The sequence below is a fragment of the Nitrospirota bacterium genome, assembly GCA_040757335.1.
Taxonomy (GTDB): Bacteria; Nitrospirota; Nitrospiria; order 2-01-FULL-66-17; family 2-01-FULL-66-17; genus JBFLXB01.
Genome location: JBFLXB010000010.1, coordinates 57447 through 106261 on the forward strand (window position 1 = coordinate 57447; position 48815 = coordinate 106261).

The window sequence follows — 48815 nt, forward strand, 5'->3', positions numbered from 1 at the left end:
CCGCCCACATCCACCTGGCCGGGAACGTGGCGCTGAATCAGCCGGCGGAACGGTTGGTCAAGACCGTGGCTGAGATCGACGAATGGCGCGGCGAGCCGGTCTTGCGGCAGGACGGGGATCATCTCTATCTGGATGACTTCCGACTCAAGATGGATCTGGAAGGCTACATCGGATTTACCGAGCTCATGGCCGAGATGCGGAAACGAGGCGTGGGCAGCATTCGATTAGATCCCATGATCAGCGTCGAGGAAGTCATCGAGTTCGCGCGCCTGTGGGCCACTGGGTCGCCGGCGACCATGGACGAGCTGTCGGTCGTGCTGCGCGAGCGCGGGGTGTCGCATGTGGAACTCGCGCCGCCGGCCTCGTCGCGCGGGAAGCCCGCTCGCGAACGCGAGAGCCACAAGGCGGTGGCGAAGCGCACGTACTTTCGCACGATCTCGGCCGTGGGCGAAGTCATGGAAAGCGTCAAGCTCAAGCAGGCGGTGGGGGTCCGAAAATCCAAGCGGGTGGTGCAGGGCTTGGTGGACCTCATGCTCCAGGACGAAAACACCTTGTTGGGGCTGGCCACGTTGCGCAGCCACGACGAATACACCTACAGCCACTGCGTCAACGTCTGCATCCTGGCCCTGACCATGGGCCAACGCCTGGGCTACGACCGCGCGCACCTGTCCGAACTGGGTGTGGCCGCGCTGTTTCACGACGTGGGCAAGGCCGACATTCCCTTGGAGATCCTCAACAAGGGGAGCGCGTTCACGCCCGAGGAATGGCGCGTGATCCGGCGACACCCGATACTCGGCGTCAAGAGTCTCTTGCGCCTCAAAGGGCTCGACGACGTGTCCACCAAGATCGTGATCGCGGGGTTCGAGCACCATCTCAACTACGACCTGTCCGGTTACCCCAAGCTGGCGCAGCCGCGGAAACTGACGTTGTTCGGGCGCATCATCTCGCTGGTGGACTGCTACGACGCGATGACCGCCTCGCGGGTGTACAGCCGGGTCCCGCTCGCGCCCGACAAGGCGCTCCGCCTGATGGTGGCCAAAGCCGGGACCGTCTACGATCCGCTGCTGCTCAAGGTGTTCGCCAACTGCATGGGCGTGTACCCGGTGGGGACCATTGTCCGGTTCGACACCGGCGAGGTGGGGGTCGTGGTGGGGAGCCATCCGTCGCCGGACCGCCGCGCGCACCCGATGGTCAAGGTGATTCGCGGCGCCGCAGGAACGGACCTGGACGGAGAAATGATCGATCTCGCGGACCATGACGCTCGTCCGATCCGACGGATCGTGGACACGAGCGACGCCCAGTCGCTCGGTATCGACCTCGCTCGGTATTTTTGCTGACGCATCCACGCCTCACCTTGATTTCTCCCAGGCCGGGGTGGTATGGGTATGCCCGTTTTGCGACGTGTGTTCCGCGCCCGTGACGATTCGAAAATAAATGAATGAGGGAGAGGGGGTGACGTGACTGATGAAGAAGCTCGTGATGGTACCGTTGATCGCCGCGCTCATGATCTTGCCTTTAACGGGATGTGAATCGAAGAAACTCAAGGAAGAGAACGCCAGCCTCAAACAACAAGTAGACTCGTTGACCATGGAAAAGAACGGGTTGGCGGCCAAGGCCGATGAATTGAGCAAGGCGAATGCGGACCTTCAGGCCAAAGTCGGGGACCTGGAAAAGAAGGTGGCGGAGTTGTCCAAACCGAAGCCCGCGCCGGCGAAAAAGACTACAACCAAGAGGAAATAGTCGATCTTTCAGGTAAATCGGTTCCGGGGCGGACCCATTGGGTCCGCCCCGGTTTTTCCCTAATCCAGCCCAACCTAACTGCCCGAAATACGGCGCCTGAACGCCGTATTTCGGGCGGAACCGCCCATCGGTTTCGTGCCCTGACTTTCATAACCCTCGCTGTGTCGGCGGTTTTCGAGCTTGCCTGAACGTGGCACGCCCTGTGCTCTGCACCGCGGGCAAGGGGGAGGTGATCAGGGATGAAACAGTGGACAACGAGCCTCTGCGCAATGGCGGCTGTGCTCGCTCTTTCCGTCGCGGCCTACGCGGGGATGACGATGGTCAGCGGCGAGGTGACGAAGTACGAAGTAGGAAAAACGATCGCGGTCAAAGATACGCAGGGAATGGTGCACGCGCTCGAGATCACCAAAGACACCAAGGTGGAGGGTGACGTTAAGGTAGGCGCGAACGTCTCGGTGGAAGCCGAAGGCAAGACCGCGCAGATCGTGAAAGCCGCCAAGGTGGGCGGCGAGTTCGGCGGTTAGCGGCATTAGCGAGCCTCCAACGGTACGACAGGGGCGGCGGCCGATTCTCACGGGAGGGGGGATCGGGGGGCCGCGGTGAACACCCGGTTGTCAACCGCCCCTGTCGTACCTGACTTCCCTCCCGGAAGCGATTTCCCGCCGGTTGACAGCATCAGATTCCCCCCTATAGTTGTAGACGGCAGTGCGCCTCGATCCCGGAGTTGGGTTGGATCCTGAACAGACCATTCGGCCGGATTTCTCTCATCCATACTTGCCGAGCCCGGAGCCGCAGTACCCGCTGCTTCGCGTGTTAAGTGGACCATTGGAGGGTCGCGAGTTTGCATTGACCGCGGATCAGTACTCGGTCGGACGGGACCCGCAGTCCGACATCGTCATCGACCAGCGCGAGGTGTCCAGGCGGCACGCCGAGATCGTGCGAATGGCGAGCGAATACGTCTTGACCGACCTCAAGAGTGCAAACGGCATCTACGTGAACAATCTCAAGCTCGATCGGGCCGTGTTGAGCCACGGTGATGTCTTCCAGATCGGCGCCTGCGTGTTCCAGTTTATTTGGAACCGCGTCCGCGCGACGACGCGCTGACGTCGTGGGAAGTCGGTCCGTCGTGCGGTCGTCGAATCGCCGTCGCGGGACGCGCGGCCGCCGCGTCATTGCCTCTCCGAGCAAACTGCTCGCGCTGCTCGGTCACCTCCCCGGTATGGTCTACCGTCGCCGGGCCGATCAGGCCGGTACCATGGAGTTTGTCAGCGGCGGCTGTGCCGAACTGACCGGGTATCGGCCTTCCGACCTCATGTTGCCCGACGCCGAGGTGCGGCAGAGGTTGATCCATCCCGACGATCGGTCATCCGTGGAACGGGAGATCGAGGAAGCGCTGCGGGCCAAGCGGGTCTTCCACGTTGCGTATCGGTTACGCACCGCGTCCGGGCAAGTTCGGTGGGCGTCCGAGCACGGGCGCGGTCTTTTCAGCCGGCGTGGTGCGCTCACGGCGGTGGAGGGGTACATCAGCGACATCACCGAACAGAAGTTGGCCGAACAACTGTTGGCCGAGCAGGCGATTCGCGACGCATTGACCGGCTTGTACAACCGTCGATTTTTCGACGAGCGGATCGACATCGAACTGGCGCGCGCGAGCCGCAACCGGCACGGCGTCGCGTTTCTGATGTGCGATCTCGACTACTTTAAATCCGTGAATGACGCGCACGGCCACCAGGTCGGCGACGAAGTCCTGAGGACCGTGGCGGGCGCCGTCTTGTCGTCAACGCGTGGAAGCGACCTGATCGTTCGATGGGGCGGGGACGAAATGGTGGTGGTGCTCGCGGAGACCAACGAGGCCGGCGGCCGCATCGTGGCCCAACGTATCCAGCGGGCGGTTCGACGGTTGAGCGACGTGCGGGGCATCCGGTTCGACATCAGCATCGGGATCGCGGTCTTCCCCACCCACGGAGAATCCGTGGACCAATTGATCCGGCTTGCGGACCGCGCGCTCTACATTGCCAAAAAGACCGGTGACAGACTTCACATCGGCGACGAGCACTACCGGCTTGACGCACAGGCCGTCACCGCGGTTTTTCAGCCGATCGTCGATGTCTGGTCGAATCAGGTCCTGGGCTACGAGGCACTGAGCCGGGACCCCGAAGGGCGGCTCAGCGTCGCCGAGCTGTTCAAAAAATATCACGTGGTGGGACAACTGGACGACCTCAAGGCCATCTGTTTCAGGGAACAGCTACGAGCGGGCCGCGACGCGAGCCTGAGGAGAATCTTCCTCAATGTCGATCTGCGGGTGTTGGAGCGGTTGGAGCCGATCGCGAAGCCGGAAGGGATGGACGTGATCCTCGAGATCTCGGAGCGCACGGTGTTGCCCGATGTGGCGGGCTACCTGTCGGCGGCGATGAAGTGGCGGGCTCAGGGATATAAGTTTGCGATCGATGACTTCGGCGAGGGATTCGTATCGCTTCCGCTGGTGGCGCGTCTGAACCCTGAGTACATCAAGATCGACCGCTCGCTGGTGCTGCAGGCCGTGTCATCGGATACGTTCAAGGGATTCCTCAAACATCTGCTGCAGGCGCTGCGCATGTATGCGACCGAAGGGGTCATCGCCGAAGGCGTGGAAACCGAACAGGAGTTGGCCGCGATGAAGGGGATCGGGATCTTCGTGGTCCAGGGGTTCCTGACCGGCCGTCCGCAGGCCCTTCTGCCCGAACCGGCGGCGAACGCCGCCTGACTGACCGATTCTCACCAGACGCCGGAAGCCCGGCGCACGTCCTGCGACAGCGGACCGCTAAATCCGGCGCTGGAACTGGTGGTCGTCGGAAACGAGCACCGGGAACGGCGAACCCGACACCCACCGCAACTCGCTGTCCATCGTGTCGTAGACGAAATCTTTCCCGTCGAACTCTAGGATTTTGGGAATGGGCAGCGTTCGGGGCGTGGGACAGGGCTTTCCCACGTGGTTGGTGAACTCTTCGGGAAAGTGTTTCAGGATGCTGCGAACGATGATCGACTCGGCGTTGATCAAGAAGCAGCGGCCCTTACCGGGCATCCGTTCGGTGATTTCCCACGCCTCGACCATGTCGTCTTCGACCCCGGTGCCTTGCTCCATCTTCAGGATCAGGCGCGTGATCTCTTTGGTGCTCCAGTTGCAGGAAAAACACTGGCCGCAGCTTTCATTGGAGAAGAACCGCGAGAAGTTGTACGCCACGTGGACCATGCACGCCGTGTCGTCGTACACGATGACACAACCTGAACCGAGCCCCGAGTCCACCTTTTTCAGTGAGTCGAAATCCAGGGGCGTGTCGAACTTGTCGGGTGTCAGCAACCCGCAGGAGGGGCCGCCCGGGAACACCGCCTTGAACTTCCGCCCCGGTTTCGGCCCACCCGCGGTCTGGAGAAGTTGCGCCATGGTGGTGCCCATCGGGAGTTCGTAAAAGCCCGGTTTGGCGACGTCGCCGGACACGGTCCAGATGAAGTTGCCGGGGCTTCGCGGCGGCCCGATGGCCTTAAACCAGTCCGCTCCGTTTCGCATGATGTGGGCGACATGGGACAAGGTCTCGACGTTGTTGACCACCACGGGAGAGGCGATGCCCCCGCCGGAGAACGGCAGCCCCCATTCAAAGGGTTTGACCTGTCGGGGCATCGCGGCGTTCCCCATGATCGATTCCAACATGGCCGTCTCTTCGCCGTACAGGTACGTGGCTGGGCCGATCGAGAGCTCGACCTGGACTCCCCGACCGGAGTTGAGCACGTTCGGCCCCAGATAACCTTTCATTTCGCACTCGGCAATGGCCTCGCTCAGTCGCTTGATCTGGGGGTGAAAAATCTCCTTGAGGCAGATAAACGCCTTGTCCGCGCCGATGGTCAGCGACGCGATCGCCACGCCTTCAATCAACTGGTAGGGGTTGAGAAAGATCAGAGGGCGGTCTTTGTAAGTCCCCGGTTCGCCCTCGGCTCCGTTGCAGGCAAGGTACTTCTTGCCGTCCGGCGACTCCTTCTGCCGGGTGCCGGCCCACTTGATCCCGGTGGGAAATCCGGCTCCCCCGCGCCCGCGCAGACCGGACTTCTTGATTTCGTCGATCACCGCTTCCGGGGACATGGAAAGGGCGCGTTCAAGCCCCTTCCATCCGCCGGTTTTTGCATACTCTTCAGCGGAGGTGATGGGTTTCTCGGGTAACAGATATCCGGGCACCGGGGCCTCCTCGTGATCGGCGCGGCCGACAAAGTCGGCACGCCGTCGATTGCACCAGACCATACCTTAGCCGCGTCAGACTCAAGCCCAGCAGGGTTCGGCAGACAGCGGAAGGCGCATAGGATAATGGAGATGTTGGGTGGAAGTCAATCAGGGATTACACCTCGATCCGAGGGGCGCAGCTCCTCCCTCGTTCAAGAGCCACGGCGTCGTCTTGCAGCGTCAGCCCGTAGGTCTGAGCATCAGGGGTCAGAGGGTGTCGCTCCAAGATCAGGGTGGTGCGCCCGTCGTCCCACATCTCCACTTCGCCCCCGGGGGTGGGGAGGTGAAAGCCCGATCCGTATTTGCGTACCGCCATGGCCACGAACTCCTCCCACGAGGTGCGGGTGGAATAGGCCGCAGAATAGGTGACTTCGATGCGTGAGAGGCGGTCCTGGGCAAAGGCCACGATGACCCCCTCGAGGTCGTTGGGCATGTGGGTGATCGCAAAAACCCGTTCACCCGCTTCTCCCTGAATCTCCGCAGTCGGGGTCGTCGCGATGAATGTTTCGATCGGCATGCCGAGTTGGAGCGAGAGAAAACCGCGATAGATGGGAGCGGCGCGAGCGGTGGACTCGGGCGTGGCGAGCCAGGCACCGATGCTCCACGCGACCAGCAGGCCCACGGCCCGCACCCGACGTGACCTCGTCATGAAAATAATATAGGGCACACGACGTGAGGATGGCAAACGAAAACCCGGAAGCGGATCGTGTGATCCTGACGCGGCTCCGGCGTCCGCGCTTCCGGGTTCGGTGGCGCTGGGGCCTACGTCCCAGCTTCGCCGAAGAAAGGGGCGTGGCTTAGGACGCCGCCACCTCACTCGCCGTAGGGTTGGTACTGCCCACTGGACCACCTCCTTTCTTCGGCGCGATACCGCGGCCCTCGGGCCCAGACCCGGGGCTCCCACGCCCCGGACCGCCGTTGTCCGGTTGGTGGGACGCCTCCCCCTGTGGGAGACTCGGGGAGGAGTGACTCCCCTCGCGCACAAAACTATATCACAGCGTCCGAGGTGAGCGCGATCGAATTTTTCCCGCTGCATCCTCCGCGTCCGTCCCTCGGCGAGGCTGCTTTTGCCTCGGCGCTTGTGCGATAATAGCCCACGTTTCGATTTGAATCGGAGGGATGGGAGTGACGAAGCCGAGGACCATGGTCGAAAAAATCTGGGACGCGCACGTGGTGCACGAAGAGCCCGGCCAGCCGTCCGTGATCTACATCGACCGCCACTTGATTCACGAAGTGACCTCGCCGCAGGCGTTCGACGGGCTGCGTATGGCCAAGCGGCGCGTGCGACGGCCGGATTTGACGTTTGCGACCATGGACCACAACGTCCCGACCACGGATCGGTCCCTGCCGGTTGCCGACCAGATCTCCGCGCTTCAGATGCAGACGCTGGCCAAGAATTGCCGGGAGTTCGGCGTCACGCTGTTCGATCTGAACAGTCCCGACCAAGGCATCGTCCACGTGATCGGCCCGGAACTGGGGCTGACGCTGCCCGGCCTCACGATCGTCTGCGGGGACAGCCACACGTCCACGCACGGCGCGTTCGGCGCATTGGCCTTCGGCATCGGCACCAGCGAGGTCGAACACGTGTTGGCCACCCAGTGCCTGCTGCAAGACAAACCCAAGACCTTCCTGATCGAGGTCAACGGCCGGCGACCGTATGGCGTCGAAGCCAAGGACGTGATCCTGTCCATCATCGGGAGGATCGGCACCGACGGCGGCACCGGGACCGTGGTGGAATACGCGGGCGACACAATCCGCGCCCTCTCGATGGAGGAGCGGATGACGGTCTGCAACATGTCGATCGAAGCCGGGGCGCGGGCGGGCCTGATCGCGCCGGACGAGAAGACCTTCGCCTACCTCAAAGGCCGACGTTACGTCCCCAAGGACTTCGACGCGGGCATAGTGCGGTGGAAGCAACTGCCGTCGGATCCGGGTGCAGCCTTTGACCGGTCGTTGCGGCTGGACGCCACGGTCCTCACGCCCCAGGTCACCTGGGGCACGAACCCCGGACAGGTGGTGGGCGTCGACGGCCGCGTGCCCGATCCCGGCCAGTTCGCGGACCCCAACGCGCGCAAGGCGGCCGAGCGGGCGTTGGAGTACATGGGGCTTCGCGGCGGCATGCCCATCACCGAGATTGGCGTGGACCGCGTGTTTATCGGTTCGTGCACCAACTCGCGGATCGAAGACCTGCGCCGGGTGGCGCGGTTTGTCGATGGTCGGCGCGTCTCGTCCAAGGTCTACGCCATGGTGGTGCCTGGGTCGCAGGCGATCAAGCACCGCGCCGAGGAGGAGGGGCTGGATCGCATCTTCCAGGCAGCCGGATTCGATTGGCGCGAATCGGGTTGCTCCATGTGCCTGGGAATGAACCCCGACACGCTCAACCCCGGCGAGCGCTGCGCCTCGACGTCGAACCGCAACTTCGAGGGCCGACAGGGCAAGGGCGGGCGGACGCACCTGGTGAGCCCTCTGATGGCGGCCGCAGCGGCGCTGGAGGGTCGCTTCGTGGACATCCGCCAATACGACGTCAAGGAGAACTGACCGTGGAACCGTTTCGCACGCTCGATGGGCTGGTCACGGTGCTCGACCTGCCCAACGTGGACACCGACCAGATCATTCCCAAACAGTTCCTCAAGCGCATCGAGCGAACCGGGTTCGGACAGTTTCTCTTCTATGATTGGCGATTTCTCGACAGCGGGCGACCCAACCCCGATTTTGAGATGAACGCCGACCGCTACCGGGGGGCGTCGATTCTCCTAACACGCGCGAACTTCGGGTGCGGCTCTTCCCGGGAACACGCGCCCTGGGCGCTGTTGGATTACGGGTTGCGTTGCCTGATTGCGCCGTCGTTTGCCGACATCTTCTATAACAACTGTTTCAAGAACGGGATCCTCCCGATCCGCCTCAGCGAAGACCAGGTCGAGGCGCTCTTCCAACGCGTCCGCGCCACGCCGGGGTATCGCCTGCGGGTGGATCTCGATAAGAAGGCGGTGGCGTCGTCGGACGGCCTCCACTACCCGTTCGAGGTCGACACGTTCCGCCGGCACTGTCTGCTCAACGGCCTCGATGATATTGGACTGACGCTGCAACACGAGGATAAAATCAAACGTTTCGAACAGCGCCACGCAATGGCGTGAGCGGGTAGTGCGGGCTTCCGGGGATTCTCATGTCCTTGGTGGCTATGACCTAAAATCAGGAGATCTTGAATGGCGGGAAACGCGAAAGCACGGTTTGAAAAACGTCAGAAAGAGATGAAGCGGCAAAAGAAGCACCAGGAGAAGGCCGCGAGGCAGTTGGCCCGTAAAGAGGAAAAAGCGAAAAGCCTGTCGGGAATAGCGCCTGGTGAGGACCCGGATCTGGCGGGCCTTGTTCCCGGGCCGAATCAGCCGGTTCCGGAAGAAGCGGCCGATATCGGGAGTCCTTCGAGACGCTGAGCGGACCGATCCGCGTCTCGCATCTTCCTCCCACCACCGGCTAGGAACACCCCGGGCCGCGAACTTCCTTGGCTGCGGTGCCTGGTGGAATCAGGCCGGCCCTGAAAGCCGCGGGGTCGGTCCGGTACTGGTCGATCAGGTCCCGCACCTGTTGCAAGCAGTCGTCTCGCGTGCAGAGACGATATCCATAGATCCCCAGCGGGGCGATCAGCTTCAGATAGTAGTAGTTGCCCGCGTCGTACTGTGTCGAGCAGTTGCTGGGCTTGTTTGCGACCTTGAGGAATTCGTCGAAGGTTTCCGCGAATTGCTCCAGAACGGGCTCGCTGTGCAGGTCCGGCGGAATCTCGCGGAAACGTTTGATCAAATCAAACACGGTCATGCGCTCATCTCCGGCACCGATGTCGTGACGCCGATTATATAGCCCCGAACCCCCGCCAGCAAGCTCGCGTGAGGCCTGGTGTCGGGTTCTTGGTTGGGGCATAATGAAAGCCTCTTTCCGCGGAGCGCCCCATGTCGTTCCGTTCCAGGGAGCGACGCCATACGCTGATGGGTCTGTTCGTCATCTGGACCGGGATGGCGGGGGTCTTCCTGTGTCTGGCCGGGGTTCTCATTCTCGGCTGGCAGGTCTACGTGTTCGTCAAGTTCGGGACGTGGCTCTCCAAGCCGTTGCTCGGGTTGGTGTTGGACTTTGTCGACCTGAATACCTCCTGGTTGGTGCATCCGAAATCGTATGCCGCGGCTCACGTCGTCTTGACCGGGGTCCTCGGGTTCATCCCGGTCTCGGTGTTTCTCATCGTCGCGGGCCTGTCGCTGATCACTGCGGCTCACGCGGTGGGCGGACGCCCGCCCGCGAAGCGGCATTGGGAGGAAGCCGGTCGTGAACCGATCTCTTCGGACGAGTGGTTCGGGAGGAACTGAATCGTGTCGGTCCCAAGGTGGACCCGAAGGCGCAGATCCCGTCGGACCGGGGCGCCGCAACCGGTGACGTCGAAGGCCGCCCGGTGGTCGGTGATCGCGGCACTGCTGGCGGCGACGCTTGCGGGGACCGACCGCGTGCAGGCCGAACCGGTCAAGCTCGGCAAAGGGCTGTTTCTTATCGCCGAACCATCGCTCCGCGACCCCAACTTTCGTGAAACGGTCATCTTGATCACGCACCATAATGCCACGGGCACGATGGGCGTCGTCATCAACCGCCCCACGACCACTCCATTGTCACACCTGTTGGAGGATCATGAAGATCTCGCGGAGCTGGCGGACACGCTTCACCTCGGCGGGCCGGTGGATCGGGGCGTCCTGTTGTTGCTCGTGCGTTCGTTGGCCAGGCCGGACCACGCCGATCATGTGTTCGACCACGTGTACTTCAGTCAGTCCTTGGACGTCCTGATCGACGCGTTAAAGAGCCACGATCCCAACACCGCGGTTCGGCTGTTCTCGGGTTACGCGGGATGGGCGCCCGGACAGCTTGCCGACGAAATCACGCGCGGAAGTTGGCGGGTGGTCCCGGCGGATCCGACGGTTGTCTTCGATCGCGACGCCGATGTGATTTGGAGGGAAATGATCCGGAGGACGTCAGAGCAATATATCTGATTCCGGGGCGTCAGGACGAGGCGTTGCCCTCGGACTTGGACGACGGCGGGGACGACCCGCCGCCTCCGTCTGATTTCTTCTCGGGGGTGCTGGTGGCAGCCGGCGCGCTCGACGGTTTGCTCTCCTCAGCCTTCTTGTCGGCCGGCGCGTCGTCGGTCTTGCTCTTGCCTTTCGCCGAGTAATCCGTGATGTACCAGCCGGAGCCCTTGAACTGGAGCGCGGGCGGGGCGATCAGTCTCTTCACGACGCCTTTGCACTTGGGACATTCCGCCAGCGGGGCGTCGCTGACCTTCTGGATCAACTCGACGCGGTGGTGACACGTCTGACATTCGTATTCGTAAATCGGCACGCAGACCTCCTTAATGCAGCTTCGACAACGCGGCTTTCATCCGATCGAGCCCTGTCCGGATCTTATCCAACGACGTGGCATACGACAAGCGGATGTGGCCGTCGGCCCCGAACCCCGCGCCAGCCACCACCGCCACTCTTGCTTCATCGAGCAGATAGGTGGCGAGATCATCGGAGTTTTTGATCGTCGTTGATCCGGTCTGTTTGCCGTAATACCACGCGACGTGCGGAAACGCGTAAAACGCGCCTTGGGGCCGAAAACACGTGACGCCCGGCATCGCGGACAGACGCTGGATCATCTCGGCGCGACGGGCGGCGAACTCGTCCACCATGCGGTCGATCGACGCCCGTGAACCGCGCAGCGCCGCCACCGCGGCTTTTTGAGAAATCGACGCGGGGTTGGACGTGCTCTGGCTCTGCATGGTCGCCACCGCGGTCATCAGCGCGGCGGGGCCCGCGGCGTACCCGATCCGCCACCCCGTCATCGCGTAGGTCTTCGACACGCCGTCCACCACGACCGTGTTGGCCTGCATCTCCGGCGAGAGCGAGGCGATACTGATGTGCCGAAATCCGTCATACACGATCTGGCCGTAGATCTCGTCCGAGATCACGACCAACCGGTGGCGCAACGCCACCTCCGCGATGCGCTCGAGGTGCGTTTTGGCGTACCCCGCGCCGGTGGGATTGGACGGGGAGTTGAGGATCAGCGCCTTGGTTCGCGGCGTGATCGCGGCTTCCAGGCGTTGGGGATCGAGGATAAACCCGTTGTCCGCGCTGGTGGGCACGAACACCGGGCTCGCATCGTTGAGTAACACTTGGTCCGGATACGACACCCAGTAGGGCGCGGGGATGATCACCTCGTCTCCGGCCTCGAACAGGGCCTGCGCCAGATTATAGAGCGTGTGTTTGGCTCCGCACGACACCACGATTTGGTTCGACTGATACTGCAGCCCCCGGTCAGCCTCCAGTCGCGCGACGATCGCTTGCTTGAGTTCGTCGGTTCCTGCCGGCGGCGTGTATTTCGTAAACCCCGCGCGGATCGCCGCGATGGCGGCCTCTTTGACGGGCTCGGGCGTGTCGAAATCCGGCTCACCCACGCCGAAATCGATCACGTCGATGCCTTGCGCCGCCATGGCCTTGGCGCGGGCGGCCATGGCCATGGTGGGGGAGGGTTGGATGCGGCCGACCCGCTTCGCCAGCTTCATCGGCGCCCGCCGAATTTTTCGCGCAGCCGGCTGGCGACCAGGGGAGGAACCAGACTGTCCACGTTCCCTCCGTAACTCGCCACGTTTTTGATGATCGTCGAGGTCAAGAACGAATATTCCACGCTCGGCATGAGGAACAAGGTCTCCACGGTCTGATCGAGGCTGCGGTTCATCATCGCCATCTGCAGCTCGTATTCAAAATCGGACACCGCGCGCAGCCCTCGGATAATGGCGTGGGCGTCCTTCTGTCGGAGGTAGTCGACCAGCAGACCATCGAACGCCTCCACCGTGACCCGGTCCATCCCGTCGGTCGCGACAATCGCCATCTCCAATCGGTCCTTGATGTCGAACAACGGCGCCTTCTGAGGGTTCGCCGACACCGCGAGAATGACCGTGTCGAACACGCTCAGGCTGCGGCGAACAATGTCCAGGTGGCCGTTCGTAATGGGGTCGAACGTGCCCGGGCACACACCGATGCGCGTCATGCCGGCGCCTCCCGCTCGAAGAGGGACAAGGCCGTGTCGCCATACCGGTAGGTTTTGACGAACGCGACCGGCGTCTCGGGCGGCGGGAGCTGGACTCCATAAGCGTGTTCGACCACCAGATATCCGCCCTTGGCCAGACCAAGCCCCGCGACGAACGGCCTGAGGAGACGGAGCGCTTCCTGGCGGCGGTAAGGAGGATCCGCGAAGATCAGCTCTGCGGTCTCTTCGGGGTGCGCCTTCAAATGACGAATCAAGCCTGCCACGCCGCGACCACTCCACACCGTGGCCTCGTGTGAGGCCACGCCGCACGCGGCCAGGTTGGCCTCCAGGCTCGCGCGAGCCGCGGGGTCGTCTTCGACGAACAGGGCGTGCGCCGCGCCGCGGCTCAACGCCTCGAGACCCACGCTGCCCGTACCCGCGAACAGGTCCATGACCTTCGCCCTTTCGACCCGTGATCCCAGGATGTTGAACAAGGCGCTTCTCACCATGTCCGACGTGGGGCGTACGTCGTAGCCCTTCGGCACCCGCAAGCGCCGGCCCTTGAAGCGGCCCGCGATCACGCGCATCGCAGTGCCGGCCCCGTTCGTCGGGCCGGGTACCTTAGCACGCGCTCAAAACACGGGTCAACCCTGGGAGCCTGTCCATAAACGGTCATCTGCGGCGTTGCCGCTGCGCATCCGCTCCTCACGTACGCCCTGAGTACGCTCCGGTGCGGTGCTCGCGGCGCCTTGCATCTGACACGTTTCTGAACAGGCTCCCACCGCGGAGCGGTGGGGCCGGAATCGAATGTTGTCATTGGCGAACTAATTCTAACTTACTGAGGCCTTTCCACGTGCCGAACCAGCGCACGCCGCGCGCGTCGAACGCCATGGAAAACACGTTGTTGTCGAGCAGGCCGTCGCGCGTGGTGTAGGTCCGCCAACGGTCGTCGCGGTACCAACTCGCGCCGCCGTCGGTCCCGGCCCACAACACGCCGTCCCGGTCGACTCCCAACGCGTGGATATAGTTGCCGCCCAACCCGTCCGCCTTGGTAAACGTCGTCCACCGCTTGCCGTCGAAGCGACTCAACCCCGCGCCCCACGTGCCGAACCACTTCGCGCCGGTGCCGTCGATCGCGATCGCCAGCACGTAGTTGGGGTTCGCCTGACCGGTCCCCTTGTACTCAGCGGTGTGGTGAGGGCTGGGCGGCTCGCCGGCGGTCTTGGACGGCAGCGTGCTCGGGTCGGCGCCGAGACCGTCGCGATGCGTGTACGTGGTCCACCGGGTGCCGTCGAACCGATTCACCCCCCCCTCGGTGCCCAGCCAGAGGGCGCCGTCGCCGTCCACCGCGATGGCGTAGACCCACTTGTCCACCAGGCCGTCCTCAACGGTATAGGTTTCGAACTCGCAGGGCCGGACGCCGGGCGACGTGTGATCGCCGCGCCCCGGGCTCAACGGAAAGCAGTCGCGCCCCACGATGCGGCTTAAGCCTTTCCAGGTCGCGACCCATGCGCCGCCGCGGGTGTCGAACGCCACATCATACACCCACAGGTCGCCGAGACCGCGGCCGGGCGTATACCGGGTCCACTGCTCGCCGTACGTGACGACGCGGCCGGCGCCATACGGCGTGAACGTGAACCAACTCGCCCCGTCGAACACCGAGAGCCCCCCGCCGTAAGTGCCGATCCAGACGCGGTCGCGCGAGTCCACACGAACCGCGTACACGCCGTTGCTGAGCAACCCGCCGCTGGTGCGGGCCGCGGTATAGATCTCGTGGGTATCGTGTGTTTCGGCGTCGTAGCGGATGACGCCGTTCGACAACCCGAGCCAGAGATACCGTCCGTTGATGGCGATGGATTTCACGTTCGCCCCGGTTTCGAAGTTCGTCCATTTGCCGGTCGGAGGGGTGCGGGGAACCGGCGAACAGGAGGACAGCGTGGCGAGCGCGAGCAGGCCCGACGCGAGCCACGCGATGACAAGGCGATGGTCGTGAATGTCGTGAGGCGTCAACGGAAACGTGTCTCGCGTGACGGTTCGGTGGTGGACTCGTTGACAATGCGCGATTCGGATTGCTATAGTCTACGCGGTTTTTTGAGGCATCGCAACGCGCCGCGCGCCGCGTGGCGGCGCGGAGAATCCCACGGGCGGATAGCTCAATTGGGAGAGCGCTGCCCTTACAAGGCAGAGGTCAGGCGTTCGATCCGCCTTCCGCCTATGCCGTCGACAACCGAGCGGTCAGCCCACGGGTGATCGCTCACGGAGAGCCGGAGAGCGGTCGTCTCGGTGCTCGTTGTGAGCCATGGTCCGTGGGCTGTGAGCTGGTTCTTATGTGCGGGGCCGTAGTTCAGTTGGTTAGAACGCCGGCCTGTCACGCCGGAGGTCACGGGTTCGAGCCCCGCCGGCCCCGCCATACCTCGCTTGCGGAGCGCAATGCAGGCGCGACTCCCCGCGCCGAGGCTGCGAGAGGTCATTGAAATTCGCAGTGCTCCCTATCGACCTAACTCAACACGCGGCGGCTTCTTCCCTCCCTAGTCCGAGGCTGCGAACAGAGTTGATACCCTCGCTTCAGGCGCTATCATGTGTCGTGTCAGCGGGTCATAGATTCCGGGAGGATTGCAAGTGACTTCTTCATCGATCGATCTCGCCGACCTTGTGATGTCCGCCAGTCCCGTGAGCCAAGCGGTGCTCGTGGTGCTGCTGCTTTTCTCGATCTTCTCGTGGGCGGTGATCCTCTATAAATGGCGACTGTTTCGCACGGTCCGGATTCAGGATCGTCGATTTTTGGCCGTGTACGAAGCCTTGGACGACCCCACCGAGGTTCGGCGCCGCAGCGCGACGATCGTGCGGAGCCCCATGGCCGAGTTGTTCGCCGAGGCGCACCGGACCGCGTTGAGCCATGAGGGGAGTGAAGCGAACGCGGGAGGTCGGGGCAACGGAGGCGTCCGTCGCTTGGAGCGTGCCCTGAGGCAGATCTCCGAACGGCAGTTGCTGCAGGAGGAAGAGTACCTGTCTTCGCTCGCCACCGTCGGCAACGTGTCGCCCTTTGTGGGGCTATTCGGCACGGTGCTCGGCATCATCCAGGCCTTTCAGACCATCGGGCGGACGGGTACCGCGAGCATCGCGGCCGTGGCTCCGGGGGTGGCCGAGGCGTTGGTGGCGACCGCGGCCGGTCTGCTCGCCGCCATCCCGGCCGTGATCGCCTACAATTATTTTCTGACGCAGATACGACGCCATGCCACCAACCTCGACGTGTTTCGACAGGACCTCATCGGATTGGTCGAGTCGCGGGTTCCGGGTACGTCGGTTCTTTCAGAGACCTCTCGTCGGGTGTGACCCATGCTGAGCGATCGACGACGCACCGACCCGGGACGTCCACTGGCCGAGATCAACGTCGTACCGCTGGTGGACGTGGTCCTGGTCTTGTTGATTATCTTTATGATCACGGCGCCGCTGATGTTGCGTGGGATCGACATCGACCTGCCCAAATCCTCGGTCAACACGATCAAGCCGGAGGACCGAATCGTGGTCACGGTGGCGCGCGATCGCGCCGTGTACTTGGACAAGGAACGGGTGGCGCGGGTCATGCTTGATGGGAGACTGAGCAAACTGGCCCGAGAGAAACCCGACGTCACGTTGTACCTGCGGGCCGACCGCGACGTCCCGTACGGTGCGGTGGTCGAGGTGATGGACGCGGTCAAGCGCGCGGGGATCGATCGGCTGGGGATGGTCACGCAGCCGGTGACCGGCTCCGAGCCATAGGGGAGCCTGTCCATGAGCGGCCATCTGCGGCGTTGTGATTCAAAAGGTGTCCCGGCCGCCTCACCGTCTCGGCGGCGCTCGTGGCTAGGCGCCACTTCTTCGTGGCGCCACTCGCCCCACGTACGACCCAGTACGCTGCGGTGCGGGGTCCTCGCTGCTTCGCCATCTGAGCGGAATGGTGCATTACATTCCGCGCCTGCCGGCGCGGTGCAGATTCCGCCTTGCATCTGGCGCGCTCCTGAACAGGCTCGGATCGCAGGGCGATCCGACAGGGACTCTCGTTACTGATGCGATCTCAGACGAAACATACTGTTCCGTCACATCGAACGCGGTTTCGTCCAATGGTCGTCCTGTCGGCGACGCTGCACGTGGTGTTTGCGGTGGCGCTTGTGTGGGGGCCGTCGTGGATCAAGCCGCGCCAGATCGCGCCGGCGTATGAAGTCCAACTCGTCAGTCTCCCGGTTGACGAGGTGCCGAAACCAAAGCCTGAGCGGGCTCCGGCGCGTCCCGAGCCGCGCAAGCCGCCCCCTCCGCCGGTCAAACCCAAGCCCGCACCGGTCAAGAAGGCCGCTCCGCCGCCCGTTGAGAAAGCCAAACCAAGCGTCAAACCCGCTCCCGCGGACATCCCCGAGGAGCCTGAGGAAGCGCCGGAGCCCGATCCGCCGACCCCCGAACCTCCGGCGCCGGTTGCCAAGGCGACGGAACCCGCTGAGCCCGGAATCCAACTCGTCACCCCGTTGATGGAAGCCGTCGCGCTCAAGTACCCCTACTACATGAATGCGCTGAAGCGGAAGATCAACGAGAACTGGTCGCCGCCGGGCGCAGGGTTTGCCGAAGCGCGCGAAGTGCTCGTGGTGTTCATCATCCTCCGGGACGGCAGTGTCCGCGGCGCCGAGGTGGAGCAGAGCTCGGGCGACGTGTTTTACGACCAGGCGGCGCTGCGTTCGGTGCTGCGGGCCACGCCCTTTCCGCCGCTTCCCGATGGATACCCCGGTCAGGACATGAAAATCCACTTCAGTTTCCTCCTTGATCCCGATCGAATGTCGTGACGGATTGATTTCCGGCCGGATCGTCATAGCAGCAGGCCTCGCCATGGTTGTCGTCACGGCGGTTTTTCTGGCAATGCCTGACCGCGGGAGAGGGACCGAGGTCTATTTGGGCCTCTCCCGCTCCGCGGGCGCAAAAATTCCGGTAGCCGTGCTCGGCGTGGAGGCCTCCGCCGGCTCGGGCGAAGACGCCGCGACGCTTCGTTCGGTGATCGAGTCGGATCTTCGTCGATCGCTGCTGTTCGACGTCATATCGTTACCCCCGCAGAGCGTGTCCGGTGCCCCGGATGCGGCGCGCATCAAGGAAGTGGCTGCCGCCGGAGCGGACGTCGTGGTGTGGGGGCGGCTGACCCGGGAACGCGACGGCGGACTGTTGTGGGAAGGCAAGGGGTACGACGGGGGCAGCGGGTCGGCGGTGACGGAAAAGGCCTACCGCGGCAGGGACCGGACATTCCTGCGGTCCATGGCGCACAAGTTTTCCGACGCGCTGGTCTCCTCCTTCACGGGTGAGACGGGCATTGCTCAGACGCGGATCGCGTTCGTGTCGGATCGAACCGGGAAGAAGGAACTGTACGTGATGGATTACGACGGGGCGAACGTGATCCAGATCACGCGTGACCGCAGCATCGCGATGGCGCCGCAGTGGAGTCCGGACGGCACGTCGATCACGTTCGTCTCCTTCCGTGACGGGCCGCCGGGGCTTCATTCGTACATCCCCGTCAGCGGTCGCCGGTGGCCGTTGCTCAAGCTTCCAGGCACCACGATGTCGCCAGCATGGTCTCCGAAGGGTGACCGCCTCGCCCTATCGTCGAGTCAGACCGGCGACCCGGAGCTCTATGTCGCGAACGCCGATGGCAAGAATCTCCAACGGATCACGTTCGCACGTGGTGCGGACCTCTCGGCCTCGTGGTCTCCCAATGGACAACAGATTGCGTTTACCTCGGATCGGGGTGGGTCGCCACAGATCTACCTGATGAACGCGGACGGCAGCGACCAGCGCCGCCTCACGTTCGAGGGCGCGCACAACACCACTCCGGCGTTCTCACCGAAAGGCGATTGGATCGCGTATACGTGCCGGGTCGACAGCGGCGATCAGGTTTGCCTCATCAGCCCCGACGGGACGCGACAGGCCCAAGTGACCACTGCGCCGGGAGGCAACGACACCCCGTTCTGGGCTCCGGGCGGTCGGCACCTGGTGTTTTCGTCCAGCCGCGCAGGCGACTCCCGCCTGTACGTGATCGGCGTCGACGGCACGGGCGAGGAAGTGTTGACGTCGGGGTCCGGGAACGATCAGATGCCGGCGTGGTCGCCGTCCCCGTAGAAAGCGCGTCGGGGGGAAGGAGCTCGCGAGTGAGTCGGACGCGTCGGGACCTGGACGCCAAGCTCGGGAAAAAATGGCTGTCGAGCAACGCCGTGCGGGAGGGGCTGTTGACCAGTCTGATTCTGACCCTCCAAGAAGCCGGTCAGACCGATGATGTCGAAGGTCGTGTCGATCGCGCGGCTCAAGACGCCTTCAAGCAATACCAAGCGGACGAGGAGTACGCGCCGCCCGCGACCATCCGAACCGTCCTCGCGGATATCGAGACGCGGCTCGGCCTTGATAGAGTACCCGTGGACCTGGTGAGGCGACACCGCGAGGTGTGCGCCGCGCTGTTGGCAAAAATCGACCAGCAGAGCGGCTACCGGTAACGTTGATCGCCCGGACGTCGCGACGCTACGAAGTCTCATCCGCCCTTCGCACGGGAGAAGGTTCAGAACGCGAACGCCCACTGGGCGCCATATTCCTGGTGGGAATCCAGCCCGTCCTCGGTGACGAATCGACCTTCGAACTTTAGGACCGAGTGGTCTCCCAACCGAGTCCTGACCCCGACGGTTTCGATCCGTTGATCGATTGCCCCCAGGGTCAGCATGTACGGATCAGCGGCCGCTTCGTCGATGGACATCTGTTCGTATCTGGCGTAGGGAGTGACGACCCCGGCGAACTCACGGCCGATCTGTACATAGGAGAAATAGTGCGTCGCGGTATCGGCCGCCAATTCGTCCTTGTCCCGGACCACGAAATACTCTGCGAGAATCTCCAATGGTCCCTCGGTACGGGTGATGTCGGCGCCGACAATGGTCTGGGCGACCTCCAGCGCTGGCGCGGGGGCGGGCGGGACGACCAGGGAACCCTGGTTGATCACCTGGCTACTGAACGCGCTGGCTCCCACCGCCCAGCCGGCGAGGGCGCTTGGGGCCCACGCGATACGAACGCCGACCGCCTTGTTCTTGTTCGGGTCGGCTTCGGCATTCGGGTCGAGCACGTTGGTGCCCTCTTCGTCCGTGATCGAAGAACCGTTGCCCACCAAGATGTGATAGGAGAGTTCTCCGGACGGGAAGAACCTCCGTCCGGTCAGCGCCAGCCCGACCGTATGGAGGGGAAGGAGTCCGCCATCGTCCTCGAACTCCAGGAAGACGGGGCGCTCGATCGTGGTGTATAAGAACGTCCCGTGGTGGTAGGCCGTGTTCCAGTAGCCGAGTGCGGTGTGAAACCGCCCGGCCTGCACCTTCAGGACGTCGGAAAACGTATAGCCGATCTGCAACCGCTCCACGTCCACGATGCCCGACTCGAACGCGAACTCCGCGAGCATGTTCACGCGTGGGCCGAGAGACTCCGCCAGGAAAAAGTCAATCGGGCCGACGACGAATGCGCCGTTATTCTCCTCAGGGGTGGCGTCGTTATGGAGGTCGTGTCGATACGAGATGTCTGCGAAGCCGTGAAAGTCCAGTGCAAGTGCCGACGGACTCGCCGTGAGATACCAGGCCAGTGCGATCACTAGCGGGTGCGAGATGAGCGCTCGCCGGCGTGTCATCTGAGGGTCTGGTGAATCACGTGACCACTAGCTATACCACAGGAGTGTGCGTTGTCAACGACGGCTGAGTTCGAGGAGGGTTTCGACGTGAGCGGTCTGGGGAAAGAAGTCGAAGCTCTGGAGTCGCGTCACGCGGTATCCGGCATCGGCCAAGCGTCGCGCGTCGCGAGCCAGTGTCGCCGGCTCACAGGACACGTACAGCAGGCGCGGGGCGTCAAGCGCCAGCACCCGTGCGAGCGCGCGACGGCTGAGCCCGGCGCGCGGAGGGTCCAAGACCGCCACCTCGGGTCGCAGATCATCGGCGGTCGGCGTCCACGCCTCCACGCGACGGCCCACCACCCGAACGCGCCGCCCGGTCGCACGCGCGTTCCAACGGGCGTCGTCTGCGGCGGTGGGTGACGATTCCACGGCGGTGACGCGGCTGGTGGCCGCGAGCGGAAGGCTGATGTTCCCGAACCCCGCGTAGAGGTCCACCACGCGTCCACCGCCTTGCAACGCGGCCCACGCCACGACCGTGCCGACCAGGGAGGCGTTCGCGCCGGCGTTGACCTGCAAAAACGTCCGGTCGCTCACCCGGCAGACCAGGCCGCTGATCCGCTCCTCGAGCCAATCTCCGCCATCGATTCGGCGTCCCCGCGGCGTGTACGCGACCAGTCCGCGAAGCCGAATCTGTGCCCGCAACGTTCGCGCCAGGGCCGGCAACGTCCCAATTTGCAGCGAGTCGAGGTGCAACACGATCACACACTCGTCGGAGGCCGACGTTGTTTGAAGTTCCACCTCCCGCACATTCGCCAGCCGGACGTCGGAGCCGGCTACGAGCTCGCGCAGCACGGTGAGAGCGGCTTGAAGTCTCGGGTGCAACACCAGGCACGTGGGCGCGGAGACGACGTCATGGCTTCTGGCCGCAAAGTAGCCGATGGCCGGAGGGCGTCCGCTCCGAGCGATCTTCAACTGAGCGCGAAGGCGGTAACCAAACGGTTCAGGCGAGGGGACGACCGGCGGGACATCGATGTCGAGGCCGCCGAGCCGTTGTAGCGTCTCCCGGACGATGTCGCGCTTGAGGGCCAACTGGGCGTCGTAGGCCGCGTGTTGGAGTTGGCAGCCGCCGCACGCGGGAAAGGAGGGGCATGGAGCCTCCACGCGTTGCGCCGAGGACGTGACCACCTGCTCGAGGGCAGCGTCGGCATAGCCCTTACGCACCGCGGTGACGCGCGCGGCGATGTGTTCGCCGTTGAGAGCGCCGGCCACGAAGACGGGAGCCCCGTCCCATCGGCCCATCCCTCGTCCCCCGTGAACGACCTTCTCGATCATGAGCGGGACAAGGTCGCCGACCGCTGTCATGTGTCTTCGCCGTGCTCCGGCCGCAGCGCAATACCCAGCATCTTGATCTTGCGGTGGAGGTGGCTGCGTTCGAGCCCCAGCGCCTCGGCGGTTTTGCTCACGTTGAACTCGTGGGTTCGCAGTGATCGGGTAATGAACTCGCGCTCAAACGCGGCGCGCGCGTCACGCAGCGAGCCGCCGACCGCGGGCATGGACGCGGCCGAATGGTCCGAGCCGACGGAGCCGCCCCATGACGACGCGAGGTCGTCCGGGCCGATCACCGATCCCGGCACCATGATCAGCAGGCGCTCGATGGTGTTGCGCAGCTCGCGCACGTTGCCCGGCCACCGGTAGCGGGTGAGGGCGGCCAGCGCCTCGGGGTGGAGGCTCTTCGGCGCGAGGCCCTGATCGGCCGCGATCTCGCGGAGGAAGTGCGCGGCCAACGCCGGGATGTCCTCGCGGCGTTCCCGGAGCGGGGGCACCGTGAGCGGGATGACGTTCAAGCGGTAGAAGAGGTCCTCGCGAAACGTGCCGCGCGTGATAGCGGCGGCGAGGTCCTTGTTGGAGGCGCTGATGACGCGCACGTCCACCTCCAATGTCTTGCCCCCACCGACCCGGGTGAAGCGCTGTTCCTGGAGGGCGCGGAGGACCTTGGCTTGAGTGGGGAGGCTCATGTCGCCCACCTCGTCCAGAAACAACGTGCCGCGGTCCGCTTCTTCGAACTTGCCGCGCTTCATCGCGGTCGCGCCGGTAAACGCCCCGCGTTCGTGGCCGAACAGCTCGCTCTCGATCAGCGTGTCCGGAATCGCGGCGCAGTTGACGTCCACGAAGGGTCCACCCGCCCGCGGGCTGTTGGCGTGAATCAGGCGCGCGACGACCTCTTTGCCGGTGCCGTTTTCACCGGAAATCAACACGCGGCTGTGAGAGGCGGCGGCCGACGCGATCTGGGCCTTGAGCCGAGTCATGGCCGGGCTGTCGCCGATCAAGGCCAATTGCCGCGTAATGGTGGCCTTGAGGCGCCGGTTTTCTTCGCTGAGCCGCTTGGTCTCCAGCGCGTGTTTGACCAGCAGCAAGACCTTGTCGAGCGACAGGGGCTTTTCGATGTAGTCGTAGGCCCCAAGTTTGATCGCTTTGATCGCGGTCTCGATCGTGCCGTGGCCCGACATCATAATGACCGGAACCTGGGGAGCGGCCTCGCGGATCTGGCGAAGAGTCTCCAGCCCGTCCTGTTCCGGCATCCAGATGTCGAGCAGGACCGCGGACGGCGGCTCCTTGACGAGCTCTTTGACCGCGGAACCGCCGTCGGCCGTGGCGGTGACCCGGTATCCCTCATCACCCAGGATCGCGGACAGCGCCTGCAAAATGGCCTGTTCGTCGTCGACAATGAGGATGGTATCCGCCATCGTCAGCTCCTAGGTTGCGGCTGGGACGCGCGCTGGCCGCGCATCCGGCGCCACCGGCAGTTCCACCACGAACGATGTCCCGTGCGGTTGCCGATCCGCTACGCGGATATACCCGTTGTGGTCCGACACGATACGCTGCACGATCGCCAGCCCGAGCCCGGTGCCGGTTTTCTTCTTCGAGAAATAGGGCAAGAACAGTTTGTCGCGGTCGTCCGGGTGAATGCCGGGGCCGTCGTCCGCCACCTCGATCCGGATGCGGGGCGGGTGGGGGGAGAGCGAGGTGACGACCCACACCTCCCCGCGTTTGTTGACGGCTTCGACGGCGTTTTCCACCAGGTTGGTGAACACGCGCTTCATCTGGTTGCGATCGACAAACGCGGGCGGCAGCGCGGCGTCGAACCGCGCGTGGACGCGGACGTCGCGATAGGCCGCTTGGTACAACTGGATGACTTCCCTGAGCACGTCGTGCAGGTCGAGCAGTTCCGGCTGCGGCACCGGCATACGGGCGAAACTGGAAAACTCGTCGACCATCGTCTTGAGGCTCGTGACCTCATTGATGATCGCGGTGGTGGCGTCGTCCACCACCGCGATCAAATCGGGCGCCTGTTCCACGGCTTTCTTGCGCAGGCGCTGGGCGGAGAGTTGGATGGGCGTGAGCGGGTTCTTGATCTCGTGCGCGATACGCTGCGCCACCTCCTGCCACGCCGCGGCCTTTTGGGCCTTGATCAGGTCCGAGAGGTCGTCGAAGACCATGACCAGCCCGAGATCTTGTTCCGGGCGTCCAAGTCGCGACACGATGACCCTCAGCGACAGCGGGTGTCCCTGGGCCTGGACCTGAAGTTCGCGTTCAAGCACGTCATCCACGGCCGAGGCGGGGTCCAACAGGTCGGCGACGGCGTCGAGCGCACGCGCTTCGAACAGCTCGCGCGGCGAGCGGCCCAGCGCGTCCGCGGCGGCAACGCCCAGGATGCGCTCCGCGGCCTGATTGAAGATCGTGACCCGACCGCGGCCATCCACGGACACGACCCCGGTGCCGATCGTCTCCAGAATGGTCTCCATGTAAGTCCGCCGAGACTGGAGTTCCGCGTTGGAGCTGGTGAGCGACTGGGCCGCGCGCTCCACCTGCTCCTTGCTCGCTTTGAGGTCTCGAGTCATGGTGTTGAAGGAATCGACCAGGACGCGTAACTCGTCGCTGGCCTCCACGTCGATCGTGAAGTCCAAATTGCCCTGCGCCACCGCCTGGGTGCCCTCGGCCAGCCGTTGGATCGGTACCGTGACGCCGCGAGCCACGTAGTAACCGAACCACGTCGCGGAGAAGATGATCAGCAACGTGATGATCAGGAACGACAGGATGTACCCGCCTTTGATCGGGTTCTTGAACGTCTTGAGTTGGTTGTAATCTTCGTAGGTCTTGCTGATGCCTTCGAGTTGGGCGACCAGTTCCTGCGGGATCACGCTCTCGATCACCACGGTGCCGAGCGCGGTCCCGTCCTGACCCACCACCGGGACCGCTCCCCAGATCACGTCGCCGTGCTCGGCCGACCGCACCACGCTGCGCTCGGCGCGCGCGCCCAAGACTCCCTCCGGTGGGGCGTCGAAGGGCGGTTGCGCGCCCGGGGCCACCGCCCGTACGGCCCCGTCTTTCAAGGCCGTCGCCCCGCCCGGACGGGCTCCCGGCGGGAGGAACCAGATCGAACGTCGGTGGGCACCGGCGGCCTCGGCGCTCAGAAACGCGGTCAACTCGCGTTGGCCATTGGAATGCCCCCACCTCTGGCGCACGATTTCCCGGGCGATCGCCCCTCCGTGGGTGAAGATCCCGGCCTCGTGTTCTCGGTACACGGTCTGGGCCACTCCAAGCGCGCTGGTCAATGACCGTTCGACCTGGACGCCGAACCAACTTTCCACCGCGGAGGTCAACAATCCGCCGGCCACCACGAACAGCAGTAACGACGGGATCAGGGACAAACCGACGAAGGCCACGGTGATCTTGGTGCGGAACCCCGTTCCCAGGCGGCGGTGCCGGCGCTCGAAAAACAGCTTGATCAGGTTGCGCGAGAGCAGCAGCGTCAGGAGAATGACCAGGATGAAATTGACGTTGACCAGGGTCAAGACCAGGATGTTGTTGGAAAACGGCGAGGGCGCTGCCAGACCCTTGTAGTAGAGCGTGGTCGCGGAGATCGACAGGAAGATCAAGATCAGCGTCAGCCAGAGGGCCCGCAGGCCTCTCTTGGACCAGCGGCGCGATGAGGGATTAGCAGCCATCGGCCCCACTCGTCGGGGTGCGGCGTTGCCGCCCACGCGTCACCTTACCCTTCCAGACGTCAGGGACCATCGGGCGCCCGGAATGTGGCGGAGTCGCGCCACTCGGTGTCGATTTCGAGGAACGGGATGAAAAACAAAAAATAATCCAGGTAGAGGGGGAGTTGCGGCGCCTTCATTTCCGCCTTGACGCTCACCAGATATTTCTTTCCGCGTTTCAGATGGTGGACGTCCGCGACCGGGACGTGATTCACGCGGGAGACCAGGTCGCGTGCCGACTTGAAGTCCGGGACAATGGTCTGGGTCACGCCCGACGGCAATCGGCTGGTCACCACGTATTCCCGTTTGAGGAGGTCGTATTTGATGCTGTATTTGACGGTAACCGCCGCGATCTCTTCGTCGAACCAGACGCGCTGGCGCTGCTTCAAAACAAGATAATAGTATAAGTCTTTTGCCAATCCCTGGCGAAGGTCGTCATCGAGATGGGAGCTCAATCCCGGGTTGAGCACCGCCGAAACGTAGATGCGGCCGTCCTGCTGCTTGACCGACAGTTGGTCGATGCTTTCATCCGCGCCGTGCGCCGACGGGGAAATCGCGAGAAAAACGAGCGCGATCGCCAGCCAACGGACGACGTCCGTCCGGCGGGGTCCTACCGCGGTGGCGGACCCGCGCCGCCCACGCGTGTTCTCGATGCGCGGCGCGGTAGCTGGGCTCATGGAGGTCGGCGCATCTTACCACGAATCTTAGAAGGCGTGACCCAGCGTGAAGTGATAGGTGCCGTGCGCCTCGCCCGGCTCCCAATTGAGCTTGTGCCCGTAGTCCAGGCGGAGCGGTCCAACCGGCGTGTTGTAACGGACTCCCATCCCCACCGTGGTTTTGATGTCCGTCCAACGAATGGAATCCTGGTCCAACCACGTGTTGCCGCCGTCCCAGAACACCACCACGCCGAGCGACCCGACCACGGTCGCGCGTAGCTCCGCATTCAGCAACAAGAAGACGTTTCCGCCGGTGGGCGTGCCGTCGTCCAGCTTCGGCCCCACAGTGTCTTCTTCGTAGCCACGGATCGAACTCCGGCCTCCGACGTAGAACCGCTCGTTCGGTGGCAGGAGGAGGGCAATACGTGGGTCCGTGTTCTGCTGGGTCGCCTCTTGAATCAGGGCTTCCCGGGTTTCACCAAACCGGCTGGCCACCCCGAAGCGTGTACCCAACGCCAGGACGAGCGGCGTCGCAACCGGGATGAAGCGGCTGGTGCCTGCCGTTACCTTCCAGTACTGTTCCTGAGAGCCAAGGAGCAACGCGGCGGTTTCGAACGCCACGGTGGCGAGCACGCCGGTGCGGGGGTTGAATAAATCGTCGCGCGTGTTCCAGACCAGCGAGGGTGTGAGGCTGCCGATATTGGCCCGATCCTCATCGAACGGAAGGAATTGTGGATCGTCGGTCGTCAGTTCCTCGAAGTGGTTGATTTGATAATCGTAGACCAGCGAACCAAACAGCCGAGGACGCAGGGTTCGATCCACACCTGCACTGAATCCGTAGGCGCTCAGTTGGTACCCACGTGTCTCTTCCTCGCGGACTTCGTGATACAGCGCCGCTTTTCCGTCGATTCGCCGATTGAACAGCCAGGGGTGGCGATAGCTGAGCGTGGCTTTGCGCTCGATTCGGCTCCCCTCCAGCCGTAGACCGGCTCGTCGCCCGAGGCCCATCAGGTTGCGATAGGTGATTTCAGCAAAGCCCCGCATCCCTTCGTAGTTGGAATAGCCGACCCCGAGGTCCACCATTCCGGCATCGCGTTCTCTGACCGAGAGGCGCAAGTCTTTGATCGCCTCCTGGCGCTCGGGGTCGGTCGGAGCCAGCCGGACCTCACGCAGAAATCCGAGTTGCGAAACCCGCCGTTGGTTCTCGAAGATTTGCTGCGGGTTGTAGGGATCGCCCGGCTTGATGGTCAGCTCGCGGAGGATCACGTGATCGCGGGTCCGTTCATTCCCCGACAACGTGATCGAGCCGACCTTCACGGCGAGGCCCTCGTCGATCGTGATGCGCAGGTCGGCGCGCGTATGATCCGGGCTGATGGTGGGCGCGGTGTCGACCGTTGCGTGGACGTAGCCGAGCTCGCTGTATGCCTCGAGCATGGCCGTCCGCGCCGCCCGCAGCCGTACCTCCACGTACGGCGCCCCCTCCTGGAGTTCATACCGTTGCAGAATCAGCTCCAGGGAAATCGCGCCCTGTCCCTCGATCTCGACGCGGTTGATTCGGGTCTGCGGGCCCTCTTCCACCGCGAACACCGCCGTGGCGCGTGGAGGGTCGTCGGCGTCTTCGACGCGGGTCGCGACGTGGGGGGACAGGAACCCGTGCCCGCGATACCACAAGAGAATTCGCTGCCGGTCGCCGTCCAGGGTCTCTTGTTCGGCGTATCGGTCTCGCCAGAACCCGCTCGGCCTCGTGGCCAGCAACGCCGACAGCTCCGCGTCGGACGCCGCGATGTTGCCCGTGATGACCACCTCTCGCAACGGAAACGGCTCGCCAGCGTCGACCACCACACGGATCACTACGGTGCCGTCGGGGTCAACGTGGCGTTCCATTCGCACCGCGGCCCGCCGGTAGCCGCGGTCCGTCAAGAAACGGGCGAGGAGTGCGCCTTCCTCCGCAAGGGCTTCCTCGTCGTCGCGCGGGTCGTCGAAGAAGGTCATCTGTTTTTTAAGGGCTTTCTTGCCGACCCCGGTCTCGCCCTCAATGTCGACCCGGTAGTGCGTTCCTTTCTGGATCGGGACCGCGATCTCTATGCCGCGCCGGCTAGTGGTCCACTCGATGGGTCCGATGCTCGCGTTGAGATACCCCGCGTCTCGGTACACACCCCGGAGGCGGTCCAGTCCTTGCTCGAGGTGGTCGCGCGATACGTACTCGCCTGGCGCCGTCCGGAGGGCGATCCAATGGCGAAACTTCGAGAATGCCGGCGTGCCCGGGAAGGTGATCGACCGCAGCCGCAAGCGGTCGCGCTCTTGGATGGCGAATGTGACGCGGGCCCTGGTGGCGGACTCTTCGAGCGCGACATCCGCGGTGATGTCGACGATGTACCCCGAGCGTTCGTACCAGGCGCGCACACGGTCCTTGGCCGCGCCAATGTCCGCTTCGATCAGTTCGTCGCCCGGTCTGAGCCCGGCGGCTTTTCGCAGCTCGGCGGCCGACTGGCGGTGGCCGTGGAACTGCACGCGGCTGATGCGTATGCGCGGGACGAACGCAATCGTGAGTGCGACGCCGCCGTCGCGGGGATCGGCCGAGACCCGGATGTCAGACCAGTCTCCGGTCCCGGCGAGTTCAGCGATTGCCCGGCGGATGGCTGCAGCCGAATACGCCCGGCCTGGTTGAATCCGGGTCACCCGTTCGAACGTGGCGCGATCCGGTGCGGTCGGGCCCTGAAGCTCGATCGCCACGATCGCTCGTCCCTGAAATTGGCCCGGCTCCGAAAGCGAGTCGGCGGCTACCATTGACGGCCACGTGAAGACGGCCCAGATCAACGCGGCGGAGACCCCGCGCGCGCGCGCCGTCATCGGAACTCGAACCGGAATCGGATGTCTCCTCCGAAGCCCCTCTGGGAATCCTGCTCGCCGATGAGAAAGACGTTGCGGGCGAGCTCGTATTCGACCCGGACGCCTTGACGACCCGAGCTCTCGAGCGTCGTGCTGTAACGGAGAACCAGCCGGTCTTCGAACAGTTGCTTGCCGACCGACAGCTCCGGCGTACTAGTTCCGAGCTCGGGATCATAGCGCGGGTCGATCTGGAAGCTGTCTACCAGTCGATCGACGCCGGGCAGGCGCTGGACGCCCTCCTCCAGGAGAGCGTCCATGGCGATCGAGGCTGCTTCCTCCCGGCCCACGCTCTGCTCGGACTGTGCGACCTGTTCAGTGGTTCGTCCGACGGTGAGCAGCGCCAAGATATCGGTCTCGCTCAGCGAGGGGTCGGATGTCAGGCCCAGCGCGAATTTCTCGATCGTGCCTGTGAGTTGCAGCGTGATGTCGTAGTCCTGCACCGTCGTGGTGGCCTGCAAGTCGATCACCGGGCGAAAGCGGTTGGGATCCACGAAGTCCAACGTGGCTGACTGCACGCGATATGTGTTGTTACGGAACGTGAGGGTGCCGTCCCGGGTCTCGATCCGGCCGATGAGGTAGGGATGGTCGACGGTACCTTTTAACAGCAGATCGACCTCCAGATCTGCGTTGGCGAGATTGTTCCTGATGGAGATTTGTTCTCGTCCCGTGAAGTGAATGTTGAGCGACAATCCGCGCGCCAATGCCGGGGCTTCCGGGGTCGCGGCCTGCTCCTGGGCGCGCCGTCGCAAGTCGAGAATCCACTCCTGAACGTTGAGGCGCGTGCTGTACAACGCGCGGTCGATGGTGAGTTCGCCTCGCAGGCTCTGCGCGTCAGGGGTGCCCGTCAAAACCAACTGGCCGCTGAACGTGGGGACGAGGTCGTCCATCAGGGGAAACTGTATCCCGGAAAGGTCGACCAGGACGCCAAACCGGCTGGGACGGAAACCGGTGAGCTGGATCTGTCCGCTCGCCGAGACGCGTCCGTTGCCGAGCGAACCCTCGAGCGACTCCAGCACCACCTGGCGCTCGTTAAAGAATAGACCCACGGTGTCCACCGTGATCGGCTGCCTGAGCGTGCGGGTTCTGATCACCGCGCTTTGAATGGTGACGCCACCCTGGATTTTAGGGCTGGTCCAACGATCGGAAATCTTCAGCACAAGATACGTTTTCCCTCGTCCCGACGTGACGGTGGGCACGAACAGGCGGGTCAGGCGGAGATCGGCTTCCCCCACGATCAGCAGGTCGTACTCCTTAAACAGATCGACGCTGCCCGAGACCGTGAGCGTCGTGTCGGTGCCGCGCAAGCGACACGCACCCACGGTCACGCGGCCCCGATCCATGGTGAAGACCAGATCCTCCTGGTTCTCGACCACGTATTCGCCGACGTCGGCGGACAGCCGCGTGAGCCGCGTCTCCACGCGCCAGTCGAGCGGCTGCAACAGGGGACCGTTGACCGCGATCCGCCCGCTCAGCGCGGCGTTCATGTCAGCGATGGCTGCCGGCAGCCACGGACGCAGCAAAGGGACCAACGAGCTGTTGTCGATCGTCAGGACCGCCGAGAGCGGAAACTGCGGTTCCCAGCGCAACACGGCCGACAGTTCGGCGCGTTGATCGTCCAGGGCCGCCTTGAGCACGAGCCGGCGGTCCACCACGTCGAGCGTCGCGCGACCTCGACCCAACGATTGCCCCGCGCCTTCCAAGTAGTCGATGGTGGCGGATCCGTGCATCTCGGGCTTGGCGAACGTGCCCTTCATGGCCAGCACGGCCGAGGCGATTCCCGAAATCGGCAGATCGTTGAGCGCAAACAGGTTGAGCGTCTGCAGGTGGAGCGTGGGGGCTTCGAACTGCGCCTCGAATCCCTCGCGGTAGACGATGGCGCCGTGCCCGCGGACCTCGCTCTCTCCCCGACGCAGGGCGGCGCGCGCAAACGAGATCCGCTGGCGGTTGATCGCCATGCTGACCGCGCCTTCATCGAACGCCTGTCCCCAGATGGCGCCGTCGTCCAGACGCAGGTCGCCGCTGATGAGGAAGTCGGCGGGAGAGCCTTGGAACGTGAACGTCCCGTCCACGGCCGCGCGGATGGGCAGTGCACGGAAAGCGATCGGCAGCACATCCTCCACGCGGGCACGCCGCAGCGTCGCGGTGAGGTCGAAACCCGGCACCGACTCTCCTTCCCACGTGAGCTTGCCGACCGTGTCGTACCGTGCTTCGCCGTTCCGCCATACGGTGTCGCGGAACGACAGTGTCCGCTCCGCGTAACGGAGCGTGGTGGCCAGGTCCCCGGCGGGATGACCGCGCAGGGAGAGATCGCGGATTTCAGCCCGACCCTCCACGGTTGGAGCGGTCAGTCGGCCGGCCAAGCGACCGCGAAACGCCCCGACCCCGCCCGCGGAAAAACGCAGGCCCAGGGCCTCGGTGACGGCAGCCACGTCTTGTCCACTCGCGTCCAGCGTCAGGTCGGCGTCACCTGCGACCGTCACCGAGCCGGTCACCGATACCCGTCCCGTGTCGGTAGCGATGGAAGCGGTGTCCAGGTTCAGACGTCCGGCGCGAAGGGTCCACGGGATGTCCGCCGAAACCACCAACCCGACCAACGCGCGAAGGCGGTCGTTTGTTGCGGGTGCCGCCGACTCAGGCGCCGGTCGAGTCATCGCGATAGCCAGTCGACCTTGTCCTTCCAGGGCGTCCACGGAGAGCCCGCGGCCGGTAATCCGCAACGGGCCCGAGATCTCATGCGGGGGAAGCGGAGCGTCTAGCTGTGTGAGACGCTGGAGCAGAGCTGCCGGGCGCAGGCGCGATGCCTCCGCTTCCGCGGACCACGCCACCGGGGCCGCCCCGAAATCCAGGCTCCCGTGTCCAAGGATGGAGCCGCCGAGCACTCGGCCGGTGACGTCGGTGAGCGCCAGGCGCCCGTTGTGGGCGTCGAAGCCGGTGGAAAGATCACCGACCGCGACCCCGTGGTAGGTGATGACTTTGGCGGCGAGGTCTCCGCGCAAGGTCGGCTCCCGGATCGGCCCGGTCACCCGCGCGCGCACAGTCAGGTGTCCTCCCAGGGGGTGGGAGGCGGTCCACGCCGCGAGCAGGGGCTGGAGATCAATCGCCCCGGTGGCGGACAGGTCGAGCGCCGGCGTCTCATCGAACGTCAGAGTCCCCTTCGCGGAGACGGAGATACCCGCGCCGTCGAGCGAGAACTCGGTGACGGTGATGCGCCGTCCCTCCGCGACGATCTGCAGACGGGTCTCGGCGAACGGTGATGTGCGGGCGCCGATCGTCACGGTGCCGCCGGGAGCGGTCAGGTCGGCTGTGACGTGACGCGTGACCAGATCCGGATACAGCACGGCGCTGACACCCTTCAGAGACACGGAGGCGGTCGGCGAACGATAGCTGACCTCGGCGTCTTCGATGTCGATGCGCCTGATGAGCACAGCAGGACCCCCGTCGCTCGGAGGAGGGGCGTCTCCGCCCAGGCGCGGGATGTTCGTGATCCCACCTTCGATGGTGACCATCGTCACGCGTGGGTGCTCGATGCGGAGCCACCGGATGACCGGGGTTTCAGTGAGGAATGAGATCAGGCTTGGCCGCACCGTGACGCGGTCGACGGACAGGGGCGCGACGGGAACGGTGTCGGAGAGCGAGTGAACCGTGACGCCCTCGACCACGAGGGTCAACGGCACCATGTCGAATCGGATCCTTCCGATGTCGACGCGGCCCCCGAGCTGTGCGCTCAGCGTCTCGGTCAGAGAGGCGGCCAGGCGCGCGAGGACCTTGTCGCGCTGCGTCACGAACGCCACGACCGCGGCGACGGCGAGAATGACCACACCGATCGCGCCGACGCGGAGGGCTGTGCGCATGGGTCGGTCGGAACAGCCTCCGACTACGGGATGACCGGCGGGACCCGACTAACGGGCGTGTTCCACATACCGCAGGCGGAGGGTATACAGGATGTTTCCCAAGAGGGCGGACTCGTCGGGCGTGAGGTTGCCCTTGGTCTTTTCCTCCAGGACGCCCAGCAAATCGATCATCTCTTGCGCGCGGGGAAGGTTCACGGGCGAGGTATTCCCGTCAGGCGTGGGAGCTCCCAGGTGCATGAGCGCGCTCGACGCCAGCGAGAGCAGCAGGCCGGAAAAGTCCGGCGGACCCATGGGACCGTGATCAGCCGGTGCTTGATCAGATGTCGGCCCGGCGTCGGCCGCCGGAGAAGGCCGGGGAGAGGGCTCGGCGGAAGCAGAGCGCTCGCGAGCCGCCCCCCGTCGGTCAGAGACGGTGAAGCCTTGGTCTTCTTCGCGCTCGATCATGGCGAATTCCTCAAAATGCGCGCCACCTTAACACGGCCCGGAACGAGATTTCAACAAACCGCGGAGGAAGGTCCGGGGCCTGCTTGCCGACGCGAGGCAACTCACGATGCATTGCAGAAAATGATTGACAACCGAAAAATCGCTGTTGTAGCATACGTCTCCTCCGAGGGCTGTTTGGCGCATCTGCCTTGGCGCGGTGAACGGATTGGCGTTGTGTTTGAGAATGTGCTGCGCGAAGTTCGCGCTTACAGGGGCGGAAGACGTCCACTCACATGGCGAAGCATCGAGTGGGCTATTCCAAGCGGCAGACAGAGCCGATCCCGGGATGGGTTGAGCCGGTGGGTGTGCGTGGCGTTGGCAAGTACGTGGGGGTGGTTGGCAATTGGGGCGCCGGCTTGGGCCACGCACGAGGTGGATCACCGGTTCGAGGTCACGGGGACCGTCCGCGCAGCGGACGGAACACCGCGTCCGAACCTCAAAGTGGTTGTTTCGCATCCGCGAGGCAACCTCAGCGAAAGCGCCTTGACCGACAGCAGCGGGCGTTATGCGGTGCTGCTTCATCTCCATGATAAAGATGCGGGCGACCCCGTGACCGTCGCGGCAGGAGACGAGACCACGACGATCAGGGCCGATTACGACCCCAAAGACCATCGCACCCGACGTGTGGTGACCGTGGACTTTGGACCAACCGTGCAAGGCTCGGACGACCAATCCCGGTCGATGATATGGTGGTATGGGGCCGGGGGAGCCGCGTTGGCGGGGAGCGTGATCTACTGGCGGCTGCGCGCTAAGCAGTCGCGGCGCGCGGCACAGACGGGCCGATCCGCCCGCCGGAAGGCGAAATCCCATGTGTGATCCGGGGTGGGGGCCAGTGTATTCCGAGCCTGGAAGGGAGGTGGCGAACCGATGAGTACTCCAACAACGCCTGCACCAGACCAGGCCGCTCAACAGAAACTCAAAGAACAGGAACTGTCCCGGCGACGATTTTTCGCGCTCGTGGGGTGGGGAGGTTTCCTCGCCTCGGTCGGCGGGTCGGCCTTCGGCGCATTCCGGTTCATGTTTCCGGAAGTGCTCTATGAGCCCCCCACCATCTTCAAAATCGGGAAACCCACTGACTATGGAATGGGCGTCACGGACACCTTGAAGAAAGAACGGCAAATCTGGGTCGTCCGCAACGAGAAGGGCTTGTACGTGTTGGTCGCGATCTGCCGGCATTTGGGCTGTACACCCAATTGGTTTCAGGATCAGGCGCGATTTCGTTGTCCGTGCCATGGGAGTATCTACGACATTTATGGAAACGTCCGTGGCGGCCCGGCTCCGCGTACCCTGTGGCGCGCGGCAATTCACTTGGACCCGGTCGATGGCCAGGTCGTGGTGAACTTTATCCAGCGACAGGATCCCGATCCGCAATCGACCCTAGAGGGATTGACGGTTCCGGAGGAAGGGCGGGAGGTTCCTCCGTTCTTCGTCAACGTCTAGAGCGTATGCAATGAGGCAACGTACTGCATTCCCCGCTACGGGGCGCAATGCAGGCTGCACCCCGTAAGCGAGGAGGGGAGACCGCATGACAGGCTGGTTTGAAAAGCTCCAACAACAGATCGTCAGCACGCAGGTGTGGCGATCGCTGTTCAGACACGGATATCCGGATACTGACATCAACCGCGCGCTCGTGATGTTCACGAACGTCATCCTCCACCTTCACCCCGTGCGGGTCAAGCGGGGTGCGCTCAAGATTCGGTACACGTGGTGTCTCGGCGGATTGACGTTTTTCATGTTCATCATCCTGACGATCACCGGCGTGTTCCTGATGTTCTACTACGTACCGGATACCCGTCGCGCCTATAACGACATCAAGGATCTCCAGTACGTCGTCTACATGGGGAACTTGATGCGGGACATGCATCGATGGGCGGCCCACGCGATGGTCTTCCTGGTGTGGCTGCACATGACGCGGGTGTTCCTGACCGGATCGTACAAGCCTCCGCGGGAGTTCAACTGGGTGGTCGGGGTCGTGCTGCTGGTGCTGACCTTGATCCTCTCGTGGACGGGCTATCTGCTGCCGTGGGACCAACTGGCGCTGTGGGCCATTACGGTGGGCGCGAAGATGGCGGAGGCGACCCCTGTGATCGGCGTGGCGGGACCCTTCGGTCTGCAGATGGGGATGCGTCCGGACAACGACATCCGGTTCATGCTGCTGGGCGGGACAGTCGTGGGGCAGAGCGCATTGCTCAGGTTCTACGTGCTGCACTGCGTCGGGTTACCGCTGATTGCTGCGTTTTTCATGGCGGTGCATTTTTGGAGGATCCGCAAAGACGGGTTCTCCGGCCCCTTGTGACGGGTCCGTCGCCGTCGGAAGATGAGGTGAGGAGTTCTTATGGCTGATCAGACTCAGGCACACGCGTCCACCAGCGGTCAGAAAAAGCCCTATGGTTTGGCGGAACTCGTCCGGGGCACGGCTCCCGGAGCGCCCAAGCCCCCAGAGGAAACCGCCTTCACCTGGCCCCACCTCGTGTACATTGAGTTCCTGGCGATGCTGGCCTCGACGATTGTCTTGATGGTGCTCTGCCTCATCTCCGGGGCGCCGCTCGAAGAGTCAGCTAGTGCCGACACCACGCCCAACCCCATGAAAGCGCCGTGGTACTTCCTGGGGCTCCAGGAGTTGTTGGTCTTCTTCGACCCCTGGTTGGCGGGCGTCGTACTACCCGGGCTCATCATTGTCGGGTTGATGGTTGTGCCCTACATCGACGTCAACCCCAAAGGCATCGGCCAGTATAACTACCAAGATCGCAAGTTCGCGGTGCTGACGTTTTCGTTCGGTCTGGCGCTCTGGTACATCTTCATCGTCATCGGCGTCTATATGAGGGGCCTAGACTGGCAGTGGTATTGGCCGTGGGATAACTGGTTACTCCATAAAGAAGCGTCCGCGGTCGCGCTGATCGATTTGGAGATCATCTTCTCCCAGAAACTCGGCATCGCGCAATCCAACGCGAATTTGCTGACCTACGTGTTCACGATCGTGTTCTATACCGTAGGTTTCTCCATCCCATTCCTCTTTTTCCGGAAGTTTTATGACTCGCTCGGATTCGTCCGCTATAACGTCATGATGGCATTTTTCATGACCATGATGTTGGTGCCGTTTAAAGTGATGCTCCGACTGGTGTTCAACATCAAATACATGTTGATTACACCGTGGTTTAAGATCTAGCGGAAAGGGCGAGACGATGTCGATGGAAAACCTCGAAATCGGACTCTTCATCATCGTCGGCACTGGGCTGATCATGGGGCTGTTCGTGGGCCTGGCGATCTGGCTCGAGCGATCCTTTAAGAAATAACCTACAGAGCACCGCCCTCAACCCGGAGTCGTGAACCGATGTTGGGAAAAAATATCCTGTTCGGCATCCTGAGTCTGACCCTGCTGGGGCTATTCGGATTCGTGGTCTACAAGGAAGAGAATCCCGAGTGGAAACCCTACCAGCGCGAATACTACCGCTTGTTGGCCGAGAAGATGGGTGATCCCAAGTTGGCGGCGACTCCGACCAAGTTGGTGCAGACGTGGTTGCCGGATTTGGGCCGAATCGATCGCTGCACCAACTGCCACATGGGAATTGCCAACCCCGCGTTTGCCGACCAACCCCAACCCTTTACGACGCATCCGTTTCTGGACACCTATATGAACAGCCACCCGTTCGAGAAGTTTGGGTGCACGGTGTGCCATGACGGCGATGGCCAGGCCACGGTGGTCGAAAAGACCCACGGGATCGTCCACCACCTGGATCGTCAATTGGCGACCGGCGTGATGGTGCAGTCGGCTTGCGCGCGCTGTCATACCGACATCCACGAGCCGGGCGTCGAGTATCCGGAAGCGCCCGCGATCATGTTCGGTAAGAAGTTCGTGACCGAAACGGCATTCATGAAGTGCGGAGCGTGCCACGCGATCAAACAATACGGCTGGACCGCGGTGGCTGCGCCGGAGCTGTCCGGCATCGGCAGCCGGACCGAGTTGTCGTTTTACCTTGTCCATGAGTTCCAGCACGTGGAGTCGGATGTCCACACCAAAGCGCAATGGGAATTCGAGCACTTCGTCGACCCCCAAAAGATCACGCCGGGAAAGAAGCAGGTCAACAAGGAAACCGGCCAGGAGGAGTGGATAGGGCGCACCATCATGCCGAATTTTGTGGCCATCCACAAACTCACTGAAGAGCAGACGTGGATGCTCACCGCCTGGGTGATGAGTCTGCGCGATCCCAAAGTCGAGAAGATCCCGATGGCGTACTTGCCGCCGTATCGCAAGCCGGTGGTGGCGAAGTCCGACGAGGCCAAGCCGGGGTCCAAGTCCGCGGCGAAGCGCAAAACGTAACCGGTTGCTCCCTTCCCCCGCCGCGATCAGCCGGCGGGCTCATTGCAGCGCCATGTGTGTGGCGCTGCCTTCGGCCCCCCTGGCAGCGCCTTTGGCGCGGAGCACATTCCGATTATGGATGTCTTGACTCGGCCGATGCCCTGTGATAGGGTGTGGCCCTCCTTTTTTATGGAGCTCTGAGTATGCAAAAGAAATATCTGCTCGCTCCAGGTCCGACCGCTGTTCCGCCCGAAATTTTGCTGGCCATGGCCCAACCCATGGTCCATCACCGTTCCAAGGATTTCGAGCCCATCGTCGCGTCCGTCAAGGAAGATCTCAAGTGGCTGTTCCAGACTCGCCAAGACGTGATGATCCTCGCGTCGAGCGGGACCGGCGGGATGGAGAGCGCCATCGCGAACATTTTGTCGCCCGGCGACAAGGTCATCGCGATCAACGGCGGAAAGTTCGGCGAACGATGGGTGAAGATGGGCCAGGCCTACGGCTTGATGGTGGACGAGGTCAAGGTGGAGTGGGGAACCGCCGTGGACCCCGCGGCGATTGAACAGCGCCTCAAGCGCGACCCGGCCAAAGCCGTGTTCGTGCAGGCGAGTGAAAGTTCCACCGGCGTGGCGCACGATGTCAAGGCGCTGGGTGCGATCATCAAGAATTTCCCCAATACCTTACTCGTGGTCGATGCGGTGTCCGCCATGGGCGTGTTTGATCTGAAAACGGACGAGTGGGGCTTGGACGTCGTCGTGACGGGCTCGCAGAAGGCGCTGATGCTGCCGCCGGGGTTGGCGTTTGTGTCGCTCAGTGACAAGGCCTGGACGGCCGCCGAGAAAGCCACGCTTCCCAAGTTTTATTTCAATCTGAAACGGGAGCGGGATAACGTCCGCAAGAACACCACGGCGTACACCCCGGCGATCTCCCTGATCATCGGGCTGAAAAAGGCCTTTGAAATGCTCAAACCCGAAGGACTCGAAGCCATCTTTGCTCGGCACGCTCGCTTGGCGCGGGCTACCCGAGAGGCAATGAAGGCCCACGGGCTGGAGCTGTTTGCGAAGAGTTCGCCGAGCGATGCCCTCACCGCGGTGAAGACGCCCGACGGCCTTGACGCCGAGGCGGTGTATAAAACGCTCAGAGATCGATACGGCATTACCACGGCCGGCGGCCAAGACCACCTGAAGGGGAAGATCTTCCGCATCTCGCACATGGGGTACGCCGACACGTTCGACGTCATCACGGCGGTGGCCGCTGTCGAAATGGTGCTTAAAGGCATGGGGCACCCCATCACGCTCGGCAAAGGCGTGGGGGTGGCTCAAGGCATTCTTTCCAGTTAACGGCATTCCACATCGAAAGCCCTCATCCCGTTACGACCATGCGCGTCCTCGTCAGCGATAGCCTTTCTCCCCAGGGGGTCGAGATTCTCAAACACGCCGGACTGAACGTGGACGTGAAGACCAAGCTCACTCCCGATCAGTTGCTCGCGGAAATCGGCCACTACGAGGGACTGGTGGTTCGGAGCGCGACAAAAGTCACCGCCAAGGTGCTGGACGCGGGGGTCAAGCTCAAAGTCGTCGGCCGCGCGGGATCAGGTCTCGACAACGTGGACCTCGAGGCCGCGACCAAACGCGGGATTGTGGTGATGAACACCCCCGGGGGGAATACCGTCACCACCGCCGAACACGCGGTCGCCATGTTGTGCGCGTTGGCGCGGCAAATCCCACAGGCCACGGCCTCCACCAAAGGCGGGAAGTGGGAGAAGTCCAAGTTCATGGGGGTGGAGCTGTATCAAAAGGTGCTCGGGGTGGTCGGTTTGGGACAGATCGGAAGCCATGTCGCCAAGCTCGGGCAGGGTCTGATGATGAAAGTGATGGCGTATGACCCATACCTCTCCGAAGAGCGTGCCCGTCAAATGGGGGTGGAGCAGGCCACCGTCGAGCACTTGTTCCGAACCGCGGACTTCATCACCCTCCATACCCCGCTGACACCGGAGACGACGAACTTGATCCGGACCGAGACCATCGCGATGATGAAAGACGGGGTGCGGATCGTGAACTGCGCCCGCGGGGGGATCGTCAACGAATCGGATCTCTATCAGGCGTTGGTCAGCAAGAAGGTCGGGGGCGCGGCCCTGGACGTCTTCGCAAAAGAGCCCGTTGATCCGGCGAACCCGCTTCTGACGCTGGAAAATTTTATTTGTACCCCGCACCTCGGCGCGTCGACCACCGAGGCGCAGGAAAACGTCGCGGTGGCGGTTGCGGAACAGATCGTGGATTTGCTGGTCAAAGGGGTCGTGCGGAACGCGGCGAACATTCCCTCGGTCCCCGCGGACTTGCTCCCCCAGATCCAGCCCTACCTGGCACTCGGCGAAAAGCTCGGGGCGTTCGAAGCACAACGGCTCGACGGCGGCATTCGACGGGTCACGGTCGAATACCACGGCGAGGTGTCGAATGTCCCCACCGCTCCGATCACGGTGGCGATTCTCAAAGGGCTCCTCAACCCGATTTTGGAAGCGAGTGTGAACTACGTCAACGCTCCGGTGATCGCAAAAGAGCGCGGAATCGAGTTGAACGAAATCAAACGGAGCGACGCCGGCGACTTTTCGAGCCTGGTGGTCGTGGAACTGCAGGTGGGCGACCGAACCTCCCGGATCGCAGGGACCTTGTTTCACCGACGCGAACCGCGCATCGTGAGCATTGACGACTTTTCGGTCGAGGTGGTGCCAGAGGGGGCGATGCTCGCCGTATCGAACTCCGATCGACCCGGCGTTATCGGCACCATCGGCACCTTTCTCGGGCAGCACCAGGTCAATATCTCGCGCATGCAACTCTCGCGTGAGCGACCCGGCGGGCGGGCAATTTCAGTGATCGGGATCGACTCCCCCGTCTCCGCCACCACGCTCCAAGAACTTCGCCAGTTACCGGGCATTCTGTCCGCCAAGCAGATCAGGCTGTGATCTGATCTGACGAGAAGGGGCCATCTGCGGCGTTGTCGCTCTTTCGGTTCCACGGCCGCCTCACCGTCTCGGCGGCGCTCGTGGCTTGGCGCCACTTCTTCGTGGCGCCACTCGCCTCACGTAACGACCCGGTGCGCTGCGGCTCCGCCTGGCATCTGATTCCTTCTCGCCGGCCAGATCGGCTCACGATGATTCGGTTATGACCCGCTCCAAACCCACGGAACGCTCGCTCCTTCCAAAAGGGATGGCCACGCTGTTGCCTGCCGCCGCCGCCGTGCGACAGGGCCTGGAGCGTACGGCATTGGACGTCTTTAAGAGCTGGGGCTACGAAGAAATCATCACGCCCCTGTTCGAGTACTTGGACGTTATCACCCCGGGGCTCGGTCCCGGATTGGTCGAAAAAGTGTACACGGTGGCTGACCGCAGCACGGGGCGTGTGATGGTCCTCCGTCCCGACGTCACGCCCCAGATCGCCCGCATGGCGGCCACCGTCCTACGCGACACTGCGCGGCCCTTGCGTTTGTGTTACGGAACCAACGTGTTTCGCTACGAGGACGAACACGCGGGGCATGAGCGAGAGATTTTTCAGCTCGGCGCCGAGCTGATCGGTCCGTCGGCTCCGTCCGCCGACGCGGAGATGTTGGCCCTTGCGGTTGACGTGCTCGACCGGTTCGGTCTCGCGAGCGCGACGGTCGCGGTGGGGCACGTGGGGTTTTTCCGCGGCTGGCTGGCGGAGGCGGATGCGTCGCCGGATCTGGCGCCGCAACTGGAGGATGCCGTTGCAAAGAAGGAGCGGAGTCTGGTCATCGACCTCCTGACGCACGGCGGCCACACGCGCGCCGCGGCCGCCCGGTTGGCGGGCCTCCTCGATCTCATGGGTCCTGAATCCGTACTGGCGCGGGCGACGTCGGTGGTGGACAACCCGTCGGCGCGGGACGCGGTGGCGTCGCTGCGCGAGACCGCCCGCCAGGCGAGAGACTACGGCATTACGAAGTCGCTGGTGTTCGATCTCGCCGAGATCCGTAACAGGGAATATTACTCCGGGCTCATCTTCGAGCTGTTCGCCGATGGCGTCGGGTACGAAGTCGGACGCGGAGGTCGCTACGATGATTTGATTGGGCGATACGGCGCTCCGGAGCCCTCCACCGGGTTCGCGATCCACCTGGAGCGGCTTCAGCAGGGACTCGATCGCACCCGCGCGCGAGCGCCGGTCGCGTCGGTTCAGGCGTTGGTCGTGGCGGAGCGCGGTTCGGGCCCGGCCATTAGGTTGGCCCGTGAACTGCGCGGAGCGGGTCTTCCCGTGGCGATGTGGAACGAGGACGGTCGCGGGCCGGTCGAGTATGCACGGGAGCTGGGAATCCCCTGGGTCGTGGCTCCGGGTCCGGTGAGACGCCGCGTGACGTTGACCTCGATGCGGTCCGGTCGATCCAGACGGCTGTCGGTCGGGGCGTGCGTAGCTCTGCTCAGACGAGGGCGTCGGTCTCAGGGACGGGCGACATGACGCACGGCATCGGCCGGCGTTCACACGGGTAACCTGCATGGATCAAATCGCGTTAGCTGACCGGATTCCACCCCAACACGTCGAGGCCGAGGAGTTCGTGCTCGGCGCGATCCTGCTCGATAACCAGGCGCTTAATAAGGTCCTGGAAGTTCTCTCGCCCAACGCGTGGTATCGAGAAGCCCACCGCAAGATTTTCCAGGCGATGATTGATCTGTCGGAAACGAACGAAGCCATCGACCAGATCACGGTCTGCGAGCAACTGCGGCGTCGGAACGAACTGGAACAGATCGGCGGAGCGGCCTATCTGGCGCAACTGGTGGCGCAGGTCCCCACCGCGGCCAACGTTCGGCACCACGCCAAAATCGTTCAGGACAAATCGCTGCTCCGTAACCTGATCACCGTGGCCACCGACATCGTCGCGTCCGGGTACCAGGACGTGGAAAAAGTGGACGACTTGATCGATCAGGCGGAACGAAAGATTTTCGAGTTGGCGGAACGTCGCATGCGGCAGTCGTTCATTCCGGTGCGGCAGATCGTCAAGGGCACGTTCGAGATGATCGAACGACTCTATGAGCGAAAAGAACTGGTGACCGGCGTACCGACCGGTTTTTCGGATCTCGACAAGATGACGGCCGGTCTACAGCCGTCAGACCTCATCATTCTGGCCGGACGCCCTTCCATGGGGAAAACGGCTCTGGCGCTGAACATGGCCCAGCACGCGGCGACCAAGTGCAACGAAACCGTGGCGATTTTCAGCCTGGAGATGTCCAAAGAGCAACTGGTGCTACGGATGTTGTGCTCGGAGGCCCGGGTTGACGCCCATAAATTGCGATCCGGCTTTCTTGCCCGGGAGGACTGGCGCAAGTTGACGGATGCGGCGAGCCGGCTGTCCGAAGCAAAGATCTTCATCGATGATACGCCGGGGATGACCGTGCTGGAGATGCGCGCAAAGGCCCGACGATTGAAGGCAGAACACCGTCTGGCGCTCGTGATCGTCGACTATCTCCAACTCATGAGAGGCCGGGGCGACGCCGACAACCGAGAACAGGAAATCTCGGATATCTCGCGCTCGTTGAAGGGGTTGGCGAAAGAACTCAACGTCCCCGTCATTGCGCTTTCTCAATTGTCCAGAGCGGTCGAAACCCGCGGAGGAGACAAGAAACCGCAGCTGTCCGATCTCCGCGAGTCTGGCGCCATCGAGCAAGACGCGGATGTCGTCATGTTCGTGTTTCGTGAGGAGGTGTATCGGCAGGACGAGAACAATCGAGGGGTTGCCGAGATTTTGGTGCGGAAACAGAGAAACGGCCCCACCGGGGAGGTCGCCCTGACCTTCTTGGATCGATACACGCGCTTTGAAGATGCCAGCGATCGGCGAGCAGACAACCCGCTTTGAGGCGCCGCGGCGGTTTTCTTGACACCTTTTTGAAACGGGCCATATAATCGAATCAAGCTTGGGAGGAAGACAATGTTCGGTCTGGGTATGCCCGAACTGCTGGTGATATTAGTGGTGGTCTTGCTGCTGTTCGGCGCCAGCCGCCTTCCGGAAATCGGGAGCGGGTTGGGGAAGGCGATCCGTGGCTTCAAGAAGGGCGTTCACGAGCCTACAGAGATCAACACCTCTTCAAAGCCCGACTCCTCCGATCAAAGCGGGAAAACGAGTGCCTGAACGCGGTTCTTGGCGGTTTGGGTCTTCCGCAGTCATCGTCCTGTTCTTGACGGCCGCCGGGTGCGCCGCGGTGCCGGCGAGCGCGCCGTCAAGCTCCACGGCAACGCCCGCTCCACTCCTTCGCGGTCAATTTCGCGTCCAACCACTCCCCGGCCCCACGCGCGTGGCTTCCGCCGCAGCCTACGCGCACTTTATCCGCGGCTATCTCCACGAACTGAAAAACGAAGACAGTCAAGCGCTCGCTGACTACGAGGACGCGCTGCGCATCGACCCCGACTCAGTCACGCTGCATCATCGTGCTGCGGCGTTGTCGTTCCGACAGGGACGATATGAGGTCGGCGTGGCACACGCAGAGGAAGCCCTGCGACGCGATCCCGATCATCTGGAGTCACTGCTGTTGCTGGCGCGATGGTACGCCGCGAGCGGCACGGAATTTGACCGCGCGGTGGAACTCTTTGAACGGGCAGCCTCCCTGGAGCCCGATAATCTGGAGCCGTATCTGAATTTGGGCCTGCTGTACGCAAAGGTGGGACGATATAGCGATGCCGAGCGCACGCTCCAGCGGGCGCTGGACATCGACCCGACTGCGCCCTCGGCTCATCTGTACCTCGGGAAAGTCGCCGTCGCGCAAAAGCACTGGAAAGAGGCGGAGACGCACTTTGAACGCACGATTGAATCCGCCCCGTTTTCAGAGGCCGGGTACATCTCGCTGGGTGATCTCTACGTCCAACAAGGTGATCGGGCGCGCGCCGTTGAGGTCTACAAGCGGTTAATCGACCGAGTCGATCTGCGCGACTCGGAGGCGGTGGGGCGACTCATTCACCTGTATCTCGAAGACCGAACGTTCGATCAAGCGATCGCGCTCTTGGATGACCTCATCGCGGCTGATCCACAGAACGCGGATGCGTATTTATTGAAGGGTCGCATCTTGGGGGAGATGGGCAAGCCGGACGACGCGGTGAAAGCGTTGGAGCAGGTGGTGACGATCCGCCCCCAGGATACCGCGGCCATTTACTTCCTGGGCCGTCTGTACGACGAGCAGAAGCAGAGTGACCTGGCGATCGCCCAGTTTGAAAAGATCGTGGCGCTGGACGTGGACGTGGTCGAGGCGTACCTTCAGCTCGGCATCCTGTACTCACGGGCCAAACGGTTCGATGACGCTCAGACCGTTCTCGAGAAAGCCAAAGCCAAAGAGCCTGAACGGGCGGAAGTCTACCTCGTCCTGGGATTCGTGTACTCCCAACAGGAGGCGTACGATCGTGCCGCGGCGGTATTCGAGGAAGGCGTGGCCCTGCAACCCGAAAATGCCACGCTCCACTTCAACCTGGGGTTGGCCTACGACAAATTGACGCGGTTCGACCAGTTCGTCAAGGAGGTGGAGGAAGCCATTCGGCTCGATCCCAAGTACGCAGAGGCCATGAACTACCTCGGTTACACCTATGCCGAGAAAGATATGAAACTGACCGAGGCGATGGACCTCATCAAACGCGCGCTCGCGATTAAACCGGACGACGGCGCCTACGTGGACAGCCTCGGATGGACGCATTTCAAGCTGGGGCAGTGGGACGACGCGGTTCGGGAGCTGGAGCGGGCGGTCTCGCTGCTACCCGATGATGCGGTGATCCATGAACACCTGGGCGAGGCCTACCTGAAGAAAAGTCGACGCGACGAGGCGCGCGAGGCGTGGCTGCGTGCCCTCGAACTGGATCCCACCAATGCCAAACTGATCGAGCGGTTCAAAACAACCGGGTTCGGAGACCCTGAATCCGAGGAACGGTTTCAGCGGGCCAAGTCCAAGAAAGACGCGCAGGAACCAGCGGCGGACAACCAGGGGTCTGCTGGACCCCAGTCCCGGAACGCCAAGTCTGGTACGTAGCACCCCAAAGCAAGGGGATTGGCTCACTCTAGAATCGTGCGCTACCGGGTCAAGGGGCAAAATTTGTCAGCCCATGAACAATCAGTTGGCATCCGGAACGTCCGTTCATGGACACCGCGCCGTACAGGAAACTTGACGGCCTTGTTTTTCATGGCAAACTGGACCGCGCAGGCCGAGGCATGGATCATGCTACAAGGTCTAGGCGAAGCTGGCGGACGGGTCGCTGGCCAATATTCACCAGGGGAGGAACAAACATGTTCAAGGCAATGCACCAGCTCAGAGAAAAAGTGAGCAGAGGCGAACGGGGTTTCACCCTGGTCGAGTTGCTCATCGTGGTCGCGATCATCGGCATTCTTGCCGCGATCGCGATCCCGCAGTTCGCCGCGTATCGGATTCGGAGTTACAACGCCAGCGCCAGTTCTGATTGCCGCAATATGCGGACAGCCGAAGAGTCCCTGTTTGCGGATAACCAGTTCTATGGAGTAAGCGTCGCGCTTCCGGGAACAACCTTGGCGGCCGCGGCTGGGAGTGTGGGGGGAGCTGGCGCATTAGTGCTGGGACCTGCGAGTCCGGCGACTGCCGCGGCAGCGGGCTCCTTGTTGACCGGAACCAACCCGGTGACGGCTGCCATTGGCGCCATCGGCATCTCGGCCTCGAACGGGAGCAATATGCAGGTCAACACCACGGTCGGCAATGCAAGCTATCTTGGAGTCTGTCGGCATGAGTTGGGTGATACCGCGTATGGGGGAGACAGCGACTCAACGGCGTTCTACTTTGTGAGGAACGCGACGTGGGCGAATACCCTCAACGCGCTCTCTGCAACCGTTCCTCCAGTGACTGCAGCCGCCGATGATTTCAATGGGGCTGCGGGCGGCGGTGCTCCTACCGCGAACTGGACCGTGCAGTAAGGTATAAGATTACGGTGTAGGTATGATTCTAGGAAAGGGCCGGGTTACCCGGCCCTTCTCCTTTTTTGCCTGCATTCAGCGAAGACGATACTTTGTCACCTTCTATAGCAGGTTTTGGATGTGGGAGAGGGGCTGAGGGAAAATCACCTGGGTTATTAAGGTAGTCCAGCACCGATTATTCTGGTATGGATTGTGTATCGTACTCAAGCAAGACAGTGGCATCTTGGATTTGAAGATCTTGCGGAGGCAAAGTCATGTATAACTCGTGGTACAAGTCAACGGCTAAGACGAGCGATGGCGAGCGGGGTTTTACGCTGGTTGAGTTGCTCATCGTGGTCGCGATCATCGGCATTCTTGCCGCGATCGCGATCCCGCAGTTCGCTGCATACCGGATTCGAAGTTACAATGCCAGTGCCGGTTCTGATTGCCGTAATATGCGGACAGCCGAAGAGACGATCTTCGCTGACAATCAATATTACGGCGTGAGCGTGGCGCTTCCGGGGACAACCTTGGCGGCTGCGCCTGGGAGTGCGGGTGGGGCTGGGGGGGTAGTGTTGGGACCGGCAAGTCCAGCGTCCGCCGCGGCGGCAGGTTCCTTGTTGACCGGGACCCACCCGGTGACGGGCGCCATCGGGGCTATCGGCGTTTCAGCCTCGAACGGGAGCAATATGCAGGTCAACACCACGGCGGGCAATGGAAGCTATCTCGGCGTCTGTCGGCACGAGTTGGGCGATACCGCGTATGGAGGAGACAGCGACTCATCGGCGATTTACTTTGTGAGAAACGCGGCTTGGCCGGGTACCCTCAACGCGCTCTCCGCGACAATCCCCGCAGCGACTAATGCCGTCGACGACTTTAATGGGGCTGCGGGCGGCGGGGCTCCTACCGCGAATTGGACCGTGCAGTAGGCATAAAACCGTACGTCCTATGGCGGCGGGCGGTCACTCGGCGTATCGGTTTGTCATGCTCGAAGGAGTAGTCAATTAGCATGAAGCGGCTAGCCTGGCATGAAGGCGGTGCAGCGCTGAGTCTGGCGCTTGTTTATTTTGGCGAATTCTTTAAGTAAGAACGTCTCATTCGTTGACCGTTGAGTGAGCGGCTGGTTATAGTTTGCCGGGTGGTGCGGCCAGGCAACAGCGATGGTGGAGAGTATCGTTTTTGACAGCGTGACTAAGGTCTCCGGAGGCTCGCGGTCGCCGCGGACTGCCGTCGATCGCCTCAGTCTGTCCATCCCGCAGGGCGACACCTTCGGCTTCCTCGGGCCCAATGGCGCGGGCAAGAGCCCGACTATCAAGATCCTCCTCAACGTGATTTTCCCAACCTCAGGTCAGGCCTTGCTCTTGCGACGAGAAAAGCGACGAGAAAAGGCTACTTTTTTAGCCTGACCAGGTTGAGAGGCCGGGGCATCGCGTATCGCCCCGGCCTCTTGCTTTGCGGGTACCCCATGGGCCGTTGGCGTGTTCCAGCTCTTGGTCCAGTTGACCATGTGTCGGTGGCTGCTAAGTCTACGCGGTAGACGGTATCGAGAGAACGGCGGTGGACAGTTTCGCGATTGCCCTCCACGAAGTAACCAAGGTGTACGGCGGCTCCCGGGAAAAGAAAAGGGGACAGCTACTTTATCTAGCTGACCTAGGTTGAGCGGCCGGGGCGATGCGATGCCCCGGCCGCTTTCTATTTTGATTCACCGGCAATTCCGTGGCGTGGATCTGGGCGACGCGGACGTGCCGTTCTGGGAGCGGAGTCGCAGTACCAAATTGACACGTGTCACCGTGCCCTGTTAGGCTACGAACACATGTTTGGGAGAAGGGTAGAAGACGATGAGCCCAACGGTCTTCCGTTATAAGGGCTATCGCTTCTTCTTCTTCTCGCGTGAAGAGACGCGGATGCACGTGCGTGTTTACTCAGCCCGGATTCCGCAGTAGGCCCGCGATGAGGTAAGATGGCGCGGCTGATTCCCACGCATAATCCGGAGGATCGCATGCGCCACGCTCGCCCGGAGGCCTCACCGCTCTATCCGAAGGTGCGCTTTG

45 protein-coding genes, 2 tRNA genes and 1 pseudogene (1 of these 48 only partly in view) are annotated in these 48815 nt (G+C 63.0%); 32 read left to right on the forward strand and 16 right to left on the reverse strand.

Annotation, left to right across the window (positions count from 1 at the left end; all coding sequences use genetic code 11):
• The 5 genes from AB1451_07445 to AB1451_07465 all read left to right on the forward strand — a co-directional run.
• Nucleotides 1-1337 carry the 3' portion of an HD domain-containing phosphohydrolase gene (locus AB1451_07445; GenBank protein ID MEW6682745.1) on the forward strand. 130 nt of this gene lie to the left of the window's left edge, so 1337 of the gene's 1467 nt are visible here — the last part of the coding sequence; its start codon lies beyond the left edge, outside the window; its stop codon occupies nt 1335-1337.
• A gap of 142 nt (nt 1338-1479) precedes the next feature.
• On the forward strand, nt 1480-1740 hold the full coding sequence (locus AB1451_07450; protein ID MEW6682746.1) for a hypothetical protein: 261 nt from the start codon (nt 1480-1482) through the stop codon (nt 1738-1740).
• Nucleotides 1741-1979: 239 nt separating this feature from the next.
• The gene (locus tag AB1451_07455; protein ID MEW6682747.1) at nt 1980-2264 is read left to right on the forward strand and encodes a hypothetical protein; all 285 of its coding nucleotides are present in this window, start codon (nt 1980-1982) and stop codon (nt 2262-2264) included.
• A gap of 205 nt (nt 2265-2469) precedes the next feature.
• Nucleotides 2470-2844: an FHA domain-containing protein gene (locus AB1451_07460; protein MEW6682748.1), complete on the forward strand. Its 375-nt coding sequence runs from the start codon at nt 2470-2472 to the stop codon at nt 2842-2844.
• Nucleotides 2845-2848: 4 nt separating this feature from the next.
• A complete protein-coding gene (locus tag AB1451_07465) occupies nt 2849-4483 on the forward strand; it encodes a diguanylate cyclase (GenBank protein MEW6682749.1) in 1635 nt (544 codons plus the stop codon).
• A gap of 57 nt (nt 4484-4540) precedes the next feature.
• Here the strand turns inward: AB1451_07465 and AB1451_07470 are convergent, their stop codons facing one another.
• Both AB1451_07470 and AB1451_07475 read right to left on the reverse strand, forming a co-directional pair.
• Nucleotides 4541-5944 (reverse strand): NADH-ubiquinone oxidoreductase-F iron-sulfur binding region domain-containing protein, encoded by a 1404-nt coding sequence (locus AB1451_07470; protein MEW6682750.1) that lies wholly within the window; start codon nt 5942-5944, stop codon nt 4541-4543.
• A 157-nt stretch (nt 5945-6101) separates the two neighbouring features.
• The gene (locus tag AB1451_07475; protein ID MEW6682751.1) at nt 6102-6635 is read right to left on the reverse strand and encodes a hypothetical protein; all 534 of its coding nucleotides are present in this window, start codon (nt 6633-6635) and stop codon (nt 6102-6104) included.
• Nucleotides 6636-7129: 494 nt separating this feature from the next.
• Between AB1451_07475 and leuC the strand changes: the two genes are divergently transcribed.
• From leuC to AB1451_07490, 3 genes are all read left to right on the forward strand, one after another.
• Entirely contained in the window at nt 7130-8524 is a 1395-nt protein-coding gene (gene leuC, locus AB1451_07480) for a 3-isopropylmalate dehydratase large subunit (GenBank protein ID MEW6682752.1), read from the forward strand.
• A gap of 2 nt (nt 8525-8526) precedes the next feature.
• Nucleotides 8527-9120, forward strand: a complete 594-nt coding sequence (gene leuD, locus AB1451_07485; protein ID MEW6682753.1) for a 3-isopropylmalate dehydratase small subunit — start codon at nt 8527-8529, stop codon at nt 9118-9120.
• Between the two features lie 69 nt (nt 9121-9189).
• Nucleotides 9190-9417: a hypothetical protein gene (locus AB1451_07490; GenBank protein ID MEW6682754.1), complete on the forward strand. Its 228-nt coding sequence runs from the start codon at nt 9190-9192 to the stop codon at nt 9415-9417.
• Nucleotides 9418-9457: 40 nt separating this feature from the next.
• Here AB1451_07490 and AB1451_07495 read toward each other — a convergent pair whose 3' ends face one another.
• Nucleotides 9458-9796 (reverse strand): hypothetical protein, encoded by a 339-nt coding sequence (locus tag AB1451_07495; protein ID MEW6682755.1) that lies wholly within the window; start codon nt 9794-9796, stop codon nt 9458-9460.
• 131 nt (nt 9797-9927) lie between these two features.
• On the opposite strand from AB1451_07495, the gene AB1451_07500 reads away from it, so the two are divergent.
• Together AB1451_07500 and AB1451_07505 are read left to right on the forward strand one after the other, a co-directional pair.
• Nucleotides 9928-10335, forward strand: a complete 408-nt coding sequence (locus AB1451_07500; protein ID MEW6682756.1) for a hypothetical protein — start codon at nt 9928-9930, stop codon at nt 10333-10335.
• Between the two features lie 63 nt (nt 10336-10398).
• Nucleotides 10399-11004: a YqgE/AlgH family protein gene (locus tag AB1451_07505; protein MEW6682757.1), complete on the forward strand. Its 606-nt coding sequence runs from the start codon at nt 10399-10401 to the stop codon at nt 11002-11004.
• A gap of 10 nt (nt 11005-11014) precedes the next feature.
• Here the strand turns inward: AB1451_07505 and AB1451_07510 are convergent, their stop codons facing one another.
• The 5 genes from AB1451_07510 to AB1451_07530 all read right to left on the reverse strand — a co-directional run bounded on the left by AB1451_07510 (nt 11015) and on the right by AB1451_07530 (nt 15031).
• Nucleotides 11015-11353 carry an FmdB family zinc ribbon protein gene (locus AB1451_07510; GenBank protein MEW6682758.1) on the reverse strand — a complete coding sequence of 113 codons (339 nt, stop codon included), beginning with the start codon at nt 11351-11353 and terminating at the stop codon, nt 11015-11017.
• Between the two features lie 10 nt (nt 11354-11363).
• Entirely contained in the window at nt 11364-12557 is a 1194-nt protein-coding gene (locus AB1451_07515; GenBank protein ID MEW6682759.1) for a pyridoxal phosphate-dependent aminotransferase, read from the reverse strand.
• Complete coding sequence (gene coaD, locus AB1451_07520; GenBank protein MEW6682760.1) at nt 12554-13042, reverse strand: pantetheine-phosphate adenylyltransferase; 489 nt, start codon at nt 13040-13042, stop codon at nt 12554-12556. The genes AB1451_07515 and coaD overlap by 4 nt, the downstream gene beginning before the upstream one ends.
• Nucleotides 13039-13608 (reverse strand): 16S rRNA (guanine(966)-N(2))-methyltransferase RsmD, encoded by a 570-nt coding sequence (gene rsmD / locus AB1451_07525; protein ID MEW6682761.1) that lies wholly within the window; start codon nt 13606-13608, stop codon nt 13039-13041. Before rsmD ends, coaD begins: the two co-directional genes overlap by 4 nt.
• Before the next feature lie 226 nt (nt 13609-13834).
• Nucleotides 13835-15031 carry a two-component regulator propeller domain-containing protein gene (locus AB1451_07530; protein MEW6682762.1) on the reverse strand — a complete coding sequence of 399 codons (1197 nt, stop codon included), beginning with the start codon at nt 15029-15031 and terminating at the stop codon, nt 13835-13837.
• A gap of 132 nt (nt 15032-15163) precedes the next feature.
• Here AB1451_07530 and AB1451_07535 point away from each other — a divergent pair.
• The 7 genes from AB1451_07535 to AB1451_07565 all read left to right on the forward strand — a co-directional run bounded on the left by AB1451_07535 (nt 15164) and on the right by AB1451_07565 (nt 19515).
• A tRNA-Val gene (locus AB1451_07535) sits at nt 15164-15236 on the forward strand.
• 118 nt (nt 15237-15354) lie between these two features.
• Nucleotides 15355-15431 (forward strand) — tRNA-Asp (locus AB1451_07540).
• 209 nt (nt 15432-15640) lie between these two features.
• Nucleotides 15641-16354: a MotA/TolQ/ExbB proton channel family protein gene (locus AB1451_07545; GenBank protein ID MEW6682763.1), complete on the forward strand. Its 714-nt coding sequence runs from the start codon at nt 15641-15643 to the stop codon at nt 16352-16354.
• Between the two features lie 3 nt (nt 16355-16357).
• Nucleotides 16358-16780, forward strand: a complete 423-nt coding sequence (locus AB1451_07550) for a biopolymer transporter ExbD (protein MEW6682764.1) — start codon at nt 16358-16360, stop codon at nt 16778-16780.
• A 341-nt stretch (nt 16781-17121) separates the two neighbouring features.
• Complete coding sequence (locus AB1451_07555) at nt 17122-17829, forward strand: TonB family protein (protein MEW6682765.1); 708 nt, start codon at nt 17122-17124, stop codon at nt 17827-17829.
• Nucleotides 17830-17872: 43 nt separating this feature from the next.
• The gene (gene tolB, locus AB1451_07560) at nt 17873-19147 is read left to right on the forward strand and encodes a Tol-Pal system beta propeller repeat protein TolB (GenBank protein ID MEW6682766.1); all 1275 of its coding nucleotides are present in this window, start codon (nt 17873-17875) and stop codon (nt 19145-19147) included.
• A 29-nt stretch (nt 19148-19176) separates the two neighbouring features.
• Nucleotides 19177-19515 carry a hypothetical protein gene (locus AB1451_07565; GenBank protein ID MEW6682767.1) on the forward strand — a complete coding sequence of 113 codons (339 nt, stop codon included), beginning with the start codon at nt 19177-19179 and terminating at the stop codon, nt 19513-19515.
• A 62-nt stretch (nt 19516-19577) separates the two neighbouring features.
• On the opposite strand, the gene AB1451_07570 is transcribed toward AB1451_07565, so the two are convergent.
• Genes AB1451_07570 through AB1451_07605 form a run of 8 tightly spaced genes read right to left on the reverse strand, consistent with a single transcriptional unit; the run spans nt 19578 to nt 33386 of the window.
• Entirely contained in the window at nt 19578-20678 is a 1101-nt protein-coding gene (locus tag AB1451_07570) for a hypothetical protein (protein MEW6682768.1), read from the reverse strand.
• 54 nt (nt 20679-20732) lie between these two features.
• On the reverse strand, nt 20733-22019 hold the full coding sequence (gene rlmD, locus AB1451_07575; protein ID MEW6682769.1) for a 23S rRNA (uracil(1939)-C(5))-methyltransferase RlmD: 1287 nt from the start codon (nt 22017-22019) through the stop codon (nt 20733-20735).
• A complete protein-coding gene (locus tag AB1451_07580; GenBank protein ID MEW6682770.1) occupies nt 22016-23401 on the reverse strand; it encodes a sigma-54 dependent transcriptional regulator in 1386 nt (461 codons plus the stop codon). Before AB1451_07580 ends, rlmD begins: the two co-directional genes overlap by 4 nt.
• Nucleotides 23402-23410: 9 nt before the next feature.
• The gene (locus AB1451_07585; protein MEW6682771.1) at nt 23411-25663 is read right to left on the reverse strand and encodes an ATP-binding protein; all 2253 of its coding nucleotides are present in this window, start codon (nt 25661-25663) and stop codon (nt 23411-23413) included.
• Nucleotides 25664-25722: 59 nt separating this feature from the next.
• Entirely contained in the window at nt 25723-26376 is a 654-nt protein-coding gene (locus tag AB1451_07590; GenBank protein MEW6682772.1) for a DUF4390 domain-containing protein, read from the reverse strand.
• A 27-nt stretch (nt 26377-26403) separates the two neighbouring features.
• Nucleotides 26404-29205, reverse strand: coding sequence for an outer membrane protein assembly factor BamA (gene bamA / locus AB1451_07595; GenBank protein ID MEW6682773.1), 2802 nt, complete (start codon nt 29203-29205; stop codon nt 26404-26406).
• On the reverse strand, nt 29202-33095 hold the full coding sequence (locus tag AB1451_07600; protein MEW6682774.1) for a translocation/assembly module TamB domain-containing protein: 3894 nt from the start codon (nt 33093-33095) through the stop codon (nt 29202-29204). The genes bamA and AB1451_07600 overlap by 4 nt, the downstream gene beginning before the upstream one ends.
• A 48-nt stretch (nt 33096-33143) precedes the next feature.
• Nucleotides 33144-33386 carry a DUF1844 domain-containing protein gene (locus tag AB1451_07605; GenBank protein MEW6682775.1) on the reverse strand — a complete coding sequence of 81 codons (243 nt, stop codon included), beginning with the start codon at nt 33384-33386 and terminating at the stop codon, nt 33144-33146.
• 483 nt (nt 33387-33869) lie between these two features.
• Between AB1451_07605 and AB1451_07610 the strand changes: the two genes are divergently transcribed.
• The 15 genes and pseudogenes from AB1451_07610 to AB1451_07680 all read left to right on the forward strand — a co-directional run bounded on the left by AB1451_07610 (nt 33870) and on the right by AB1451_07680 (nt 48689).
• Nucleotides 33870-34394 carry a carboxypeptidase-like regulatory domain-containing protein gene (locus AB1451_07610; GenBank protein MEW6682776.1) on the forward strand — a complete coding sequence of 175 codons (525 nt, stop codon included), beginning with the start codon at nt 33870-33872 and terminating at the stop codon, nt 34392-34394.
• 51 nt (nt 34395-34445) lie between these two features.
• Complete coding sequence (locus AB1451_07615) at nt 34446-35018, forward strand: ubiquinol-cytochrome c reductase iron-sulfur subunit (protein MEW6682777.1); 573 nt, start codon at nt 34446-34448, stop codon at nt 35016-35018.
• Nucleotides 35019-35103: 85 nt separating this feature from the next.
• A complete protein-coding gene (locus tag AB1451_07620; protein ID MEW6682778.1) occupies nt 35104-35874 on the forward strand; it encodes a cytochrome b N-terminal domain-containing protein in 771 nt (256 codons plus the stop codon).
• Nucleotides 35875-35913: 39 nt separating this feature from the next.
• Nucleotides 35914-36744, forward strand: coding sequence for a cytochrome B6 (locus tag AB1451_07625; protein ID MEW6682779.1), 831 nt, complete (start codon nt 35914-35916; stop codon nt 36742-36744).
• A gap of 165 nt (nt 36745-36909) precedes the next feature.
• Nucleotides 36910-37896, forward strand: coding sequence for a cytochrome c, class I (locus tag AB1451_07630; protein MEW6682780.1), 987 nt, complete (start codon nt 36910-36912; stop codon nt 37894-37896).
• 182 nt (nt 37897-38078) lie between these two features.
• The gene (locus AB1451_07635) at nt 38079-39215 is read left to right on the forward strand and encodes an alanine--glyoxylate aminotransferase family protein (protein ID MEW6682781.1); all 1137 of its coding nucleotides are present in this window, start codon (nt 38079-38081) and stop codon (nt 39213-39215) included.
• A gap of 38 nt (nt 39216-39253) precedes the next feature.
• On the forward strand, nt 39254-40834 hold the full coding sequence (gene serA, locus AB1451_07640) for a phosphoglycerate dehydrogenase (GenBank protein MEW6682782.1): 1581 nt from the start codon (nt 39254-39256) through the stop codon (nt 40832-40834).
• Nucleotides 40835-41033: 199 nt separating this feature from the next.
• Nucleotides 41034-42335 carry an ATP phosphoribosyltransferase regulatory subunit gene (hisZ, locus tag AB1451_07645; GenBank protein MEW6682783.1) on the forward strand — a complete coding sequence of 434 codons (1302 nt, stop codon included), beginning with the start codon at nt 41034-41036 and terminating at the stop codon, nt 42333-42335.
• Between the two features lie 37 nt (nt 42336-42372).
• Entirely contained in the window at nt 42373-43728 is a 1356-nt protein-coding gene (gene dnaB / locus AB1451_07650) for a replicative DNA helicase (protein MEW6682784.1), read from the forward strand.
• 72 nt (nt 43729-43800) lie between these two features.
• Nucleotides 43801-44001, forward strand: coding sequence for a twin-arginine translocase TatA/TatE family subunit (locus tag AB1451_07655; GenBank protein MEW6682785.1), 201 nt, complete (start codon nt 43801-43803; stop codon nt 43999-44001).
• Nucleotides 44002-44164: 163 nt separating this feature from the next.
• A complete protein-coding gene (locus AB1451_07660; protein ID MEW6682786.1) occupies nt 44165-45877 on the forward strand; it encodes a tetratricopeptide repeat protein in 1713 nt (570 codons plus the stop codon).
• A gap of 254 nt (nt 45878-46131) precedes the next feature.
• Nucleotides 46132-46785 (forward strand): prepilin-type N-terminal cleavage/methylation domain-containing protein, encoded by a 654-nt coding sequence (locus AB1451_07665; GenBank protein MEW6682787.1) that lies wholly within the window; start codon nt 46132-46134, stop codon nt 46783-46785.
• Between the two features lie 254 nt (nt 46786-47039).
• The gene (locus AB1451_07670) at nt 47040-47693 is read left to right on the forward strand and encodes a prepilin-type N-terminal cleavage/methylation domain-containing protein (GenBank protein ID MEW6682788.1); all 654 of its coding nucleotides are present in this window, start codon (nt 47040-47042) and stop codon (nt 47691-47693) included.
• A gap of 231 nt (nt 47694-47924) precedes the next feature.
• Complete coding sequence (locus AB1451_07675) at nt 47925-48170, forward strand: ATP-binding cassette domain-containing protein (GenBank protein ID MEW6682789.1); 246 nt, start codon at nt 47925-47927, stop codon at nt 48168-48170.
• Nucleotides 48171-48602: 432 nt separating this feature from the next.
• Nucleotides 48603-48689, forward strand: a pseudogene (locus tag AB1451_07680) (DUF4160 domain-containing protein).
• The last annotated feature ends 126 nt before the right edge of the window (nt 48690-48815 follow it).

Coding starts and splice junctions, on each gene's coding strand:
- AB1451_07450 (MEW6682746.1), top strand. CDS start 1,480: ATGGTACCGTTGATCGCCGCGCTCATGATCTTGCCTTTAACGGGATGT.
- AB1451_07455 (MEW6682747.1), top strand. CDS start 1,980: ATGAAACAGTGGACAACGAGCCTCTGCGCAATGGCGGCTGTGCTCGCT.
- AB1451_07475 (MEW6682751.1), bottom strand. CDS start 6,635: ATGACGAGGTCACGTCGGGTGCGGGCCGTGGGCCTGCTGGTCGCGTGG.
- leuC (MEW6682752.1), top strand. CDS start 7,130: ATGGTCGAAAAAATCTGGGACGCGCACGTGGTGCACGAAGAGCCCGGC.
- AB1451_07490 (MEW6682754.1), top strand. CDS start 9,190: ATGGCGGGAAACGCGAAAGCACGGTTTGAAAAACGTCAGAAAGAGATG.
- AB1451_07495 (MEW6682755.1), bottom strand. CDS start 9,796: ATGACCGTGTTTGATTTGATCAAACGTTTCCGCGAGATTCCGCCGGAC.
- AB1451_07500 (MEW6682756.1), top strand. CDS start 9,928: ATGTCGTTCCGTTCCAGGGAGCGACGCCATACGCTGATGGGTCTGTTC.
- AB1451_07515 (MEW6682759.1), bottom strand. CDS start 12,557: ATGAAGCTGGCGAAGCGGGTCGGCCGCATCCAACCCTCCCCCACCATG.
- coaD (MEW6682760.1), bottom strand. CDS start 13,042: ATGACGCGCATCGGTGTGTGCCCGGGCACGTTCGACCCCATTACGAAC.
- rsmD (MEW6682761.1), bottom strand. CDS start 13,608: ATGCGCGTGATCGCGGGCCGCTTCAAGGGCCGGCGCTTGCGGGTGCCG.
- AB1451_07550 (MEW6682764.1), top strand. CDS start 16,358: ATGCTGAGCGATCGACGACGCACCGACCCGGGACGTCCACTGGCCGAG.
- AB1451_07555 (MEW6682765.1), top strand. CDS start 17,122: ATGGTCGTCCTGTCGGCGACGCTGCACGTGGTGTTTGCGGTGGCGCTT.
- tolB (MEW6682766.1), top strand. CDS start 17,873: ATGGTTGTCGTCACGGCGGTTTTTCTGGCAATGCCTGACCGCGGGAGA.
- AB1451_07570 (MEW6682768.1), bottom strand. CDS start 20,678: ATGACACGCCGGCGAGCGCTCATCTCGCACCCGCTAGTGATCGCACTG.
- rlmD (MEW6682769.1), bottom strand. CDS start 22,019: ATGACAGCGGTCGGCGACCTTGTCCCGCTCATGATCGAGAAGGTCGTT.
- AB1451_07580 (MEW6682770.1), bottom strand. CDS start 23,401: ATGGCGGATACCATCCTCATTGTCGACGACGAACAGGCCATTTTGCAG.
- AB1451_07585 (MEW6682771.1), bottom strand. CDS start 25,663: ATGGCTGCTAATCCCTCATCGCGCCGCTGGTCCAAGAGAGGCCTGCGG.
- AB1451_07590 (MEW6682772.1), bottom strand. CDS start 26,376: ATGAGCCCAGCTACCGCGCCGCGCATCGAGAACACGCGTGGGCGGCGC.
- bamA (MEW6682773.1), bottom strand. CDS start 29,205: ATGACGGCGCGCGCGCGCGGGGTCTCCGCCGCGTTGATCTGGGCCGTC.
- AB1451_07600 (MEW6682774.1), bottom strand. CDS start 33,095: ATGCGCACAGCCCTCCGCGTCGGCGCGATCGGTGTGGTCATTCTCGCC.
- AB1451_07605 (MEW6682775.1), bottom strand. CDS start 33,386: ATGGGTCCGCCGGACTTTTCCGGCCTGCTGCTCTCGCTGGCGTCGAGC.
- AB1451_07615 (MEW6682777.1), top strand. CDS start 34,446: ATGAGTACTCCAACAACGCCTGCACCAGACCAGGCCGCTCAACAGAAA.
- AB1451_07620 (MEW6682778.1), top strand. CDS start 35,104: ATGACAGGCTGGTTTGAAAAGCTCCAACAACAGATCGTCAGCACGCAG.
- AB1451_07625 (MEW6682779.1), top strand. CDS start 35,914: ATGGCTGATCAGACTCAGGCACACGCGTCCACCAGCGGTCAGAAAAAG.
- AB1451_07630 (MEW6682780.1), top strand. CDS start 36,910: ATGTTGGGAAAAAATATCCTGTTCGGCATCCTGAGTCTGACCCTGCTG.
- AB1451_07635 (MEW6682781.1), top strand. CDS start 38,079: ATGCAAAAGAAATATCTGCTCGCTCCAGGTCCGACCGCTGTTCCGCCC.
- serA (MEW6682782.1), top strand. CDS start 39,254: ATGCGCGTCCTCGTCAGCGATAGCCTTTCTCCCCAGGGGGTCGAGATT.
- hisZ (MEW6682783.1), top strand. CDS start 41,034: ATGACCCGCTCCAAACCCACGGAACGCTCGCTCCTTCCAAAAGGGATG.
- dnaB (MEW6682784.1), top strand. CDS start 42,373: ATGGATCAAATCGCGTTAGCTGACCGGATTCCACCCCAACACGTCGAG.
- AB1451_07655 (MEW6682785.1), top strand. CDS start 43,801: ATGTTCGGTCTGGGTATGCCCGAACTGCTGGTGATATTAGTGGTGGTC.
- AB1451_07665 (MEW6682787.1), top strand. CDS start 46,132: ATGTTCAAGGCAATGCACCAGCTCAGAGAAAAAGTGAGCAGAGGCGAA.
- AB1451_07670 (MEW6682788.1), top strand. CDS start 47,040: ATGTATAACTCGTGGTACAAGTCAACGGCTAAGACGAGCGATGGCGAG.
- AB1451_07675 (MEW6682789.1), top strand. CDS start 47,925: ATGGTGGAGAGTATCGTTTTTGACAGCGTGACTAAGGTCTCCGGAGGC.